49 protein-coding genes (2 of these 49 only partly in view) are annotated in these 57671 nt (G+C 47.5%); 14 read left to right on the forward strand and 35 right to left on the reverse strand.

Annotation, left to right across the window (positions count from 1 at the left end; all coding sequences use genetic code 11):
• The 8 genes from GQE98_RS12580 to GQE98_RS12615 all read right to left on the reverse strand — a co-directional run.
• Positions 1-365, reverse strand: partial view of a C4-dicarboxylate TRAP transporter substrate-binding protein gene (locus GQE98_RS12580; protein ID WP_161315969.1) — the start only. 775 nt of this gene lie to the left of the window's left edge; only the first 365 of its 1140 coding nucleotides appear in the window; its start codon is at positions 363-365; its stop codon lies beyond the left edge, outside the window.
• A gap of 126 nt (positions 366-491) precedes the next feature.
• Entirely contained in the window at positions 492-1799 is a 1308-nt protein-coding gene (locus GQE98_RS12585) for a TRAP transporter large permease (RefSeq protein WP_161315970.1), read from the reverse strand.
• A complete protein-coding gene (locus GQE98_RS12590) occupies positions 1792-2322 on the reverse strand; it encodes a TRAP transporter small permease subunit (RefSeq protein ID WP_161315971.1) in 531 nt (176 codons plus the stop codon). Before GQE98_RS12590 ends, GQE98_RS12585 begins: the two co-directional genes overlap by 8 nt.
• A gap of 191 nt (positions 2323-2513) precedes the next feature.
• Positions 2514-3317 carry an enoyl-CoA hydratase-related protein gene (locus tag GQE98_RS12595; RefSeq protein WP_161315972.1) on the reverse strand — a complete coding sequence of 268 codons (804 nt, stop codon included), beginning with the start codon at positions 3315-3317 and terminating at the stop codon, positions 2514-2516.
• Positions 3318-3337: 20 nt separating this feature from the next.
• A complete protein-coding gene (locus GQE98_RS12600; RefSeq protein ID WP_161315973.1) occupies positions 3338-4873 on the reverse strand; it encodes an acetyl-CoA acetyltransferase in 1536 nt (511 codons plus the stop codon).
• Positions 4874-4899: 26 nt separating this feature from the next.
• Positions 4900-6594 (reverse strand): AMP-binding protein, encoded by a 1695-nt coding sequence (locus GQE98_RS12605; protein WP_161315974.1) that lies wholly within the window; start codon positions 6592-6594, stop codon positions 4900-4902.
• A complete protein-coding gene (locus GQE98_RS12610; RefSeq protein WP_161315975.1) occupies positions 6587-8515 on the reverse strand; it encodes a flavin-containing monooxygenase in 1929 nt (642 codons plus the stop codon). Before GQE98_RS12610 ends, GQE98_RS12605 begins: the two co-directional genes overlap by 8 nt.
• A 66-nt stretch (positions 8516-8581) precedes the next feature.
• On the reverse strand, positions 8582-9739 hold the full coding sequence (locus GQE98_RS12615) for a nitronate monooxygenase (RefSeq protein WP_161315976.1): 1158 nt from the start codon (positions 9737-9739) through the stop codon (positions 8582-8584).
• Between the two features lie 115 nt (positions 9740-9854).
• On the opposite strand from GQE98_RS12615, the gene GQE98_RS12620 reads away from it, so the two are divergent.
• On the forward strand, positions 9855-10760 hold the full coding sequence (locus tag GQE98_RS12620; RefSeq protein WP_161315977.1) for a LysR family transcriptional regulator: 906 nt from the start codon (positions 9855-9857) through the stop codon (positions 10758-10760).
• Between the two features lie 499 nt (positions 10761-11259).
• On the opposite strand, the gene GQE98_RS12625 is transcribed toward GQE98_RS12620, so the two are convergent.
• Together GQE98_RS12625 and GQE98_RS12630 are read right to left on the reverse strand one after the other, a co-directional pair.
• Positions 11260-12882, reverse strand: a complete 1623-nt coding sequence (locus GQE98_RS12625) for a GIY-YIG nuclease family protein (protein ID WP_161315978.1) — start codon at positions 12880-12882, stop codon at positions 11260-11262.
• A 6-nt stretch (positions 12883-12888) separates the two neighbouring features.
• On the reverse strand, positions 12889-13221 hold the full coding sequence (locus GQE98_RS12630) for a hypothetical protein (protein WP_161315979.1): 333 nt from the start codon (positions 13219-13221) through the stop codon (positions 12889-12891).
• A 33-nt stretch (positions 13222-13254) separates the two neighbouring features.
• Between GQE98_RS12630 and GQE98_RS12635 the strand changes: the two genes are divergently transcribed.
• Positions 13255-14451, forward strand: coding sequence for a Y-family DNA polymerase (locus tag GQE98_RS12635; RefSeq protein ID WP_161315980.1), 1197 nt, complete (start codon positions 13255-13257; stop codon positions 14449-14451).
• Between the two features lie 423 nt (positions 14452-14874).
• Here the strand turns inward: GQE98_RS12635 and GQE98_RS12645 are convergent, their stop codons facing one another.
• The 8 genes from GQE98_RS12645 to GQE98_RS12680 all read right to left on the reverse strand — a co-directional run bounded on the left by GQE98_RS12645 (position 14875) and on the right by GQE98_RS12680 (position 25445).
• Positions 14875-15894, reverse strand: a complete 1020-nt coding sequence (locus GQE98_RS12645) for a GlxA family transcriptional regulator (protein WP_161315981.1) — start codon at positions 15892-15894, stop codon at positions 14875-14877.
• 41 nt (positions 15895-15935) lie between these two features.
• Complete coding sequence (locus tag GQE98_RS12650; RefSeq protein ID WP_161315982.1) at positions 15936-17246, reverse strand: TRAP transporter large permease; 1311 nt, start codon at positions 17244-17246, stop codon at positions 15936-15938.
• 6 nt (positions 17247-17252) lie between these two features.
• The gene (locus GQE98_RS12655; RefSeq protein ID WP_281351298.1) at positions 17253-17735 is read right to left on the reverse strand and encodes a TRAP transporter small permease subunit; all 483 of its coding nucleotides are present in this window, start codon (positions 17733-17735) and stop codon (positions 17253-17255) included.
• 208 nt (positions 17736-17943) lie between these two features.
• The gene (locus GQE98_RS12660) at positions 17944-18942 is read right to left on the reverse strand and encodes a TRAP transporter substrate-binding protein (protein ID WP_161315984.1); all 999 of its coding nucleotides are present in this window, start codon (positions 18940-18942) and stop codon (positions 17944-17946) included.
• A 52-nt stretch (positions 18943-18994) separates the two neighbouring features.
• Entirely contained in the window at positions 18995-20569 is a 1575-nt protein-coding gene (locus tag GQE98_RS12665) for an N-acyl-D-amino-acid deacylase family protein (protein ID WP_161315985.1), read from the reverse strand.
• Entirely contained in the window at positions 20566-22302 is a 1737-nt protein-coding gene (locus GQE98_RS12670) for a hydantoinase B/oxoprolinase family protein (protein ID WP_161315986.1), read from the reverse strand. The genes GQE98_RS12665 and GQE98_RS12670 overlap by 4 nt, the downstream gene beginning before the upstream one ends.
• Positions 22299-24395, reverse strand: a complete 2097-nt coding sequence (locus GQE98_RS12675) for a hydantoinase/oxoprolinase family protein (protein WP_161315987.1) — start codon at positions 24393-24395, stop codon at positions 22299-22301. Before GQE98_RS12675 ends, GQE98_RS12670 begins: the two co-directional genes overlap by 4 nt.
• A 159-nt stretch (positions 24396-24554) precedes the next feature.
• Positions 24555-25445, reverse strand: coding sequence for a LysR family transcriptional regulator (locus tag GQE98_RS12680; protein WP_161315988.1), 891 nt, complete (start codon positions 25443-25445; stop codon positions 24555-24557).
• Between the two features lie 819 nt (positions 25446-26264).
• Between GQE98_RS12680 and GQE98_RS12685 the strand changes: the two genes are divergently transcribed.
• From GQE98_RS12685 to GQE98_RS12695, 3 genes are all read left to right on the forward strand, one after another.
• The gene (locus GQE98_RS12685; RefSeq protein WP_161315989.1) at positions 26265-26798 is read left to right on the forward strand and encodes a DUF4823 domain-containing protein; all 534 of its coding nucleotides are present in this window, start codon (positions 26265-26267) and stop codon (positions 26796-26798) included.
• Between the two features lie 1688 nt (positions 26799-28486).
• Positions 28487-29428, forward strand: coding sequence for a tyrosine-type recombinase/integrase (locus GQE98_RS12690; protein ID WP_161315990.1), 942 nt, complete (start codon positions 28487-28489; stop codon positions 29426-29428).
• 214 nt (positions 29429-29642) lie between these two features.
• Positions 29643-30221: an NAD(P)H-dependent oxidoreductase gene (locus GQE98_RS12695; RefSeq protein WP_161315991.1), complete on the forward strand. Its 579-nt coding sequence runs from the start codon at positions 29643-29645 to the stop codon at positions 30219-30221.
• A gap of 307 nt (positions 30222-30528) precedes the next feature.
• Here GQE98_RS12695 and GQE98_RS12700 read toward each other — a convergent pair whose 3' ends face one another.
• The gene (locus tag GQE98_RS12700) at positions 30529-30765 is read right to left on the reverse strand and encodes a thioredoxin family protein (protein WP_161315992.1); all 237 of its coding nucleotides are present in this window, start codon (positions 30763-30765) and stop codon (positions 30529-30531) included.
• A gap of 10 nt (positions 30766-30775) precedes the next feature.
• The gene (locus GQE98_RS12705) at positions 30776-31771 is read right to left on the reverse strand and encodes a permease (protein ID WP_161315993.1); all 996 of its coding nucleotides are present in this window, start codon (positions 31769-31771) and stop codon (positions 30776-30778) included.
• Between the two features lie 625 nt (positions 31772-32396).
• Here GQE98_RS12705 and GQE98_RS12710 point away from each other — a divergent pair.
• From GQE98_RS12710 to GQE98_RS12720, 3 genes are read left to right on the forward strand one after another with little or no spacing between them, the layout of a single operon-like run.
• The gene (locus GQE98_RS12710; RefSeq protein ID WP_161315994.1) at positions 32397-33302 is read left to right on the forward strand and encodes a polysaccharide deacetylase family protein; all 906 of its coding nucleotides are present in this window, start codon (positions 32397-32399) and stop codon (positions 33300-33302) included.
• Between the two features lie 4 nt (positions 33303-33306).
• A complete protein-coding gene (locus tag GQE98_RS12715) occupies positions 33307-33600 on the forward strand; it encodes a hypothetical protein (protein ID WP_161315995.1) in 294 nt (97 codons plus the stop codon).
• Positions 33593-34564, forward strand: a complete 972-nt coding sequence (locus GQE98_RS12720) for a CobW family GTP-binding protein (protein WP_161315996.1) — start codon at positions 33593-33595, stop codon at positions 34562-34564. Before GQE98_RS12715 ends, GQE98_RS12720 begins: the two co-directional genes overlap by 8 nt.
• A 281-nt stretch (positions 34565-34845) precedes the next feature.
• Here the strand turns inward: GQE98_RS12720 and GQE98_RS18575 are convergent, their stop codons facing one another.
• The 7 genes from GQE98_RS18575 to GQE98_RS12755 are packed head-to-tail and all read right to left on the reverse strand — an operon-like array spanning position 34846 to position 41296.
• Positions 34846-35271 (reverse strand): Zn-ribbon domain-containing OB-fold protein, encoded by a 426-nt coding sequence (locus GQE98_RS18575; RefSeq protein WP_161315997.1) that lies wholly within the window; start codon positions 35269-35271, stop codon positions 34846-34848.
• A gap of 18 nt (positions 35272-35289) precedes the next feature.
• Entirely contained in the window at positions 35290-36462 is a 1173-nt protein-coding gene (locus GQE98_RS12730; protein ID WP_161315998.1) for a thiolase C-terminal domain-containing protein, read from the reverse strand.
• Between the two features lie 47 nt (positions 36463-36509).
• A complete protein-coding gene (locus GQE98_RS12735) occupies positions 36510-38093 on the reverse strand; it encodes an AMP-binding protein (RefSeq protein ID WP_161315999.1) in 1584 nt (527 codons plus the stop codon).
• Positions 38090-38494, reverse strand: coding sequence for a hypothetical protein (locus GQE98_RS12740; RefSeq protein WP_161316000.1), 405 nt, complete (start codon positions 38492-38494; stop codon positions 38090-38092). Before GQE98_RS12740 ends, GQE98_RS12735 begins: the two co-directional genes overlap by 4 nt.
• Positions 38487-39791: a TRAP transporter large permease gene (locus tag GQE98_RS12745; RefSeq protein WP_161316001.1), complete on the reverse strand. Its 1305-nt coding sequence runs from the start codon at positions 39789-39791 to the stop codon at positions 38487-38489. The genes GQE98_RS12740 and GQE98_RS12745 overlap by 8 nt, the downstream gene beginning before the upstream one ends.
• A 6-nt stretch (positions 39792-39797) precedes the next feature.
• A complete protein-coding gene (locus GQE98_RS12750) occupies positions 39798-40328 on the reverse strand; it encodes a TRAP transporter small permease (RefSeq protein ID WP_161316002.1) in 531 nt (176 codons plus the stop codon).
• Positions 40325-41296 carry a TRAP transporter substrate-binding protein DctP gene (locus GQE98_RS12755; RefSeq protein WP_161316003.1) on the reverse strand — a complete coding sequence of 324 codons (972 nt, stop codon included), beginning with the start codon at positions 41294-41296 and terminating at the stop codon, positions 40325-40327. The genes GQE98_RS12750 and GQE98_RS12755 overlap by 4 nt, the downstream gene beginning before the upstream one ends.
• A 380-nt stretch (positions 41297-41676) precedes the next feature.
• Between GQE98_RS12755 and GQE98_RS12760 the strand changes: the two genes are divergently transcribed.
• The 4 genes from GQE98_RS12760 (at position 41677) to GQE98_RS12775 (ending at position 44676) form a co-directional block, all read left to right on the forward strand.
• Positions 41677-42705, forward strand: coding sequence for a LacI family DNA-binding transcriptional regulator (locus GQE98_RS12760; RefSeq protein WP_161316004.1), 1029 nt, complete (start codon positions 41677-41679; stop codon positions 42703-42705).
• 85 nt (positions 42706-42790) lie between these two features.
• Entirely contained in the window at positions 42791-43768 is a 978-nt protein-coding gene (locus tag GQE98_RS12765) for an asparaginase (RefSeq protein WP_161316005.1), read from the forward strand.
• Positions 43769-43961: 193 nt separating this feature from the next.
• Positions 43962-44258 carry a tyrosine-type recombinase/integrase gene (locus GQE98_RS12770; protein ID WP_161316006.1) on the forward strand — a complete coding sequence of 99 codons (297 nt, stop codon included), beginning with the start codon at positions 43962-43964 and terminating at the stop codon, positions 44256-44258.
• A gap of 94 nt (positions 44259-44352) precedes the next feature.
• Positions 44353-44676: a hypothetical protein gene (locus GQE98_RS12775; protein WP_161316007.1), complete on the forward strand. Its 324-nt coding sequence runs from the start codon at positions 44353-44355 to the stop codon at positions 44674-44676.
• Between the two features lie 257 nt (positions 44677-44933).
• Here the strand turns inward: GQE98_RS12775 and GQE98_RS12780 are convergent, their stop codons facing one another.
• On the reverse strand, positions 44934-46676 hold the full coding sequence (locus GQE98_RS12780; protein ID WP_161316008.1) for an adenylate/guanylate cyclase domain-containing protein: 1743 nt from the start codon (positions 46674-46676) through the stop codon (positions 44934-44936).
• Between the two features lie 118 nt (positions 46677-46794).
• Here GQE98_RS12780 and GQE98_RS12785 point away from each other — a divergent pair, with 118 nt between their 5' ends.
• Entirely contained in the window at positions 46795-48051 is a 1257-nt protein-coding gene (locus tag GQE98_RS12785; protein WP_161316009.1) for an adenylate/guanylate cyclase domain-containing protein, read from the forward strand.
• A gap of 331 nt (positions 48052-48382) precedes the next feature.
• Here the strand turns inward: GQE98_RS12785 and GQE98_RS12790 are convergent, their stop codons facing one another.
• Positions 48383-49729: an adenylate/guanylate cyclase domain-containing protein gene (locus GQE98_RS12790; protein WP_202526264.1), complete on the reverse strand. Its 1347-nt coding sequence runs from the start codon at positions 49727-49729 to the stop codon at positions 48383-48385.
• 319 nt (positions 49730-50048) lie between these two features.
• On the opposite strand from GQE98_RS12790, the gene GQE98_RS12795 reads away from it, so the two are divergent.
• The gene (locus GQE98_RS12795; protein ID WP_161316010.1) at positions 50049-50693 is read left to right on the forward strand and encodes an NADPH-dependent FMN reductase; all 645 of its coding nucleotides are present in this window, start codon (positions 50049-50051) and stop codon (positions 50691-50693) included.
• 420 nt (positions 50694-51113) lie between these two features.
• Here the strand turns inward: GQE98_RS12795 and GQE98_RS12800 are convergent, their stop codons facing one another.
• From GQE98_RS12800 to GQE98_RS12825, 6 genes are all read right to left on the reverse strand, one after another.
• Positions 51114-52802, reverse strand: coding sequence for an amidohydrolase (locus GQE98_RS12800; RefSeq protein ID WP_161316011.1), 1689 nt, complete (start codon positions 52800-52802; stop codon positions 51114-51116).
• Positions 52803-52946: 144 nt separating this feature from the next.
• Entirely contained in the window at positions 52947-53960 is a 1014-nt protein-coding gene (locus GQE98_RS12805) for a CobW family GTP-binding protein (RefSeq protein WP_161316012.1), read from the reverse strand.
• 26 nt (positions 53961-53986) lie between these two features.
• The gene (locus tag GQE98_RS12810; RefSeq protein WP_202526265.1) at positions 53987-54751 is read right to left on the reverse strand and encodes an HAD family hydrolase; all 765 of its coding nucleotides are present in this window, start codon (positions 54749-54751) and stop codon (positions 53987-53989) included.
• Between the two features lie 25 nt (positions 54752-54776).
• Positions 54777-56150, reverse strand: a complete 1374-nt coding sequence (locus tag GQE98_RS12815; RefSeq protein WP_161316301.1) for a TRAP transporter large permease — start codon at positions 56148-56150, stop codon at positions 54777-54779.
• A gap of 15 nt (positions 56151-56165) precedes the next feature.
• The gene (locus GQE98_RS18580) at positions 56166-56690 is read right to left on the reverse strand and encodes a TRAP transporter small permease subunit (protein WP_161316014.1); all 525 of its coding nucleotides are present in this window, start codon (positions 56688-56690) and stop codon (positions 56166-56168) included.
• A 79-nt stretch (positions 56691-56769) separates the two neighbouring features.
• Positions 56770-57671 carry the 3' portion of a TRAP transporter substrate-binding protein gene (locus GQE98_RS12825; RefSeq protein WP_161316015.1) on the reverse strand. 223 nt of this gene lie beyond the right edge of the window, so 902 of the gene's 1125 nt are visible here — the last part of the coding sequence; the start codon falls outside the window, past its right edge; its stop codon occupies positions 56770-56772.

Below are 57671 nucleotides of genomic sequence, written 5' to 3' on the forward strand. Positions count from 1 at the left end.
GATATCGCTGCCGGCAAGTTTCCATACATCGCCATGTCAGCAATTAAAATTGAGTGAGGAAATTCTGACGGATTGTAGTTGAAAACAATTTGTCCGATATCCGCAATACCGTCCCGCAGGCCAGCAGCCGTATTCTTTCCTCCGAGTAATGAGCCACCCGCATATAATTTATAGGTTAGCTCACCATTACTATCTTTTTTTACGCGTTCGATAAATGGCTCAGCCACAAACTCGACCACGGGATTTTTCGGCGATAAGTATGAGGCAAAGCGACCTTCCTCTGCCAATGCCATATTTTGAAACGTTGATACCGTAGCAAGAGTAAGCCCCCCAACGATCAACGCGAGCGAAGTAACTTTTTTCATTAATTTCCCTTTCCTGGTTTACTTCTTTTCAACGTATTTTTTTTAAATCCCATAAAGCTGGAATAGCTTTTCGCTCCGATGAAGCCCCGTATAATGGTGAACTAAGCCGGAAGGATCCTTCTTTCATCAACTCATTAACCTTGGCAGCCACAGACTGATCTCTGGAAATACGATCATCAGGGTCATGGTGATAAGGTCAGCTATAAGGAACCAGAATATGCCTCGAAATATTGTAGTTGTCGGAATGGCGTCACCGACAATTCCCTTGATGACAAACACATTCAACCCGACCGGCGGTGTTATCAGCGCAATTTCCAAGAACTTGGCGATTAAAATGCCGAACCAGATCAGGTTGATATCAGCAGACTCAACAATCGGCAGAAAGATTGGCAGCGTCAGCAACATGATGCCCAGCGGGTCAAGAAACATCCCGAGGATCAGATATACGAGCGCAATGCCCAGCAATATAACAAAGGGGTTAACCGCCGAGTCCAGTACGAAGTCTGACAGAAAATCGGGAATTCCTGTTAATGCAAGAAACCGCGTCAGGATTGCCGCTCCAATAGCAATGACGAATATTGCGGACGTACTGACTAGCGTTTCCGTCACAGATTTTTTGATTAGGTCAAAGGTCAGTTTCCCTCTCAACGCCGCAACAAAGAAAGAGAGAAATGCCCCGACAGCACCCGCTTCCGTCGGTGTGAATATGCCCAAAAACAGACCGCCGATCACCGCGAAGATTATGATCAGAAGCGGCCAGGTCTCTCCCAGCGATTGAAAGCGTTCCTGCCATGTCGGCATAATATCCGCGGCAGGAGCCAAGGATGGCTTAATCTTGACGCGGATGACGACCATTATTGAGAACATAACCGCCGTCAAAATACCCGGTATAATGCCAGCGATAAACAACTGCCCGATTGGAACTTCCGCAAATACACCATAGATGATGAGCATTATGCTCGGCGGGATCATCGAACCAATGGTGCCCGCGGCGGCGACAACACCCGATGCCAACCCTTTATCATATTTATAGCGCAGCATTTCCGGGACAGCGATGCGGCCCATGGCAGCCGCGCAGGCAAGGCTCGATCCGGTCACCGCAGAGAAACCTGCACTTGCACCAATTGATGTAATAGCCAACCCACCGGGCAAAGCGGATAGCCAAAGCCTCGCCGTTTTAAACAACCCATCTGTAAGCTGCGCATGAAAGCCGACATAGCCCATCAAAAGAAACATCGGGATGGAACTCAAAGTCCAATGCGCAGCAAAGTCATAGGGTATAGCTGTAATAATTCCCCACATTGGACCGGCCCCTAGAAGGACAAATATCCCGAGTGCGCCAACCAGACCCAAGGCCACTCCAATTGGTACATAGAGCAGCATCAAGATGACCATGACCGCCAGACCGATAAACCCAATGGCCAGATCACTCATCGAAGTGCTCCATTGTTGAAGTACCTTGTTCAGCCATAAAGAAGGATTTATCCGTCACATATCGACACAACTTGTAGAGCAGGAGCAGTACGAGTAATCCGCATCCGAACGGTAAGAAGAAACGTCCAGGCCAGACGGTGACCTGCGCCTCGCCCATCACATATTCGCCAATTTCGTATTTATCGATGGCATCCGCCCAGGTTTGCCATGTTATGGCACCAAAATAGATAGCTGCTACAATGCCTGAAAATATAGCAATTGCTCGCCTTCCATTGTCGCCAAGCATTTGCGCGAAGAGTTCCACGCGAATATGACTATTCTGCCTTTCGACTTGCGCCAGCGGAAGGAAAACAATGGCTACCATCATATAGTTGGCCACCACGTCCATCGTCCACAACAGCGGCATGTTAAAGAAATACTTACAGAAGACATCAATAGTTATCTGCAGCAACATCAAAACGATCGCCATACCGCCAAGCAGGGTGAAGCTTTCCGTAATACGGTCAAGAAACTTCAGGATCAATTATACCTCCCAAACGTAATTGCAGTTCATTGTTATGCCGCGAACTGCGTTTTATCGCGGCGCATATCGCTATAAATGCTGTTTCTCAGTCTTGTATTGCGATAGCCTTACACCCCTATCGGTTTATCCTGCTCCGCCACATGCTTTGCCACATTGTTAGTTGTAGATGGCAATTTCACGCCGCGAATAGCTTACTCTCCCCTATACACAGGCTTGCGTTTTTCCTTGAATGCCCGCGGTCCCTCCCGCGCATCCTTGGTGGCAAGCACTGGCATGGCATATTTGGTTTCCAGACGAAGCGCTTCTTTCTCTGGCAGTCCGAGACAAGCACGTGCAGATGCCCGAATTGCCTTCACCGCAAGTGGGCCGTTACCGGCAATTGTCTCTGCAATTGCCATGGCCTTCGACATGAGCTGTTCTGCCGGAACAACATAGTTCAGGAACCCAAGTTCAAGCGCTTCTTGTGAGGAAATCGTATCGCCGGTCAAAAGCAGTTCCATCGCCTTTGCGTAAGGCATTTGCCGCGGCATCCGCACAGTCGAGCCCCCGCCCGGAACGATCGCCCATTTCACCTCCTGCACGCCCAGCTTAACATCGGGAATGGCAACGCGAATGTCGCAGCCTTGCAGAATTTCCATACCACCTGCGATAGCATGACCGCCTATCGCTGCGATAACGGGTGTTTCGGTGTCAAAATCACGCAGGAGGGCCTTGGATATCAATTTCCGGTCTTCCTGAATTTTTTGCCCCCACTCATCTTTCGGTTCTTTTGCACCGGAGAGTAGTGGGATCAATTCACCGAGATCCGCGCCCGAACAAAAACTACCCTCAACGCCGGTAAGAATGGCGACGCGCACATCATTATCTTCTCGAATAGATGCCCAGGCATCCGCCAAACGAACAATCATTTCCGGATTAAGCGCATTGCGCATTTTTGGTCGATTTAGTCGAACAGTAGCAATGTGATCTTTAACTTCATAGCTGACTAATGACATTTTCTGCCTCCGTCACGATCTCAATTAGGGGAAAAAATATTGTATTTGCCTTGGCGCTCAACTCGCCCTGGAGCATTCAGAAAGTCACTCTTGGTCATGGAGAGCAGGAGATCGCTATCTGTTGGAGAGTAGGCCAGGAAACGGGGTGCGTTTAGATCAGATCCATCCCCCAACCGACCGACAATAATGCATCTATCCGGCTGCCCATCACGCCCAAACCCAACGGTATAGGTTTCGATAACTGCTGCACCGGAGGGATTTTCCACCAATTCCGGACGCGGCATATTCTGAATTTCATCTCGGTATTCTGCCGGGTCGGTCCGCCGCCAAGGCGCCATCCCTTCCGTTGGAGAAACGGGTCTGTTAGTAGAGTAAATCCCCGCTGCATGCTTCGTGAGATATCCACCATTGGCCGTTACCATACCAAACTTGCCCGGATTTTCCCTTACTTTGTCCAGCATAGCTGCGATGGCATTTAGCGAGTAGGAGCCCGCCCCTCCATGATAGGGGAGTCCACCTGTAATCGTCAGTGGGCGATCATCATCGACCGGAATGCCGAGTTCATCCCGCGCCACTTGCACCGCGCATGGGAAGCAGGAATAGATATCGAAGAAATCAATATCGGAGGCACCCAGGTCCGCCATATTCATTGCTTCGCGCACCATGACCCTAATGGCAGGCGAAGAATGATAGTTCACCCGCTCACTTACATTCCATATTTCGTCCGCATCACCGCACCCATGCAAATAAACCCATTTCTCTTCCGGGATACCAAGTTCCTTCGCGAAACCAACTGAGGTCATCAGGATCGCCCCTGACTGATTAACTTGGTTCATCGCATTCATGTATTTAGTATAGGGCCAACTGACAAAGCGGTTGCTTGGGCCCGGGATGGCAATCTCTTCGGCACTTCTGCGTATTGGATACCAGGAATGCGGGTTATCCGCTGCCACTTCGGAAAATTTTTCGAACAGGCGGCCAATTGCCAACTGATGGGTGTCAATATCGTGCCCGTATTTTCCGCGCAGCGCATTTTCAAAGAGTGGGTAAACATACCGAGCCGGCCATATGCCATAGGCTTTTTCATGCTCATTCCCGAAGGACATTTCCGGTTGCATATGATCGGGATCGCGATCACTTGGCTCCTGCCAGTCAGGTTTCTTCCCTGATTTGATCAGTTTGCGCCCTGTCGCCATTGCCTCCGTCCCCGCAAACAAGGCAAAACGGGATTTTCCATTGGCAATTTCTTCCGCATATTTATTGACCAGAAATTGCGGATAGTTACCGCTTGCCGGCAGTATCCATTGCTTCGCAGATTGTGCATTGATCCGGTGCGCCAAAGCTTCCGGCGAATTTCGAGTGAATTCATAGAGGCTTTTGATAACAACCAGCGTATCCAGATCGGTGAGGCGGTCTGGATTAATCCCCGCGTTATCTGCTGCATCAAGAACTGCCTTCTCCATGAGGTCCATCGGTGTTGAGGCTGTTTCAATATCGGTCTTTTTCTCGGTAATCTGTCCGCCACCGATCAGAATGGGCATTAAATCTTGGTTCATACTTTTCTTTCCCCTGCTAGTCGCATTCAATTCACATTAACTGTGAGCGTATCGTCGCCAGCGATCTTTTTTGCCTGCTTGTAGTCCGCCTTGCCATTGGCCCCGCGAGGAATTGCTTCCACAAAAGCAAAGGCTTTGGGCAGTTTGTATCGAGCAATATGTTTACCCGCCTCCTCCAGAATTGAATGAATTGAGATTGACTTTCCGGCTTTAGTGGAGACCAGCGCGACTACCTCACTACCCCAGCGCTCGCTCGGTCTTGAACTCACAACGGCATCAGTAATTTCTTCATGCTCCAAAATTGCGCGTTCGACTTCCTCCACAAAGATTTTCTCGCCACCTGAATTGATGGTCATGGAATCTCGGCCGTAAAACTCGATGAGATCCTCCCCAACCAGTCGAACACGATCTCCCGTTATGGAGTAGCGGGTGTTTTCAAAGACCGGAAAGGTTTCAGCGGTTTTCTCAGGATCACCCAGATATCCCAATGGCACATGTTTTCGGATTGCAAACCACCCCAGCCCTTCATGGCCCGGCTCCAAAAAGCCACTCATGTCGGGTTTGAAGACAACCGAATGCTCCGAAATACGAAATTCCTTTTTAAAAGCGCTGTTCCTGTCTGTTGTCGTTTTCTCAACACTTGGACCGGTTTCCGTCGCTCCGATCGCGTCAATTATTGTAATGTGGGGGAGCATCTCCATTAGGCGCGCCTTGAGAGCGTCCGACAGCATGGTGCCACTTGTAATAATGTATTTGAGCGACTCGAGAGCGTAATGACACCGATCCATTTCTTCCAGAATTGGACGGGCAAAGGCATCACCCGCGATGGTCAAGATGGCAACTTTTTCTTTCTGTGCCCGTGAAAGCATATCAGCCGGATCGAACGACGCGGTAACATTTGGAATAATCACATAGTCGCCGCGCGTCCAAGCTCTCAAGGATGCAAGTTGCCCGATACCATGCATGAAAGGTGTTGCCGGAAGTATACCAAATCCCTTTGATTTCTGGGCAGCACCAACAAATTCCTCAACGCAATTTATTGTGCTTTTGTCTCGGCGTTTGCCACCTAAGTGAGCGGCGAGAAAATCGCCTTGACGCCACAGTACTCCCTTTGGCATTCCGGTCGTGCCGCCGGTATAGAGAATATGCAGATCGTCTGCGGAATAGCTAAGCCTTGGATTGTCCGGGGAATAAGATGCGAGCAGTGTTTCATACTCTATCGCGCCCGGCAGAAGTGCATTTCCGGACTCATCTGAAATCTGAACAAGGAGTTTCTGTTTGGGAATATCCGGCAGGACTTCTGATACCAGCGGTGCAAAGCGCGCGTGATAAATAATCGCTTTGGTGTCCGCGTTGGTCAGGATATAACGAAATTCCTCCGCGACATAGCGGTAGTTGATATTAATGCTTACCGCGCGCGCCTTGAAACAGCCGACGAGGCACTCAAGATATTCACTGCAGTTGTACATCAGAATGGCAACATGATCCTGACCCGACTGCCAGTTTTTCAGTTCTTTGCGTAGGGTCTGTATCGTAATGCCCTGGCTTAACAACGCATTCGCGAAGCGCCATGATCTGTCGTTAAATTCTGCAAAAGTGAAACGACGGTCCCGAAAAACCAGTGCCAGCCGATCCGGAACCGCCTTCGCGACAGCATCCAGAACCGGTGCAAGCGGCAAATCTTCAGTACTTTCAATATTTGCAGTAACTTTTTTATCCATTTTTATTGCCTGCCCATTTGAAGTCGTCAAAGTTCGGCTGCTGGGTCATCGACCAATAATCGACCAACCGCCAGGGAGAATTGGAAACCACACGCCCCCTGCTGTTTTTGTACCAATTACCAACATCTGGATGGGTCCAAACCATGCTGTTATGTTCTATATCGACACGGTCGTTGTAGTCAGCGTTGACCTCCTCACGCACTTCAATTTCCCGGCTATCTGTTTCGATCAGATGCATAAGGCATTGCGTGATATAGCGAGCCTGACATTCCGCATGGAAAATTGTACTGCCACCATGCGCCAGGTTCGTGTTTGGCCCATACAACATGAACATGTTGGGAAAGCCGGGCGTTGTTATGCCGAGATATGCCTTTGGATCATCACGCCACGCCTTGGATAGTGTATTTCCATCGCGACCATGGATTTCCATCGGGGAGAGAAAGTCATGTGCGTGAAATCCGGTTGCATAAATAATCAAATCGGCTTCATGCAAAGCATCGTCATCGTCGACAACGCCATTTTTCTCTATCCGCTGAACGCCGGACATAAGAAGGTTCACATTGTCCCGCTTCAACATTTCACACCAATGATTGTCGATCAGCATGCGCTTGGCGAAAGGAGGGTAGTCTGGAATGACCTTTGCTATCAGATCCGCATCATCATCCAAGGCCGCTCTCAGGTTACGAACATAGACTTGCCTGTGATATTCATTTTCTGAGTTCAGTGATCGATCCCTATGCAACCATTCAGGATCTTTATGCAGGGAATCCCAAATACCGTCGCCATAGCTCCAAAATAGTTTGAAGCGATACCAGTTTCGGTAATAAGGGATGTTCCGAAGCAGCCACGCCTTATTTTCACTTACTTCGCGATGGTAGTCCGGCAACATTCTAATCCAATGTGGTGACCTTTGAAAAATAGTCAGTTCTTCCACCAAAGGAGCGATTGCCGGCGCAAACTGCATTGCCGATGCGCCAGTGCCAATGACAGCAACTTTCTTTCCCTTAAGATCATGTTGGGGTTCCCATTGTGCCGAATGAAAGGCTGCTCCCTCAAACGTATCCCTTCCGGGAAAATCTGGTATCTTGGGACGATTAAGCTGACCTACCGCACTTATTAACGCATTCGTCTGGAGGTTTTCCTCTCGTCCATTCTTATCACGAATGGATAGGTGCCAACTCTTCTCGCTATCATCATAGTCGGCACGCAGAACCTCTGTCTCAAAGCGGATATGGCGCCTCAGATCATATTTGTTGGCGAACCGCTCGAGATAAGCAAAAATCTCATCGCGCTTGGAATAGAAACGAGACCAATGAAAATTGGGTTCGAAGGAAAAAGAGTAAAAATGATTTGGTGTATCTACACCACATTCTGGGTAAGTATTTTCATACCATGTGCCACCGACGGTCGGGTTCTTCTCTATAATCACAAATGGGATGCCCGCCTGCTGCAAATGCACCGCCGCGCAAAGCCCAGATATTCCTGCGCCAATAATTGTAACCTTGAATTCATCGCGACGTTGTTTTGGTGGTTGCTGCTGCCACTTGAGTTTCTCAAGTGTTGTGCCGTCAAACCCCATATCGCTCAGCATCATCGGTATATACTCTTCCGCTACTGGCTGATTTACATAGACGGAAGCCATCTTTTGCAAAGTGTCAGCATCCGGCAGCGGGGGAATTGATCTTTTACCATCCCGAAGTTCGCAAAGAACGCGAAATACATAATCGCGAATTTCCCGCTGCCGTCTGGGAGAAATATTCGAAACACCATCGATGCTGCTGGATGGTAGTTCATCACCTGACAACATTGGTAAGTCTTCTTCTAGATGAGCTAAGACAATGAGAAGTGTCGGGATATTCGCATCTGTCAAAGCCTTCCGAATTACGCTATTCGTCGCTTTTTTTAGTTCCGTTAAATCCATTTGAAGCATAATTTCCGTGATTAACTGACTTCTTAGCTTTACTTGTTTGTATTTCAGTAAAAACTGTCATTCCTGGTTAAAGGATTGCAGTCGTTCCGACGCTTCAATGAAATTATCCATAAATTCGTAGACAACCTGGCGAACTGTCGTTTGCTGATTCATCATACCCACACCCTGCCCAACGAAATATGAGGCCAGTTCCTTCGCTCCCTCGTGTCCAGACTCAGCCAGTTTAAGAACTTTAGCCATAGCCGGTTCAGCAATGCTGGTTTGAAAGGGCATAGGAAGAGCTTCTGGGGCGATATCTGATTCCCAGGCGTCCGTCCAAGCGGACCTTAACTGCCGGGAGGGCTTCCCGCTTCTGTTTCTTGATCGCACGGTATCACTAGACCGCGCCGCCAACATTTTTTCCTTCACAACGGGATTGGTTTCCGCCTCAGCCGTTGTAAGCCAAACGGATCCCGTCCAGACACCGGCAGCTCCCATGGCCATGCAGGCCGCCATCTGCGATCCAGTAACGATTCCGCCTGCGGCCAGCACGGGAATGTCCCCAAAATCACGCAGTGCTTCACAAACTTCGGGAATGAGAACTAGGGTTGATATTTCTCCGCAATGACCGCCAGCCTCGCCGCCAGCAGCGACAATAATATCAACTCCCGCCTTTGCCTGATTAATGGCATGCTCTTTCTTTCCGACTAGCGCCGCCAGTGGGATATTACGTTCTTTCGCCTTTTCAATCATATGCTCTGGCGGCACACCGAGTGAATTACAGAGCAATTTAACCGGGTGCGACAGGGCAATATCTAATATTTGGGAATTACCGCTGAAGTCAGCATTTTTTGCAATACGAGGTTTCCGCTGCATCAAATCATCCGTTAGATCTGAAGTATCGATTCCGTAATTGTTAAGAAGCTTTCGAACAAAATTCCTCTGAGCGGTGGAATCAATTTTTTCGGGAGGGGTCTTTTTATCTACCGACCCTTTTTCATCCGTTATTTTTCCAACATATTTATTGGGAACGATGATATTTACGCCATAGGGCTTTCCATCGATATTGTCATCAATCCAATCCAACGTCATTGCCAGATCTTTTGCATGCAAAGGTGCTGCACCCAGCACCCCCATCCCGCCAGCCTTCGACACTTCGACGACAACATCACGGCAATGACTAAATGCAATTAAAGGAAAATCGATTCCCAGCATGTCACAGATTTTGGATTTCATCAGATACTACCCGCATTCGTTTTTGTTTTCATTTGTTGAGGCTATTAAGACAAAAAATTAATATGCAGGGAAATGCTAAATATGATACCTAATATAAATAAAGGGCATATTGATAATGACGGTGGATATACGAAAACTCAGACATGCAGTTGAAGTTGCTCGGTCGGGGAGTGTGACATTGGCGGCACGAAATATGTTCATTACCCAACCCGCTTTGACCAGAAGCATTGCCGAAATTGAGGCGCAGCTTGGGTTACAGCTTTTTCATAGATCATCTAAAGGGTTGAAAACAACGGACGTTGGAAAGGATTTTGTGAGCAGAGCGCAAAAAATCCTCTACTCATTTGACGACCTGATGCTACATATTGGCGAGCATGGCAACTTAAACACTGGCCGACTGCGCATAGGGTTTGCCTCTTCCATCTTTCAACTTTTTGCTGCGTCGACAATCATAGAGATTGTTAAGAATTTTCCTAGCATCCGGATAGAAACAATCGCTGGATCAGGTGAAGATCTCGTGCCAATGCTTGTGAGCGACGAACTCGATCTGCTTTTCGGACGCGCCGGACATATGGAACGCTGGTCTGAATTGGAAATTGAGAAATTGAGCGCGCTTTATTGTAAAATCATGGTTCGAAAGGATCACCCGCTTAGTGAACTTCCTGAAATGGACCCAACCGATATACTTGCTTACCCACTAGCCCAAGCAGCCGTTGTTGAGCAAGGGAGCAGTGAAATTCGAGGCCTTTATAGCCTTCACGAGCTTGAACCAGTGGAACCTTTCTACATATGCCATGATTTTGAGCTGATAAAACGTATTGTCCTAAACAGTGACGCTTACTCCCCGGTCTTCAATGTCACGGATAATTTCGATAGACTGAAGGAAAGATATATGTTGATGGAGAATACGATAGGCCTTCCCAAACAAAATCTCGCCATTGCTACATATCGCAATCGAGAGAGGACCCCTGCTGTCGAAAAATTCATTGAATACGCCAATATCAAGATCGGAATACAATAAAATATATTTCTTTATTAGGTTACTTCGTTTCGATTAATCATAAATATAAGATCTCAAAATAATGGCAGCCATTCACTAACACGGCTTTGATTTTCAGGATAACAAACTTATACATCCACAAAGCCTTCTTTAGAAAACTAAAAGCATAAGGTTCCTTAATCGTTGCAGAATATTCTGGCCCCAAGCCCCACATATCAATTCAATTGGCCCTAGGACTTCAGTAAGGAAACACCAATGTTCTTATATATGCTCTAAAAGCCTCCTAGAGTCTCTGAGTGTCGCTTGCGGCGCCTTTGGCTACCCCCCTATATCATCCCAAACTGGTCTAGAGCTTGCCAGCAAGCTTCTACGGGCGTTTTTATTGAACTTGCAGAAGATTTCAATACTTCCACTATCCAATTTGCTTGTTCTTCTCCGAACGCAGTTGCTATGCCAACCCACTTTTCGGGAACAGCCATTCTACTAGCAATTATCTTTCTTGGCGTTTCAAAGTCAGGGTTTACATACTACTCCAACGCTCAGTCGGTATATTCCGTCGGATCCGGTCACGAGCCCGATCAAAGGATATGATGTGTTGTTTCGCTAGTATACGTGCAGCAGCTGTTTGACTTGGATAACTTTCACCTTCAAATTCAAACTTCAACCCTTTCGTTGATGTTAGGCCAAGTTCTCGTGAAACTGCTTCTTCGGGAGACAATCCAAGTTTTTCTACTCGGTAAGTGAAAGTCGAAACCGCTATATTAAATTTTTTTGAAACAGATTTCTTACTTGGATAGTAATTATTGAAAATCCAGTATCCCTTACCGTGAACTCTCTCCACTTTCTGTTGAATAGTTACCCATTTAAAATTTTCAATTTCCCAAGCTTTGGTGTCATCAATTCTTACTAGTTGGTATTCCTCGATATAGCTTGGAAGCACATCTGCAGACCAGTTATCATAATTCTGCCAACGGGAAGATATAGGGCCAGACCTAGTTCCATTTCGCACGCCATTAATCAAAGACTTCCAGATTCTGAAAAATTTTGTACCTGCGTCAGGATGTCGACTCATTTTGCGTGCAGTTTTTGGCAAAATTTGGCCTCGCGCCAAACGAGTGAGTATGACATGCGGTGCAAGATCAAGCTTCAGGCTCAATAGATTTGCCGCCTCGACACGTGATGGATATTTCACACCCATAATAACGATCGGCTTACCTCTACTTCCTCCAATAGTTCCGCCTCGATTAGCATTAAAGCCATTTGGCACAACGGAATTAAGTGCTGATATCCAGTACTTCTCTTTTCTCCCTAAAACATTGATTTCCAGATTAGCTTCTAGCTCTTCGAGTTCAAAATCATCAGGGCCGAATTCTTGCAATGCTTTATGCAAGGGGGAGATGGATGATTTCGAATTTGCCGACGTTAAGTGGCTAGCATATCTTTGTTCCAATGAATTAATGGTAAGTCCTACATAGACTTTCCCGGTTGATAGCTGAACTATCTTATAAATTCTCCCCAAGCGATCAGTCGCCGGTATTGCAGGTTCTTCTAAGGCAACATCTATATCCCATTTCATTTTCTTTCTTTGCTTGAGATATGCCCGGTCTTCATATCTCCCTATTTTCTTCAAAAACGCTGTGAAGCTAGGATACTCACCTCTCGCGTTTGGATAAAAGTCTCCAAGATAATCAAACTTTCTGCGGCGACCGCCACCATATAAATTACTCCAAGTGTTGTAGTCGGAGCATGCAGCTTGTTTTATCTTTTCAAATGACAACGAAAATCGCTTTTCAACAGATTTTACCCGTGTTCGGAATGTGGCATACTTAACAGCAGGCTCAGGAAGCCCTTCATAGAGCTGTCTTAAGTCATGTTTCGCATTTTCGATAGAAACCCAAGTTTTTCTAACTCTGAAACGCCTTTTATACTCATCGGCTGAGAGTTCGATACATTCTGCGTAGTCCTCTTCAGTTAAATGTGCTTTCTTAAGGAGCCTTCTGCGGAGCCTTCCACAAACCGTAGCAACACCCACAGCTGGCGTAACTCCGGAGTTGTGATAAAGGTCGCGTACACCTTGATACTTACGGCCTTTAAACAAAATCACCTCTTTATTCAGAGTATTGTGTGTGGGCTTCAATCTCATATCTGATCAGAACTCCATTTCACCAACTGACCTTCTGATAATCCGCGCCACCCGGCTAGCTTCCATATGCCTCAAACCGGGGTTTGGCTCTGCAAGAGCCCTCATAAACCGCCGCGTCAGTTGTGGCCCCTTTTCAATCGTTTGGCTTATCTCTTCCAGCGCCTTCTCTAACTGGCGGCTGCGCACATCCCGGCGTGTACAATCCCTCGCCGCCCGTTCGATAACGTACAGCCTTCTTTGAAGCTGGTCATTATCAACCAGCTCTTCCGACCAGTTGCCACCAAAGGCGACATTTCCGAGTTGCTTTTTCTTTTCCGTCATGGAACAAAAAGAGAACATTTGGCTTCATTTTGCAAGACGGATTTTTATGACATGACGCCTATGCGGTCCCTTTATGTTGATATGAATAGCTTTTTTGCGAGTGTGGAGCAGCAGGCAGACCCATCACTTAGAGGCAAGCCGGTGGCAATTACGGCAATCGACAATGAATCAGGGGCTTGCGTTGCGGCGAGTTATGAAGCCAAAGCATATGGCATCAAAACCGGCACCCGTATCTATGCGGCGAAGGAGCTTTGCCCCGGTATTATCTTCCGCCCCTCCCGGCATCGACTGTATGTACGGGTTAATCAGAAAATCGCCCGTGTCATTAATGAAATTGCGGAATTGGAGTTTGTCCGCTCCATTGATGAATTCCAGGTGGCGCTGGGAGGCGATAGTTCCAGTCTGGACCGGGCGCTGGACCTTGCCCGTGAGATCAAGGCGGCGATACGGGAGAAGGTCGGCTCGGAGCTTCGCAGTTCCATTGGCATCGGTCCGAACCATCTACTGGCAAAGATAGCGGGCAAGCTGGAGAAACCGGACGGGCTTCAATGGCTGGCTCCTGAGAACATGCCGGAGGCTATCAGGCATCTCTCCCTGGATGACCTGCCGGGTATTTCACAAGGCATCAAGGGCAAGCTCTATGGTGCGCAGATTTATGACGTGAAGGCGCTTTACAATCTTGATCCGCGCCATGCCAGAATGATTTGGCATTCGGTTGAGGGAGAGCGGTTTATCAGAGCCTTGCGGGGAATGGATATCCCGCTTATGCCGACCAAGCGAAATGGCTATGGGAACAGTAAAGTTCTCGCGCCCGAATACCGCCCGCCACACAAGGCAAGACTGGTTGGACGCTGGCTGGTCGAAAAGGCGTCGGAGCGAATGCGCAGGGACGGCTATTGCACTCGGCATTTCCATCTATCTCTTCGATTGACTGACGGCGGACGTCATGCAGGAAAGAAGATTGGGGCAACGCGGGATACACGGTTCCTACTCTCGCTGTATGAAGGGCTTTGGCGAGACATCCGCCGTCGCAGCAACGGAGATGTTTTGTCGATCAGCGTTCACCTTGGCGACTTGGTCCTGCTAACAGAGCGCAATGGCGACCTGTTTGCGCCGCTTTCGCCAGGTATGCCAAACAAGCCGGAAAAGCTCGCCATTGTTATCGACCATATCAACCGCCGCTTTGGGGAACGTATGGTGAAATATGGAGAGCATCAGGACCCTCCGGGATTCTTTGAGAAGGGATAAATTTCACTTCTTCCATCAAAATTATTGGACCATTTGAAATATTAGCTCAGAAACAAATGCATCCTGACGCCATCAATGCTGCAAACACTCCATCAAATCTCTCTGGGAAGCGCGTAGAGTCGCTTACATCGCCTTCGGGCACATAGATGACCAAACCAGCCCTGAAACGCGTCAGCAGAACTCTGTAGGCGTTTAAACGATATTGCCTCTCGTCAAACCACTATTCTAGTTATAAGTTTAGCTTTCACCGGCGCAGTGGTTTAACAGCACTCTATTATACTATCCAGATATAGTTTTTTTGTATTCCCCAAGAAGCACTAAGAAAAGAATTGGGCTTCCAAAATGAGAGTTTAGCTTGTAGCTCAAATTGCATTGTCATATTGGTTCAACTAATTCTTATCGAATAATTCGTGTGAATTTTCCCTAAACCCGTTCTTCGCTTGGTGCACAAGAGAACTTTTGTCGATAACACTTAGAAAAATGTGATGCCGATGTGAACCCGCAAGCCAACGCAACCTCAATTACACTCATGGAACTTTGAACGAGGAGGAAACGGGCTTTGGATAGTCGTAATCCTAGATAGTATTGAGCGGGAGAAGTTGACAAATATCTCCTAAATAATCTGTCGAGTTGCCGAATGGATATGTTCACCTGATCGGCAAGCTTCCTACAGGTTAATGGCTCTTCAAGAGAACTTTCCATCAATGAAATTGCTGCTAGTAATTTCGGGTGGCGTATACCAATTCTACCTCTTATCGGCATACGCTGACTTTCATTTCCTTCACGAATTCTTTGAAGTATCAGCATATCAGCAACTTGAGAGGCTATTTCGCGATTATTCTGTATCATAATCAAACTAATCATCATATCCAGCGCTGAGGTACCGCCAGCACAGGTGAAGCGGTTACGATCAACTTCATACAAATTTCCTGTAACGTCCAAATCTGGAAATTCTTCAATCAAGCTATCCATTATTTCCCAATGGACTGTGCACTTATATCCATTAAGCAATCCTGCTTTTGCAAGAATCTGACTACCAGTGCAGACAGCGCCGACTGCCACTCCATGGGATACTAAATACTTCAACTTGTTTAACAGTTCCGGATGAGACTGACGGTTTAGTTCGTTCCCGCCGATAACAATAACAGTTGATAATTTATCTATGTCAGATAAAGCCCCATCGACATTCAGGTTTATTCCATTACTTGCCGTGACGGCATTACCTTCAAGTGAGTAACATTTCCAACTATAAATTGTTCGCCTTGATATTCTGTTCACCATTCTCAGTGGTTCGATAGCAGAAGAAAAACCCACAAATGAAAAATCAGAAACCAGAATAAACCCTACTTGCCAGACTTCCTCATTCAATAGAGTTAGGTGACGCAGCGACCTCGTTTCATTTCTATATATGTCCTGTGCATACAAGACTTCATTGCGGAACATATCGTTCTTTATCTACCCCCATATTCTATTGTCCGCAAAAATTAATCTAACAACCATTTTGGCAGCCAAAGAGCGATTTCCGGAAATAATGTTAATATTACAACGGCCAAACACATAAGAAGAAAAAATGGCAGCGCATATAATGCAATTTTCCCGATAGGTTTATTTGTAATACCCTGGAGGACAAACAGGTTGAATCCTATTGGCGGGGTTATCTGGCCCAACTCAACCATGATCACTAGGAAAACGCCGAACCATATGGGATCCCATCCTGCGAGCATCGCTATTGGTAAAGTAATCGGCAGGCTCATCACAACAATTGAAATCCCATCTAGAAATAACCCCAGAAGGATATAGAACATGGATAAAACAAAAATCAGTCCGTAGGGAGATAAGCCCAAACTGGCGATCTCTGACGCCAGCATTTGAGGAACATGGATAAACCCCATCGCCGTTGACAGGAATGAGGCTGAAACGACGATCGTAATTGCCATGCACGAAATATTAAGTGCACTCATAAGAGATTCTATGAGAATGTTCACCGTGAGCTGTCGCGTGACCAAAGCCAATAGTAACGAAGCCGCAAAACCAAGCGCGGCCGCTTCCGAGGGCGTAGCAAAACCCGTGTAGATGCCACCAAGAACAACAACGATTAAAAGGAAAACCGGAAATAAGTCCAGCGCAGCCCAAAATCGGTCTTTCCAGGTAAATCGATCAATAGCTTGCGGAGATTTTTCCGGGTCCGCCGAACAACTCAAAATTATATATGCCGAATATAATCCCGCGACCATTAGTCCTGGCAAAATACCCGCGGCGAAAAGACGAACAATCGAAACCTCGGCCAGAACTCCATAAATAATCATGACAATCGAAGGTGGGATCAATAGTCCCAAACTACCCGCGCCGGCAAGCGATCCAATTGTCAGAGCTTCGTTATAGTTTCTCTCCGCCAACGCCTTCGTTGTGATCCGTCCTATGGTGGCAGTTGTCGCTGTACTTGATCCACTCATTGCCGCAAACAAAGTGCATCCGACAATGTTCGTATGAAGTAACCGGCCGGGAAGCCAATTGACAAATGGCGCCAATCCCCGAAATACCCGGTCGGACATATCCGTCCTATAAATAATTTCTCCCATCAGTATAAATATTGGTATGGCGGCCAGTTCCCAGGTGCTCGCCGTTTTCCACATTATGCCTTTCAGGATAAATCCAATACGATCAATGGGAAAATCAAGGATAAGAAACAGTGAAGTAACTCCGACCAGCATCAAACCGACGAATATCCAGGTCCCCATCCCAAGAAAAAGCACAATGAGTCCGACCGTGACAACACTAGCTGTTAAGCCATCCATAGTTTCTTATCCCCTCACAACGGTTTTGCTTTTGGGCAGTAAATCAGCCGGAACATTTACATTGATGTATGCCGTTGAAATACCTGCTACTGCACATGTAAATCGTGAGAATAAGATCAGCCAAAAAACTATGAGGCCAAGGAGCATGGCTGCTTCCGGAATCCACATGGGAAACTCTGCAACTGTCTCACTCACTGCCCCTCTTTCGTAGGCTCGCAAGATACTTCCCCAGAAGTATATAATAGCCATACCAACTACGCCGAGCGTTAACAAAATCGCCGTATTTTCAAGTGCGACCACAACCCGTTGTTTGTTAGAAAAGGCATTTAATATAAAATGCACCCGGATAAGAATATTTCGCTCAAACGCGTAGGCGAGAGTATTAAAAGTGATGGCTGCAGTTAAATATCCAACAAATTCACCAAGTACATAGGTCGATGTATTGAAAAAATTCCGGAGGGCAATTTCCAACAGTATATGCCCCACCATTAGCAACAAAGCTATTGCAGAAATATATGCGAGAATCTGTGCAACATAAGAGAGGATCTTATGTATACAGAGAATATATCTCTGAAATCCATTAAGTGGCTCGCTTTTATTTGTACTCGGAAGCACTAAAATTATTCCTGCGTGTTTAAATTTATGAAGAAAGCCCGCATCAAAAGTTTAGGCCTTCTTCATATTAAGAGAAGAACTTTTATTTTGCTCTTGCATCGTTATAGGCTTTTAGCACTTCATCACCACGTTCGCCGACCTTAGCCTTCCAGTCACTGATAGCGTCGCTGGATGAACTGACCAAAAAATCCATAAAATCAGCAGGAACATCATCCACAATGGTAATTCCGGCCTCTCTCATCAATTTATAGTTTTCCTGAACACGGTTTTTTGCAAGAGACCATACAGCTTCTTCAGCTTCCTTGGCTGCCGCAGTAACAGCCGCTTTCTTACTGTCTGACAAACCCTCCCAGGTATCCTTGTTCATATGGACGACGCTAAGTGGAGAGGCATAGTTGATTTCAACAAAATGGCTGAGAAGATCCTGAAATTTGTTTTTGAATCCACCTTCTTCTGAAGTCAAAACGGCATCAAGACCGCCCGTCGTTAATTGCGGCACAACATCAGAAAACCCTAGAGTTACTGGCGAAGCATTAGCCGCCCGAAATGTCATGAGGCCTAAAGGGTCAAATGTGCGAATTTTAAGATTTTCAAGATCCGCTTTTGTAGTAATTGATTTGTTCGCCCAGATCCCCGAAGGTGTCCATGGGATAGTGTAGAGCAATATCTGGTTATCTTTTGCCAGAGCTACCTCATAGTATTTTTTGGTTGCCTGATACAGTAACCAGGCTTCGTCGATACTGCCTGTTAGAAAAGGTATCGCACTGACCTGCCAGATGGGATCAAACCCAACAAAAGGACCGGTGTAACTGTCCGCCAAGACAACAGCGCCGGTACTAACAGCATCGTAGTGATCCTTTCCCTTGTAGCCAAGAGAACCGCCATAATGAACTGTCACATTAATTCCACCATCCGTCTTTTCAGAGAGTGCTTTTGAAAAAATTCCATCAGCGATCCCTGTAAGCGAAGTTGCACTTTGCGCAGTTGGCATATCCCATTCGACGGCATTGGCTGTCGGGATGGTTAAGGCAATTAAAACTACAGCGCCAAGTGCGGAAAACAAATTTGTATACCGTCTCATGCTGAACTCCTTGTCATATTTAAGATGTTATATAAAAAACACTTTTCGGACCCTATTGTTCTACTTTCCGGATTACCTGTCCGGCCCGATGGTTGGTAATTTCAGAGTTATCAAGTGCAATTTTACCGTTTACAATGACATGTTTCATGCCCGTTGCTATTTGATTGGGATTCCATAGCGTCGTTCTTTCCCCAAAATCTTTCGGATCAAAAACAGATATGTCTGCGTACGCATTTTTTGCCAAAACACCACGACCTCGCAGATTCAGAATACTGGCGGGCTGACCCGTTAGTTTGTAAATAGCCGCTTGTGGCGTTAGAAACTTGCGCTCGTTTACAGCGAAACGGAAAAACCAGGAGGCCCAGCTATAAGCGCCATGAAATGCGGAACCGGCCAGTGGCCCGTCTGGACATAAGGCCGTTGCATCTGATCCCGGCACGCAAAGATTATTTGCAAACGCCAGCTCTTGATCAGACACAGAATACACGGGCCTAATCACCATTAACGGTGAGGTGGCGTTCGCTGATCGGCAGAGAAGCTCCAACGCAGCATCTCCTGGTGACATATCCATTCGTCTGCCAATGGCAAAAAAATCCAAGCGACCGAACTCAGGGATAATTTCGTTGTCAAGTAACGTGACTTTACTCCAGTTTCCGTTGTTAACAATCGATGGAAATTCAAGAATGCGTGATCGAACGCCTTTATTTTTAATCAATTCAGAGAGGCCGGATAACCCATTGCTCAAGGCCCAGGGCGGCAGCATCGCATGCAAAAAAGTCATCGAAAATGAACGTGTATGCATATCGAAAGATACATCCTGTCCATCCATGCGCGCGTTTTCAACAGCCTCCACACAGGCTTCACAATCCGAAGACCCTCCGCGAGGCAGCAAGTGAGATATCTGAAGTCGAACACTACTCTTTTGAGCTGTTTCCAACGCCTCTTCTACCGCGTTGAGTGCACCCTTATCGCGTTTGCGCGTATGGGTCGCATAAAGAAGATCTTTCTCATACAAAGGCACTAACAGAGCCTCTATTTCTTCTTTTCCTGTTCCCGTTTCTATTGGATACTCTAATCCAGTGGACAGACCGAATGCTCCCGCCTCAAGCCCTTCATCAAGATGACGGCGCATAAGCTTTATTTCATCAGGCGCTGCCGGCCTATCTTCAAGCCCTATTACCGCTTGCCTTAACTGACCATTTGGAACGAGTGTTGCCACATTGATTGCAGGGCCTGCGTCTTCAAGGCGATCAAGATATTCAGATGCCGTTGACCAATTAAGAGGTGCAAGGTCGGAAATGCCATAAATACTCCCTCTTGCAAGGAGTTTATCAACAATAGGGAAGCAACCGTGCCCACAGTTTCCAATAACCTCTAGTGTTACTCCCTGAAAAATTGAACTGACAGCGCGCGGATCAACAAGCAAGGTGAAGTCCGAATGGCTATGGATATCAATAAATCCCGGTGTCACATACATAGCTGTGGCATCAATTTCGTGAATGCCAATCGTGTCAATACGACCAATCTCTATTATTTTGCCATCGCTCACCGCAACATCAGAAATGATGCCAGGATTACCAAGTCCGTCAAAAACTGTTCCGTTGCGAATGATGATATCAGGAGTCATTGAAGCAGTGACTCCATATTAGAACGCAAATCCAAGGTTGCTTTCGCATCGACTTCATTGTCATTGATGACCACACCATAGTCGTGCCGTGCACCCTCCAACGTTACCTTGCCGTCAAGAACATCTTCGAGCACAAGCATGGGAGAACGTTGTAGCGCTTTTCCATAGCCTCCGCCGCCAGCTGATACCGTACGAACAATGTCACCAGAATTTTGATCAAAACTCTGCATCGGCATCGTCGGAATCATCCGTGCCTTTCCATCTCTGCCAATCAACTCATTTCGAGATGGGCTGCCCGTCTCTCCACCTGCCACTCCGTAAGGCGGGCAACGGCGACGATCAGAACGAACGGTAAATTGAGCGGTGTCTGAGAGAAATTCAAATTCTCGGACGAACGCCAGACCCCCGCGATATTCTCCAGGCCCTCCACTGTCCGGGACCAACCCATATCGTTGAATGCGCAAAGGAAGTTCGGCTTCAATTAATTCTATCGGCTGATTTGAAAGATTTGCAGCTGGATTGGATACCCCTTCTTCTCCATCCAAACCAAATCGGGCGCCCCAAGTCCCAACCATTACTTCCGTCAGTACAAACGAGCGACCCTCATGGCTCCCTCCTACAGAAAATAAAATTGGCCCCCCCTCACATCCAGCGATGACGCTTTCCGGCATTGCCTGAGCAAGGGCCCCCATGACAGCATCAAAAACGCGATAGCCCATAACGCCACGTGCAGCGCAGGCCGCAGGCTCAAGCGGATTCAGTATCGATCCTTTTGGTGCAGAGATGCTGATTGGACGCATATAACCCTCGCAATTTGGTATATCGCCTTTTGCTAAACAGCGGATTGCACAATATGCAGCAGAATGTACCATGGGTATAGGACAGTTAATAGCCGCCGCTACCTGAGGAGATGTGCCCTCGAAATCAATTAAAATTTCGCTACCTTTGATTTCCAGTCTTACTGCTATGTCTAGCTGTATGGGGTCATCTCCAACACCGTCGATATGATCCAAATTGTTATACACACCATCTGGCATCGACATAATTTCCTCACGCATTCGCTTTTCAGCAAAATCGTGCAGCGCGCGGAAATAAACGTTCAGGGTACCCAATCCATGTTTTTCGACAAGTTCGGCAAGGCCTCTTTCTCCTGCTTGACAAGAGGATATTTGAGCCCGGAGGTCCCCCAAGACCTGAATAGGTGACCGTGTATTACGTTCGATAATTTTAAACAGGGTTTCGTTTACCTCACCAGCGGCATACAGCTTGAGGATTGGAAGGCGCAGCCCTTCCTGATGAATATCCCTGGCATGAATAGCGACGCTACCAGGTGCAATTCCACCAACATCCGAATGATGAGCCATTGTCGTTGCGTATCCCGCAAGAGTACTGCCGACAAAAAGCGGCTTTATGATGTAAATATCAGGAAGATGTTGGCCACCGGAACCATATGGATCGTTTGCGATAAAAACGTCACCCGGCATGATGGTCGACCCATGCTCTTTCACGATCAAAGACATAATATCGGGGAAAGAACCAAGCTGTACAGCCAGCGTTAGGCCCTGCGCGACAACTTCACCATTCGCATCGCATAGTGCTGTTGAATAGTCCATGGAATCACGCACGACCGGTGAATAAGCACTCCGCATGATAACAAGGGCCATTTCGTCGGCAATGGAACTCAGGCCGTTCTGAATAACTTCAAAGGTGATCGGGTCGATTGGAGAGGTCATAACATTTCCTCCAATTCGACCAGAATATTGCCCGCTGGGTCTAGCGATGCCTTACAATAAGGCGGGACAACACAGGTTGAATCATACTCTTCAATTATGAACGGGCCCTTGCGGGAATTTATATTAAGTTCGTTTCTGGAAAGTACCGGCACGGTATGTTCTCCAAATTCTTCTCCGAAATAAACAGATCTTTCGCCACTGGTCGCATAGCCACCCTTTACCTGGAGCCGAGAACCATTCCGGTTGTTATTAATGTCGATCGTTGCAACAAGCTTTAGATTGATGATGTCAATTGGATCTGTGTCTGATTTATGTCCGTAAGTTTTCTCATGTTCCCTGTTGAAGCCTGAATACAACTTATCAATATTCGGATGTTTATGATCTGTAGGTATCGTTAGCTCATACGCCTGGCCCGAGTATCGCAGGTCCGCGTTTGCCCTAAACCTGACATCATTTACGGCATAGCCTTCATTCTCAACCCACCGATATGCATCTGCTTCTAGTTCTAAAAATATTTCCCCTAGTGTTTTGACATCCATCTTTTTCCTGGAACCGAAAATTGTTCTTACAAACTCATGTTCAACATCGGAGAATAGTAATCCGGCAGCGCTTAATACGCCCGCCGCAGGTGGTATGAGAATATTCTTGATTTGTAAGACACGCGCTATTTCTGCGGCAACTACCGGCCCGTTTCCGCCAAATGCAACTAATGTAAATTCCCGCGGATCTCGCCCTTGATAGGTTGAGACGGCCTTAATTGCCCGAGTCATGGTCGCGACACCAAGCGTCAGCACACCATGAGCAGCGTCCTGTAATGTTTTGCCAAGAGGTTGCGCGATTCTAGTTCTCAACGCTTCTCGCGCAGATTCTGCATCAAGTTCAAATTCTCCGCCAACCAGAAATTCCGGATTGATAAACCCTAGTGTAAGAAGCGCATCTGTAAATGTCGGCTCCTTCCCGCCTTGCCTGTATGCGACCGGCCCTGGCATTGCCCCGGCGCTCGCGGGGCCGACGGAAACCCGCCCTTCTTGATCAATCGCAATAATTGAGCCGCCACCCGCCCCTATTTCGGAAACATCAATAAAGGGCAACTTAATTGGATACCCACCTCCCTTGACCAGCTTGGAACTCAAGTTGATACCCGCACCGACTTCATATTCCCCGGTTTTTGCTGGCCGCCCGTTTTCTATCAATGCCGCCTTTGCTGTCGTCCCTCCCATATCAAAAGAGATTACCTTGTCATACGATACTGACTTAGCAATATGCGCGCTGGCAATAACTCCAGCAGCCGGTCCGGATTCCACGAGGTGAGCAGGCTTATGAATTGCAGAATTGATACTCATGACGCCCCCTGCGGAATGCATTATCCTAATCGGGCATTTCAGCCCAATTTCGCGCAAGCGATCCGACAGGGACTTTAGATACTGCGCTATGATCGGGCCTATGTAGCAATTTACAACCGTAGTGCTTGTGCGCTCATACTCTCGAATTTCCGGGAGCACCTCTGAAGATCGGGAAATGTAGACATCCGGCCCCAGTATTCGGGACAGAATTTCTGCCACCTGCTTTTCGGGTTCTGCATTTGCATATGCATGCAGAAAACAAATTGCAACTGCCTCAATACCGTCCTTTTGTAATTTCTTGGCTAGCACCTCAACATCTTCTTCAGAAAACTTACGGATTATATTGCCAGAAGAATCCATTCTTTCTGCTACTTCATAGCGAAGGCGACGAGGGACCAGCGGTTTAGGTTTTTGGTATCGAAGGTCATAAATTACCGGTATTCGTAAGCGTCGCATTTCGAGCACATCGCGAAATCCTTCAGTGGTAACAAGACTGGTATGCGCGCCTTTATATTCCAGGATAGTGTTCGTCGCGACGGTGGTTGCGTGGATCAACCCCTCAATCTCATCAGCAGAGATATTATTAACTGATAATATTTCACGAACACCTTCAGTTATTCCCTTACTATAGTCATCCGGAGTAGAAGGAAGTTTGTGTGAGAATATTGTCCCATCATCCAACAGTAGCGTGATGTCGGTAAATGTTCCACCAATGTCGACCCCGATTTTATGTCGCTTCACAGCGCTCATTATTGCTTTCCTTCACCTGATGTTCGTGGTGTTGAAAGCATGATAGGAAGGAAATATTCTCAAAGATAATGATTAAAATTAAGAAATTTAATAGGTTTTAACTATCATTTTTGCCTAGTCAATTTTACCTATGTCACAATAATACTTTTTATACGTAGTCTAACTGTCCAGAAGAGCATCAACTACTTTACGTAGAACGGATTGAATTGTGGCATCACTATTATCGTTGTTGAAAGCGACGTATGCACTATGCGCCTTTACTGGACGAGAGACATGAATTGGGAAAGCAGTGCCGCTTGCATGCAGTTCGTCAAGCAGAGATGTAGGCAGGACACTAATCGCAAAACCTTCGACGACAAGTTGCATCATACCCGACAATGTATTGCACGTTGAAATGCGTTCAGGACTCAACCCAGCTGCTCCAAACCAGTCGAAGATCGAATTATAAAGATTAGAAGGTGGTGGGTTAGTTACAATGCGCTGATCAACAAGATCTTTTGCCCGCAGCTTACCCTTGGGAAGTTCTAAGTGAGTCGATCCTGCCCATGCCAGATCAATTTTTCTCACTGGCAGTGCTTCCATTCCAGGGTGGTGTTTAGGTTCTGTCAAAACGGCAAGATCAAGTTTTCTTTCAGCGAGAAGAGCATTTAAGCGTGTACCGTAGTCAACTGTTACGTCAATATGTAGCTCGGGGTAATGCTCCTCAAACATTCTGAGCAATTTTGGCATTTCAGTCATGGCCGTATAGTCGACCATACCAAACCGTAACACCCGCATGGGCGTAGAGTTATTTTCGTGAAAGGTCTGGATTTTTCCTGCCAATGTAAGTGTTTGACGCGTATAGCGCATTATTTCACTTCCAGCTTCAGTTAAGGTCGGACGATAACCGGAGCGGTCTAGTAGTTTTATATTAATTGCTTCTTCAAGTTTGTGTATTCTTAGTGTGACCGAGGGTTGAGATATACCAAGGTGATCCGCAGCAGCACGAAAACTTCCTAACCGCGCGACCCAAAAAAGAGCCTCCAACTGGCTCAGGCTAAAGCGGATCATATTCTTTACGGCCTATGAATGTGACAATTTGTAAACATCAAATTTAAATTGGAAATTTACAAAAGTCCAAATTTATTCAATCTATTAGTAATCAATACTGACGATTAGAAATTTCAACACCCCACAATATCTTTTATGAGGAAGATAAAATCTGAATTATTTCCTGTCGGCACCATTGTGGTAGTGTTAGTTCTTTTAGATTTAAAGAGTGTTTTTGGCTCATCGTTGTGACGTGAAGAATTAAGATGAGCCAAAAATCAAAAGACAACCGTACGGCTTCTAAAAGTCTGGTCAACGCCTACTGCATAAATACCCGCAAGGTTTTTAGCATAGTAAAGGGAATACGGATTGTCTAAGATAGTTTGAGATGAAGCCAAGTATCACAGCCTATGCAGTTGCAAAAGCATCACCGAGTGGTTCTATTGAAAATCGGCCAAAGACTTTCTTTCAACGGGTAAGTAGCGCATAGAAACTCAGCAAAGGGATGTAATGGAAACACTGGATCTGGTCTTCATAGTTTCAGGCTGAGATCAGGTCAGCTTCCGCCACACCCAATCAATACCGGAGTACAGATAATGGTTTATGCGAAAGAATATTTGCGTGAGATGTGTAAAAGAATGAAAAATGGGGTACTCTAAATGAAACTAGAGAGGAATTAAAGCCTCCATTCCTGAAAATGAGCCTTTTTCCTATTACAGTTGGCGACCAATAGTAGTATAGAGTTTTTTCTAGCGAGTTTTCCGGTAATTACACTCAAGCCCTTATTTTAACAGCTGAAAGATGAGGTCTTACTGATTTTTGCCGGTAAAGGAAAAGGCCATGAAATTATCAACGTCAAAAGCCGTCATCTTACTTCTCGGAATTTGGATTCTGTCAGGATGCGCAAATAGCTATCAAGCAAATGCCATTAAAACCCCACCCACGAAAATCTCGGCCAACAGCAAATTTTACGTCACACAGCCTAAAGACGGAGTTTACGGGAACACCAACTATGCCGGATCAGGAAAGATGACGAGTGCGGCTATTGCTGCTGAACTCAGCAAGAAGGGCAGCGAAGTCGTTGTTGCTGAAACTGTAGAGACGGTTGAGCAGGCTAAGCAAAAAGCAACCACCGCATCCGCAGATTATTTGTTCGTCTCCAAGATTCTGCACTGGGAAGATAGGGCCACTGAATGGAGTCTTCTTTCCGATAAGATAACGATGAACTACGTGATCTATGATACCCATTCCGGAGAGAAGATAGCCTCAACAACTGCGAGCGCTACCAGCGGGCTAGCAACATTCGGAGGGGATCATCCGCAAGATTTGGTACCAAAGACTGTTGAGGATTTTCTGAAGGAAGTGATGCACTAAGATTTAATAGGTTTTTCAAAGGTCCAAGAAAGTCCGTAAACACTAAGACAAAACGAGTCAGAATAGGACAGAATTGACGTAACTCCTTGATTGTTAACAGATCGTCATTTGGGATGGAAATTACGTCAAAGTATAAGGATAGGGGTAGTACTTCGCCGCTAATGGCGGGAAGCCCTAGAGAGTGGGTTAAGGATCCTAGGACTTCGACACTGAACGAAGAAGATTACTTCCGGTGATCTATTTCAAGCTTCTTGATGAAAATAAGGCATCTTTTTGGGCTTGCCGTGGAACTGAAACTCAAACACCAAGCAAACCTTCTTTTGCGGTTCGCTTCGCTCACCGTTTACGTTTTGCTTCGCTTTTTTGTAGAGTATTATTTTGAAACGATTAGTTCTGTAGACCTTCCGGAATAGACATTAGTCTATCCCCCCTGCTCCTGAAATTGCAGCAAACAGGCGCTGCAAAGCGAAGAGACATTGATCTTCGCCCTCTCAGAAGCAAGGGAGGATTTTCTTCCGTATACAGTGTAGTAGATGACATAAGGGCTTAACAGCTAACGAACTGTAATCTGGCGGCGTTCATTTACCAGATATTCGGCCCCACACCCCCAGCCCTTTCGAGCTAACGCGGTTATCACAATATTTGTGATGCCTTAACACTTAGCTAGGTCATTTGACAATGTGTTAAGCGAAGGTTGTTGCCAAACAGAGCCTTCATCTTTTCAAAGTTCCATTCGCGAACATGAGATGCTCGCAGGCTTTTACCGGATAGGTGGGATACATATTGACAATCTATCCGATGTTCCTTTCGCGCTTGGCTCGCTCATATCTCCGGTCTAAGTCCCGGTATAGACGTTGTAGTATAGTGCCAATATGGAAGCTTGCAGTTGTTTGCTGCTTGCCTCTGCTGAATTCTTCGATGTTTAGTTTGATTGAGGCTAGTTTAATAAGTGCTTTATTTAGGGGTTCTTGATCGCTTTTCTCTATTTGCTTAATTTTTTGCTTATCTTCTGTCTATTCATGATCTTAATCTGTATTTATAAAATATAATATTAAGGCTCTCATCCTAACAACATAATTATTCAATAATTTTCAGATGTTTATTTCAATTCGTATATTTATTACAATATTAAATAATTGTTTAAATAAAATTAATAATAAATATCGGAGATAAATATCTCATTTTGCGCATATAACTAGAGGCACTACAACAACAGAAAAGACAAAGTATAAGATTTCAGAAAAATTGTCATGAGACACAAAAAATTTCTGATTTATTAATCGCCTATACTCAGCCTTCAAACAACGGAACGGTTTCAGAAAATCCTAGAATTAAATATTTTCTCATGGGCAAAACAAAGCGAAGTACGTGAAAAACCGGCCATTCTCGACACATTTACCGACTCCAAATTGGCCCTCTTCTAATGAAACTAGTAGCGATCAATAGCCAAAGTGAATCCGGCAAATCTTTGATTTTAATACAAATGAAAACCTCATTTTGTCCTATTCTGTCCTGTTTTGTCTCAGTTATTTGTCGTTTTTCGGAGTATCTGACGATTTATAACCCTCAAACCTTATACTTTATAGCTTTTTACAAGAAGAAAATGCATGAGGACGTGGAATAACGCCCGACACCAGAATCCGCCCGTCGTATAATAGTCGTCAACGTGAATTGATAAGGAATTACAGATGACTAAAGCCAACGCAACCATCAAATATGCCGCCCTTCTTTGGCTAAAACGCTGCAAGCTCGATGGGCTAGAACGGGCCACTATTCGCTCTTACAAAGGGCACTTCATGCATCATATCGGACCAAAGATTGGCGGTCTTCTGCTCGAAGAATTCACTGCCGCTGACGTTCAGGATTTTATCGATGAAATGCTTGAAGAGAACTCTCGCGCAATGACCAAGAAGGTGCTCACAAGCTTGCGGTCTATTCTCTCAACGGCTCAGTCTCGTGGGATGATCGATAAGAATGTAGCCCGCGAGATCAAACTCCGGAGAGCCAGTCGAAACGATAAGGAGCGGATCATTCCAACCAAGGATGAAATCCGACTGCTAATCGACAAGGCCCCTCCCCGTGAAAAGCCGCTCGTCATTACCGCTATCCTCACCGGTATGCGCTCTAGCGAGCTTAGAGGGCTTTCTTGGGCGCATGTAGACTTCACCAAGGGCCTTATCCACATCAAGCAACGGGCGGATCGGTATAATGCCATAGGTGTTCCCAAGAGCCGCGCCGGTATTCGCACTATTCCGATGTCTCCTTTAGTTGCGAGTACGCTGAAGGATTGGAAAGCACGATGTCCGAAAGGGGAACTTAATCTTGTGTTTCCCAATGGCGCAGGCAATGTTGAGGGGCATGCAAATATCTATCATCGGATCTTCAAGCCCCTCATGATTGCCTGTGAGAATGTTGACAGTGACGGCAAACTGAAGTTCGGGTTTCATTCTCTTCGTCATGCTGCTGCGTCCTTATTCATAGAACAGGGTTGGACACCCAAGAAGATCCAGGTGCTGCTTGGTCATTCTTCTATCAATATGACATTTGACGTGTATGGGCATCTGTTCCACAATCCAGAGGAAGATATTGCGCAGATGGCGAAGATGGAGAGTGATCTCCTAGCTACATAGCTGGAAACGCACTTTTTATAGAGTAGCACCAACTTGATCTTTGCCCTAATTGCATTGATCGCAACTCTGTCAAACGCAACACTGACAAAGCTCAATGAATAACTAACTTTGGCTGCCACACTGATACAAGCGTGCAAGTGGGGGCCGCGTCATTAATTGAGAGTTCTTTTCATAGATTACAATCGGTTGTGGATAGGGTATCCTTCACGGTATTATGAGTAAAACCGTCACAATTATTCTAGGCCACCCTGCTAAAGCTTCATATTGCCGTGCCATTGCTGAGAGTTACAGAGACGGTGCCGCTTCTGCAGGCCACAAAGTACATTTTCTACCGCTGTCGGATATGAAATTCGATCCCATTCTTCACGAAGGCTACCATAAAGAACAAATACTCGAGCCTGACTTACAGCATGCGCAGGAGGCCATAATAGCATCGGATCATATTGTTATTATCTACCCTCTTTGGATCGGCATGATGCCAGCCTTGCTCAAGGGCTTTTTTGAACGAACGTTTCAACGCGGTTTTGCCTACAAAGAAGCAAAGAATCCATTTGAAGTTGGTTTGCTGAAAGGTAGATCAGCTCGTGTCATCATTACGATGGGCATGCCCGGATGGTTTTTTCGTTGGTTTTATTGTGCTCATTCGGCAATGGCACTAAAACGCAACCTATTACATTTTTGCGGAATAAAGCCCGTGCGCTTCACCTACTTGGGAATGGTGGAAGCAGCGAGTGAAAACGAACGAAGAAAGTGGTTAGAGAGTATTCGCAAACTTGGCAGAAAAGCATACTAGCGGTGCTCAAATCGCTGTACTTTATTCCAAAATGTTATTGACTTTATAGCTTTGGAAAAACTGCCTGAATCATCTTAATTTTAACACGTCCACGCGGACTGAAAATCTGCCTGTCGGTGGTTCGAATCCGCCCCTGGGCACCATTTCCCCCATCCCTTGTGTTCAGGTTGTTACCACTCCCAATTTCTGAACTCTTCGTCACTCTTTAGTTGCTACGAAATAACAAAGCTACTCATTTGCTCAAGTCCCTAGCTACGCTCCTAATCAATAATCAGGGACGTTCTGCCTTCATGGATGTTTCAAACGATTATTCTGCAAGCCAGCTTCTTATATCCGCCTCAGCTGGAACAGAACCGCTATGAACCAGGGCTTCGTCGATAACTACAGCAGGAGTTCGCATCACTCCATAATTCATAATGGTTTCCGCGTCGGTTTCCTTATTAACTTCGACGGCGATGCCCATCCCGTCCGCCGCTTTTTTTATTTTCTCTGCTGTCTGAATACATTTCGAACAGCCACTTCCAAGTACCTTAATCGTTTTCATAGTTTCGCCCTTATTTTATCAGATAAGTTAAATTCAGTATCCAGCCGACAAGCGTGAAGGAAACCAACAACATTAGAAAAAGCGTCGCCAGCAATTTCCACTGCATGACCTGTTTCAGCAGTATAAATTCCGGAAAACTCGCGGCGACCGTACTCATACAAAAAGCAAGGGTAGTCCCCACCGGCAAACCATTAACAAGTAGACTTTCCATAACGGGTATTACGCCAGTTGCATTTGAATACAGCGGGATACCCAATAGCACCGCAGCAGGAACAGACCACCATTGGCCGTCTCCAAGATGTTCTTCCAGCCACCCTTGCGGAACGAAACCATGCATAGCCGCCCCCAATCCAACGCCCAGAAAGACCCATTTCCAGACGCGTCCGATAATTTCCATGGTCTCACCCTTGGCGAATTGGTGACGCTCCCTCATCGACAATACAGCAGCAGTCTGTTGGCCAAAAGCAAGTGCCTCTTTCCCCTTAGCTTTCTGATAGGCCTTTGCCGCAAATGGTTGAAGCCAGCGTTCTGCCCGGATCTGGTCGAGAAAAAAGCCACCAAAAATGCCAACAGTTACTCCCGCGATCACATATAGCAGTGTGAATTCCCAACCAAGCAGGCTAACCAACAGAAGGACAGCCACTTCATTGATCAAGGGTGAGGTAAGCAGAAACGCCATCGTAATACCCACAGGGATTCCGGCGGAGGTAAACCCGAGAAACACGGGTATGCTTGAGCAGGAGCAAAAGGGAGTGATAGCGCCAAACCCGGCTCCGAGGACATATCCCGTTGCCCGATGCTTTCCGGCGAGAAAATTCCGAATGCGCTCAACATCCAGTGACGCACGAACCAAGGCAATAAAATATATCATCACGAAGAGAAGAACAAAGATCTTCGTCGTATCTTCTATAAAAAAATGAAGCGCATCCCCAAGTTTTTCTTGGCGGACCAAGCCAAAAAGGTCATACACGACCCAATCCGCAAACAACGTAAAGATTTCAAACATGATGATATTTCCAATGCGCTGTTATCTAACAGTTGCGGGTATATTCACGGACGCCCGCTCGAACTCTTTATTTGTGACTTATAGGCCTCTACTAGCTGAAGACAAAGAGACACATTGACGCATAAGAAATCAGTTATAAGGTGCTTGAGTTTGGATGCAGCCAACCATTTTATGCCACACCTCACACACATAACTATTATCAGCGGATCCACCCAATAGCCGGACCTATTCAGTAACTCGCGAAATAGGGCACAATAGCGTTCCTACTATGCCGCACTGGTGGAGTGGCAATAACCTAGTGCTGGATCAAAGTAACCCCTTGGAGTGACTTACCAACAAAACTAACTTGTTGGCGGCTGAAATTCTTCTCGTCAACCAAGAAAGAGGGGATTTTTTTGCTAATTTTATTTAGGAGCCAGCAATCGATTTTCATTCGAAGACGCAGATACGTCCCCTGGATTCTTCACGGAAATAATATTCTATTCAATAAAACCCCAAACTACTTTAATTATTAAACAATTAGACTAGAAAGAGCTTGCACGCGGCAAGCAATGCCGCGATTATTAACTTCGTTGCGACCCACGCTTTCAATGCAGAGTATTGCGCATTTAACAGGAGGATAATCTTGGAAAAGAAGAAAATATATTGTGCGTTCGGTGTTGATATTGATTCGGTTGCAGGGTGGATCGGATCTTACGGCGGAGGAGATAGTCCGTCAGACATACAGCGCGGCATTTTTGCAGCTGAGGTCGGCGTACCCCGCCTATTGCGATTGTTCAAAAAGTATGAACTTCGCGCGTCTTTTTTTGTACCAGGCCATTCCCTAGAGACGTTTCCAGAGCAAATGAAGATGGTCGTTGACGAGGGGCATGAAATTGGAGCGCACGGCTATCTTCACGAAAATCCGATAGCAATGACCGCACAGCAGGAGGAGGACGTTCTCGCAAAGTCGATTGAGCTGATTGATAAGCTTACCGGCAAGAAACCGCGCGGCTATGTCGCACCTTGGTGGGAGATGTCAGCTGTAACGACGAATTTGCTAAAGAAATACGGATTCAGCTACGACCATAGTCAAGGATATCGCGACTTTCAGCCCTTCTATGCACGGACGGGCGATAAATGGAATGTCATCGACTATACTAAAAAGGCTAGTGATTGGATGCATCCTTTAAAGCATGGTAATGAGATCGATCTTGTCGATATATGCGCAAATTGGTATCTCGATGACCTTCCACCCATGATGTTCATGAAAACGTCACCCAACAGTCACGGCTTTGTCAATCCCCGGGATATCGAAGAATTATGGCGTGACCAGTTCGACTGGGTATATCGCGAAATGGATTATGCGGTCTTCGCTCTCACCATTCATCCGGATGTATCCGGGAGGCCGCAGGTTCTTCTAATGCTCGAACGCCTGATCGAATATATCAATGGGCACGAAAATGTAGAATGGACCACCTTTGAAGATATCGCTGACGACTTCCGCAATCGATATCCGTTCGAGAGCAATCGGCGACCGGAGGTAGTTTAACCCCATGTGCAGTGCCTGCGGTTTGCCGTCTCTGCCGGGCCATTGGACAGATGCCGGTGCCTCGGAGCCAGGAAGTCGATTGCGGCTACGTTTCACACGACTGACAATCATAAATCGGTTGCTGGCTCCGTACCAACTTATTGCACATGACGACGGATCGATGCCTGGTTTGCAGCTAATGGCTCCTGATGGCAAGCGCGTGATCGTTTCTGATCTCGAAACATTATGGGTGGAGGCGGCAAGGCTTGCGGGCGTATCCATAGACCCTCTCTCACCTTTCGTGCTCAGTGATGACTGAAGTCTATCGTAGGGATGGGCGCCTGCGACTAACGATAATCGGCGGATTTCTGGGTTCGGGCAAGAGCACGTGGTTACGGCATCAACTGCATGAGCGGAGTTTCGGTCCGGTTTGTCTTCTCGTCAACGAAGCAGCAGAAACATCCATAGACGATCTGCTACTGGGCGGAGCTGAGCAAGTCAAAGTTTTAGCCGGCGGCTGTGCATGCTGTGAGGGTCGCAATGCACTTGTCGCTGCCTTGCTTAGGATATGCGAGAAACAAGACTCCACCGACGGACAACGATTGAGTGGCGTTCTGCTCGAAACCAGTGGATTGGCTGACCCTACCGCCATAGCCAAAACATTGTTAACTGATCCAGTGCTCACGCGACGGTTTGTCGTGGATGAAGTGATTGTGCTAATGGATGCTATAAATGGCCCGCTCCAACTAGCCCAGGAATATCTGGGGCGGCGCCAGATTGAGGCTGCGGAGCGGATCATTGTAACCAAAATACACGGCACACCGACAGACCAGGTTGTTCGTCTAGTAAAAACACTGCGTATCCTAAATCCGGCGGCAGAAATTGAAGGTGCGGAGCTAGGCGTACCCTGGCAATTGCCATCGGACGCCGCTGTTCGACCATATGAGTTACCAGCTCTGCCGGCATTCAGCGAACCAATTCAATCTTACCGATTGGATGTTTCGCGAGAAGCAGGTTGGACTGGTCTCTCAGTTTGGCTTTCAGCCCTTCTAGCAGCGCGCGGCGACCAAATTGTGCGAGTCAAAGGGGTGGTCGAGAGTCCGGCCGGCCGTCTTCTATTGCAATCAGTCCATCGAGCCGTACAACCGCCGGAGATTTTACCTGCGGTTCCGGCCAATAGCGACGGAGCTAAATTGGAGAGCAATTTTATAGTTCTCCTCGGGCGCGGAATAGATGAAAAGACACTCAACCGCTCTTGGTCGAAGCTTGTCGAGGCTAAATGAAATGGGCACCCCTAAATAACCTCTCTTCAGGGTATATATCTTACTCTCAAGCGACAACTCGGGTAGCTATATAGGCTCGGCGCAATGGGTGTCCCAGTGTTTCGGTCAGTTGCGCTTAAGCATCACATGGTTCCGAAGGAGCGAAAAATAATCGGTCTTGACTGCAGATGTTATTGCGCGTGTCATTCAATATGACTACTGCGGATAGACATCTTGCGACGTTCAACCACCATTAGATACGCACCATACTGCCAACTCGAGGGCCGGGCATTTTCCTTTGGTCAACTAGTAGAAGTCTTCAACTTGAACCGCGGCACCACCATACCGTCAAAAGAGGTATCCCAGTCTAGACGTAGCGCAGAACCAATTGTCACGGTTTCCCCTTCGCATCCAATCAAATTTGAGAGAAGCCGGACGTTACCGCAGTCCGGAAAATCCACGACTATCACGTCGTATGGCAATAGTTTCTCCACGCTCTCATGCGCTGCATAGGATACTCGTGTGTGCGTGAAGATAAGTGCCGGCCCGCGCACCTCAGTCCACTCAATTTTGCCTTCACTGGGTGACGCGATAGGTAGTGATGGATGAAGCCAACGGCCGGAGTCACTACATCGGGGAAACAGAAGCTTTCGTTCTTTGCAACCTGCCCAGAAAGGAGCATCTGTACGATTTGGGCGTGGGCTGGGAAGGTGAGCGAGAGGTGACATTGGATCTATTCCTAATAATCAGGATGCTAGGATAAGTGCACTGGTCGGTGTAAGCCCACTAACTGAGGATACAAAAGCAAGCTCAGCGTCGGTGACCTGCGCCGTTGATGTGCCGCGAATTTGCCGCACTGCTTCGAGGACTAGGTTTGCGCCATGCATATACCCTTCTGAAAGATGTCCGCCCGACGTGTTGATAGGCAAAGCGCCTCCAAGCCCGATCCGCCCGCCTTCGACGAAGTGGCCGCCCTCTCCTCGGGCGCAGAAACCGTAATCTTCTAGAGCAACGATAACCATGCCAGTGAAAGCGTCGTATATCTGAGCAACGTCGATATTCTCGCGATTGACACCGGCGCGTGCGAAGAGTCGATCAGCAAGATCACCAATACCCCCAGTCTCATATATTTCGATTGGCATATTGTTCCATCCTATTGGTCCGCTACCAAACCCACCGCCGGCCCCCTGTTCCGCTGCTAGAACGCGTACAGGGCGGCTGGCTGAATCTCGTGCTCTTTCTTCTGTTGTGACAATTAGCGCGGCTGCGCCTTCACTTTCGACGCAGCAATCAAACAACCGGTATGGTTCCGCGATCATACGCGAAGCAAGGTAGTCCTCCATCGACAGCGGTTGCGAAAAAAACCGTGCTGATGGATTGCGGTTAGCGTGGTTGCGGAAGGTGACGGCCACATGTCCAAGTTGCTCAGAGGTCGTCCCATAAAGTTCCATATGCCGCCGCATGGTAAGCGCATAGAAAACAGGTGGTGCGAAGGCACCGTAAGGCGCTGTCCAATTATAAAAGGGACGCTGCGGATTGTAACGACCATAGCGTTGCTCGGACTGAACAACCGATCGGAAAACAGCAACGTTTGTGGCGCGCCCGGTTTCGACCGCAGAAGCCGCAAGCGCAACTGCACCACATGCGCCGCCTCCTCCAGAGGTGTATACGATCGATCCATGTCTCAGATTAGGAAGCCCCAGCACTTCCTGAAGGAGAACTGCACCATAGGTGTCTTCCCCTGGCAGATCAATGGCGTAAGTAACCAGACCATCAATGGCATCAACCTGTAGGCCAGCATCAGCGGCGGCGGCGCGAATGGCCTCTGCAGCAAGATCGAGTTCTGGTCGTCCATCATACCCACCTCGCTTTGCTATGGGTGTCTGGCCGATACCAATTATGTGCGCGTCATTCGACATCTAAATCAACTCCTAAGTTTGCGATTGCCTGTTTTCTAAACCTGCAATCACGCTTTCTGCATATCAGCGGCTTCACGATCCCATGCACGTTCATTACCGTGTTGTTTGAGTTTGTGTCGCTCAATTTCTTGCTTCGCTGCCGACTGCGGCAACCTCTCAACAAACTCAACAAAACGCGGCACTTTGAATCGCGCCATATGATCCTCCGCCCACTTGGTAAGCTCCCTGGGATCGATTGAAACTCCATTCTCCGGTCGAATGAATGCTTTGACTTCATCTTCACCCAACTCTGAGGGAACACCAACCACGACTACCTCCGCGATACCCGGATATCGTGCTAGAATGGACTCGACTTCATATGCAGAAATATTTTCCGAACGTCGGCGAAGCCAATGCGCTTCCCGCCCGACAAAGGTGAGCCAGCCGTCCTCATCGACGGAACCGAGATCACCCGTGTGCCACCACATATTTACAAGGCAGTCTAGCGTACGCTGCGGATTGTTATGATATCCGTTTAGCATAGAATACGGCACAGTAGGCCGCACGGTTATTAGCCCCACGGTACCAACAGGCACGGGCTCCTCATTCGCATCTACAATGCGCAAATCACACCATCCATTTGGATGACCATTGGTACCCTTTCTGTGAATTTCGCCCAGAGGTGTGTGCACAACAGCAGTGCCTCCGATCTCTGTCCCCCCATAGACGGGGACAATGAATATGCCGAACCGCTCAACGAAATCTTCTTCTACATGTTTTGGCAGCATTGCTGTCGCGCCCCAAGTTACCCTTACCCGATGGGCCCTATCCTGTGGACTTGGCGGTTGCTTCACAAGAAGGGTAAACATCGATCCCATCGGATCGATTATACTTGCATCACATGCTCGCACACGTGACCAATAGCGTGACAAACTGAACCAGCGGTCGAGTGTACTGCCATAACCATACAGAATTGGCGTTACGATCGCGTTAGTCTGCGCGGCAACATGAAAGCACTGCAAAACACTATAATGGTGATCACTAGAAGTAGCTTTGATTGCACTGCCCCACCGATAGGCGCTGACAATATAGTAGAATTGAGAAAGCGCCACTCCCTTCGGCATTCCTGACGTTCCCCCTGTATAGATGATACAGCAGGTATCTCCTGGCTGCACAACAACGCTTGGGGGCGCGCTGGCCGAAAAAAGTTCATTGAAATGGCCACAGTCAGCTACCGGTTCCACGCTGAAGACAGAACGACTAATGTTTTCTGGAACCGCCGCTTCCAACTTCTCCCAGCATTCCGAATCAACAATAAGTAATTCGGCCCCGACATCATTGAGCGTATACCGCAGATCATCTCCTTGAAGGCCGACGTTTAAGGGGGCTGCGATTGCGCCGATACGGCAACAAGCAAACCAAATCAGTACTTGTGCCTCGTGGTTGTGCATGAAGGTGGCAACAACGTCACCTTTGGCGACGCCTTGCTCCGTGAGGCCGGCTGCGAGTGAGGCAGAGCGCAAGGCGATATCCCGATAAGTCAACGATTTGTCTACAATTGTGAGCGCTAATTTATCACCCCAGCGCGCTGCCCGATCGTCAATCAAAGCCGGTATTGTCTCAAACTCGGCATTTTCCTCTCTAATTTTCATCTCACTTCTCCCAACAATTCACTAGTAATCACGCGGCTGTCAGATTTGATTTTGTGCAAAAAGGCACCCTCGATGATTTTATTTGTGTTGCTGCAACAAAGCTTCCAGGCAGTTGACAGCCAGCGACAACATGGTCTGAAGGTTGATGCGTCGCTTAAAATCACGGAGTATCTCATAAAACAACTGGCACCAGCTCTGCCTACCGGCAAGCTCATCCACCGCTCCGACAGGATGGAGCATGATGGGGCGGCAACCTCGGCAAGGAATGCACTGCGGAGCGTCTCTCGACAGGCCACTACGATCCGCAGCCATAGATCGGCTATCGCTTCAGCAATGACACCAAGCCGAATAAACTGCGGCTTCGCAAAGCCGCCCAACGACAATATTGGGTGTTCAGCCATTGCCGAACACCCTTTCAGGGAGGAAAGTGACGATCTCTGGCACAACAGTTATCAACGCCACTATTAAAATCATTACAAAAAGGAAGGGCAGTGTCGCCTTCGATATGAAGCCAATATTACGCCCTGTCAGACCTTGCAATACATAGAGGTTGAGACCGACAGGCGGCGTGATCTGGGCGATCTCGATAACGATGATAATGTAGACTCCGAACCAGACAAGATTGAAACCTGCTGCTTCGACCAACGGCAAAACGATTGATGTTGTCAGCACCACCATCGACACACCGTCAAGAATGCAACCCATCGCAATATAGAGTAAGGTAAGCACCAAGATGAGCATGTAGGGCCCGAACCCATAGGCGGTAATCGTCGCAGCCAAGGTTTTTGGTAGACCAGTCAACGTCATCGCCGAGGACAGAAAAGCAGCGGCGGCTAGTATGAACCCAATCATACATGTAGTACGTACAGCGCTTAGCGCGCTGCTTGTGAATGCTTCCCACGTCAGCGTACCTGAAAACGCCGAAAGCAGGAGCGAGCCAATTACCCCGATCACCGCAGCTTCAGACGCGGTTGCAAAGCCAGTATAAATTGATCCTATTACAAGAAGAATAAGTACTACTAGCGGAAAAAGATGACGAGTTTCCCTGATTTTCCAGAGAAGGTCGCCGGTTTTCTCTCTCGGCGGAACTGCGTTGGGGCTCACCACCGACCAGAGTGCAACCGCGGCCATCATCCCAAATATCAGTATGATGCCGGGAACGATGCCCGCCATGAATAGCCGCACTATTGAGACTTGTGCCGCAATTCCATAGACTATTAGCATGATCGAGGGGGGTATCAGGAGGCCGAGCGTACCCGCTCCGCAGAGACTACCGATAGTCAACGCATCGCCATAGCCACGCCGTCGCAGTTCCGGCACTGTGATCCTGCCGATGGTGGCAGCCGTCGCAGAGGACGAACCTGAAGCGGCTGCGAAAATGCCGCAGCCCACAATATTAACGTGCGCGAGGCGACCAGGGAGCGCCATCATCCAAGGGCTGAGTCCACGAAACATATTTTCGCTCAACCGAGTGTGGAACAGAATTTCCCCCATCCAAATAAAAAGCGGAAGTGCCGTCAACGACCAGTTTGCGGTCGACCCCCAGACCGTTACTGCCATGATTGAGCCGGTGGGCACCGGGGTGAAGAATCCCATTGCAAAAAGCGCCGATGCGTAAAGCGCCAGCGCAATCAAAAGCCCAGAACCAATTAAGCCAAAGAGAATTAGTGCGACACCACTTGCCAATAGAAGACCCATACTCAGCTACTCCCCTTTTGGCATGGCATGAACAGACGAATCTGTGCCGGTATCAGAAGGCACAGGCCGGAAAAGACGTTCGGCGATGGCAAGCCATAGACAACCGCTTCCAAGAGCCATTGAGCACTGCGGAATCCAGAGCGGTATTGCAAGCACGCCGGGACTTACATCGCCGATCGAGAACGAAACGATCACAAGGTTTGTGGAAAACCATACGAGATGGCCTATAAGAGCAAGCATCACCAACCCCGCAATCACTTCGAGCCTCCGCCGTAGGAGGAAAGGTAAGCGACGGGTAACAATATCTACGCTAATGTGCCCGTTTGACCTGTAAGTATAGGCGAGCCCCATGAACACGGAGCCCGCCATGCAGTATGAAGCTAGATCGTCGGCCGAAGGCACCATCATGCCAAGCGCCCGTGCAACAATTTGGGCCGCCACAAGAACTGCAATGCCTACGAGCAAAGCCGCCGAAACAACTCCCGAAATAGTGAAAACTGTTTCGAGCAGCTTGACCTGCATCATACTTCGCATCATTTTGTCTCGTAACGCTCGATGAGTTCCTTACCTGGAGCCCCTGCTTTCTTGATCCATTCCTGAGTCATCTGATCGCCAATTTTGCGCAGCTCACTCATGAATTCTGGCGTAGGTTTTGCAATTTTTACGCCATGAGATCGAAGCGTTTCAGTCGTCTCAGCCATAACCTTAGCGCTCATCTGCCAGCCGCGTGTTTCAGCTGTTGCGGCCGCTTTGAGGACTGCGGCTCGCACGTCTTCTGGCAGGCTGTCAAATTCCTTTGCATTGACGATGACACCGGCTTTGGGAAGCATCCCACCAACGGTCGTGAAGTAGTTGACGAAATCCCAAGCTTGGATTTCAACAGAGCTCGCAGCCGAAGTCATGAAGGTATCCACTCCACCGGTCTCAAACCCTTGCGGCACATCCCCGAATGGCATGTTGATAGGCACAGCACCCATTAATTCACCGAAACGCGCTAAGAGGGGACCAGCGGTCCGGAATTTGGAGCCTTTCATGTCCGCTACGCTGTTGAGAGGCACTTTCGAAAGAAATCCCTGCGCTGGCCACGGCACCGCATATAGGAGACGCAACCCTTGGGTCTCGAAAAACTCATCAATCAGCGGTTTCTGCAATTTGTATAGCTTCTTTGCCGCATCATAATCATTAGCAAGGAATGGGATCGCATCAACCTCAAGGATCGGGTTCTCATTACCATAGCCGTTAATCAGGATCTCCCCTAACTGAACATTGCCGGTTTGAACGGCACGCTTGATCTCGTTGGCCTTAAAGAGCGTGGCGTTGCTATGCAACGTGATTTCAAGATTCTTACCGGTCGCATTTTCGACGTCCTCTAGGAACTTAATGACGTTTTGGGTTTGGAAGTTGTCACCATAGTATGTGGCCATGTTCCATTTTTCTGCCTGCGCCGTTGAGACAACTGCTAGGACTATTCCTATTGTCATCGCTATTTTTGTTAAAAGATTCACGTCTACCTCCTCCTGATAAATAGTTGCCACTTACTCCAGTGTTCTAACCTGGGAAAGAATTTTGATATGGTCAGCCCCCCTGACGACGGGTACACACAAAACAAAACCAACCGCCATATTAGCCCAATGCTAGCCCTTGATATCACTCCTGTTCTTTAGCCATCGCATTGATAGATGTAGCTAAATCGGCTTAACAAACAAACGATTGCGCAACCGTTTGCATTTTTTTATAATAGCGTCTAGTTTATTGGAGTCAAGCGCCTATATCAGAAGTGGAGACCTATGTTATCTAGATTACAGAAGTTCGACGTGCTCTATGATCGACGCGCACTTAGTGGAAATTGCCCTCCGGAAAAGTGAGGGAAGATGTGGGAATTTAAATGTCAGAAGACAAAACAAGCGCTAGACCGACAATGCGTATGATCGCCGACTTAGCTGGTGTAAATATCTCTACTGTATCGCGCGTCCTTCGCCAACCCTCAACGGATTCAGATAGCGAGACAGCGAGGCGAATAAGGCATCTAGCCGATAAACTAGGCTATCGTCGCGACTTATGGGCAGCAAGCCTTCGTAGTCGTCGCACCAATGCTCTTGGCATTGTTGTAACCCGTCTGACAGACATAGTCATGGCCAGCGTTTACGAGGCTATCGAGCAGCATGCTCAAGCACGCGGCTACCTTGCCATAGCAGGCTCATCCCAAGATGATCCCAATCAACAGCGAAGCAGGATCGAACACTATATCGACCGAAAGCTGGATGGTCTTCTGATAGGCGATGCCCATCTCCATGCGCCATTTCTCGATGAGCTTGCAGAGCGGGAAGTGCGATTCGTCCTGTTCAACCGCTCTTCCGGCGAGCATCCGTCAGTAACATGGGATGACGAATTGGGCGGCGCGATAGTCGCGCAGCATTTCCTTGATCTCGGCCATGAACGTATGGCCATCATTAATGGCCTCAACTACTCTAGTTCTGGCGTTATGCGGGCGAAGGGCTTCTTGGCAGCACTTTCAAAAGAGGGAGTAAATCTTCCTTCTGAAATGGTCATAAACGCTGGCTTTGACGCTGCCGCCGGTCGCGAGGCCGCCAAAGAACTGCTGCGTTTGCGACCTCGACCAACAGCCATTTTCGCTGTGAACGACTATTCTGCCATCGGCGCAATGGGTGTAATCCGTGATGAGGGACTTGAAGTTGGAAAAGATATTGCTGTCGTTGGTTACAACGACATCAGTATCGCTGATGATCTTCTTGTCCCACTTTCCAGTGTACGAGTTCCTATTGACATAATGGGGCGGACTGCTGTCGAGATGATTATTTCTCAGATGAATGGAGAACCCGTTACATCCCGACGGCTTACGCCCTACTTGGTTGTCCGCGACTCGTCCCGTGGCCGTCCTGGTAAACCCACATGAGTCGCTTCATATCGGATGCTCAGTTGTCAACATTATCGGAAGAGCACTGAATGCTTTCAATAGGCAATATCAACGAGGTGTTTAATTGCAGAAAATTTGTGTGATTACTACAGGTGGTACCATTGCTTCAATGCACGAACCGAGCAGCGGACACGTCACGGCAAGTATTTCCGGATTTGATTTACATGCAAGTCTTCAAAACCTGCCTGATGGCATCGATGTTACCATCGACGAATTCTGCAAGATGGGTAGCTATGCAATGGACTTATCGCTCAGCTTCTCCCTGGCTCAACATATTTCTTCCCGACTAAAAGAAGGTTTCGATGGAGTAGTCATAACGCATGGCACGGATACTATGGAAGAGAGCGCCTTTATGGCTGATCTCGTTGTCAGATCTGACAAACCCATAGTTTTTACTGGCGCGCAACACACTGCCGATGATCCTAACGCAGATGGACCGCAAAATATACTGGATGCCATTCGAGTAGCCGCATCCGACTTAGTTCACGGCATGGGCAGTATGATTTGCTTTAACCATGAATTTCATGCAGCACGTGACGTGAGCAAAACCCATACCTCTCGTACCGACACTTTCTTGTCGGGTGAGCACGGTGCATTGGGTGATGTTGACGGCGACCGCGTCGTTGTTCATCGAACGCCCATACTTCAACGCAGCTATGATGTCGCTCATATTGAGACGGAAATCGAATTGATCAAACTTGCAATGGGATCGAATGAACGCTATTTGAAATTCGCATTCGAGAGCGGCGTAAGAGCGATAGTATTGGAGGGGTTTGGGCGCGGCAATGCCCCTCCGGTAGTTACTCAAACTGCAATTGAATTGATCCAAAAAGGCATTTACATAATCATGACCAGCCGTTGTCCGCGCGGTCGTGTCAAACCAGTTTACGGTAACGGCGGGGGCAAGACTCTCGCAGAAGGTGGAATTGTGTTCGCGGGCGACCTGAGTGGCCAAAAAGCACGTGTGCTTTTGTCGGTCTTGCTAGGGATGAACCTGAGTGATAAGCAGTTGCGCGATGAAATTTCATATTTAGGTGGCTGACAAAGTGCTTCACCGCGACACTGAACAAATCGAGCTTGAACACTTTGGATAATTTTAACCAATAAACAGCAATAGTCTTATAGAAAAATATGATCCTGGCAAAATTAGCCATGAGGTCTGGTGCGCAAGGATTTTACCGCCTCTGACGTTCAAGCATTTCATCGATGAAATTCTTGAAGAGAACTCTCGTGCAATGACGAAGAAGATACTCACAAGCTTGTGCTCCATTCTCTCGACCGCCCAGCCTCGTGGGATGATCGACTGCGAAATTGTTGACAGTGAGGGCCAACCAAAGTTCGGGTTTCACTCGCTACGTCATGCCGCTGCGTCCTTGTTCATTGAACAGGGTTGGACACCCAAGAAGATCCAGGTGCTGCTCGGTCATTCGTCAATCAACATGACCTTTGATGTTTATGGACATCTGTTTCATAACCCAGAAGAAGATGTTGCGCAGATGGCAAAGATGGAAAGTGATCTGTTAGCTGCCTGAATTTGTGGGCTTTGGAATGTATGTTTGACAATACCACAATACTATCCAATAAGTAGCATCAACATTCCTTTATAATAAATTTAGTGGTATCAAAATGAAAAGTGCTCTGGCTATAAATGTGGTTATAATTTGCGCGGTGGCGTTTCCAGTTCAAGCGGATACCGTATCTCGAACTATAGAGAATCTTTCTGCAGTATTAGCGTCAAAAAGCTTGTGTGGCTTCAATGTCAATATGCAGATAGTGAAAATTGCAGGAGACGCCGCCTTGGGCGATGTGAAGAAAATGGCGGAAGGCGGTCGATACTATGTCGATATGTTAGAGAACATGGATCGAATTTCGAGACTAACAAACACCGCTTCTGGAAAAGCATCTTTTTGCAATACGGTTCGAACCGAGTTGTCAGCTTTCATTGATTAACGGTTTAAAGAATGTCGCTGATTTCTCGCTTTTACTATGAAACTTTGATCAAATCCACGCGGACTGAAAATCCGCGTGTCGGTGGTTCGAATCCGCCCCTGGGCACCATTTCTTCAGATCTTCGGTATACTTCCAAGGCAGACAAGATACTCAGTCTGTCGACTGGCTAATTCAAAGCCGGGCTGTTCCTTTGAAAACAAAAGACCTGCTTGGACGTTTGATTGGCCCGCTGATGACACACGCCAGTACAGTGAGCTTTATTCTTCTGGTAGCCCGGCTTTGATGAGGCCTTCCATATAATGCCGGAATACATGCTCGTCTCGAAAGGGAATGCCCGCTCTACCGCTGGATACAGTATAGTTCGGCGATACCGCGAGAAAGTCTTTTAAGGCGGCACGGGCCTCGTCCAAACGGCCCAGTTGCGCCAGCGCATTCGGGCGCCCCCTGAGTGCCAGCGGATAATGCGGCGCAATCCGGATCGCCTGTTCCGCAAACTCCAGTGCTTCCTCATATTTTTCCGAAAGATAAAAGCTTGCCGAGAGTGTTCCCAACCACATCGGCATCAAACTGTCGAACGGGCTTAAACGAACGGCTTTATTAATCGCCGTAATTGCCTCAGCTTGCTGACCCATGAACATATTAACTGCCCCCAAAGCATGATAGGCCATGGCAAAACTCGGGTTTAGTTCAATGGCCCGCTGACAGCCGTTTATTGCCGCTGCATATTTGCGCTGATAAGCATACATGAAACCGGACAGCGCATTTCCCATGGGATGCATTGGATCACTGGTAATGGCAGACATGGCCTGTGCGGTGCCGTCTTGCAAAGCCTTCTGCGGATTGTCAGTCCATGAAAATAGCGCCAGGCACATGTTTGCAAAGGATGCGAGCGCCTGCGCCTGGGCAAAGTCAGGACTTTCTTCAATGACGGGCTGCAGCATTCCAAGCGTGGCCTCAATGTCCTTCTTGGTGAATTTGTTGAAGTGCCACAATGCCCGTTGTGTCTTGTCCCAAGCCCCCAGGTTGTCCACTGTCAGCCGATGTGCACGGTTCGCTTCCGCCTGACCGACAATCGGTTCAAGTGCCGCGACGATTTCCTCCGTGATTTGATCCTGCAGATCAAAGATATCGCCTATCTGCCCATCATAACGATTTGCCCAGAGATGGTGGCTGGTTTCCGCATCGATAAGCTGCCCGGTAATGCGGACCTTGGTTCCTCCCTTGCGGACGCTGCCTTCCAGCACGTACCGGGCGCCAAGCTTTTTTCCAACTTCTTGAATATCAGCCTTCTGCCCTTTAAAGCTAAAACTGGAATTTCGGGCGATTACCGGCATCCAGCGCCACATCGCCAGCCGGGTCAGGATATCTTCGGCGATCCCGTCGGCAAAATACTCCTGATCCGGATCGTTGGACATGTTATCAAAGGGCAAGACAGCAATTGCCGGGCGGCCATCGAACCCTGAAACCGGGCTTGATACGTCCGTGACAATCTTGATATCCGCTTTCCCCTTGGCGGGCCAATGCCAGACAGTGACTGGTCGCGCGATATTCTTTAGCGCATGTTGATCCCCACCACCAAAATTAAGAGCGGCCTTGCCATCCAGACTCTGGTGGGCGGTATCGGATATCAACACCTGTCCAGGTTCGGCCAGGGCTTCTAGGCGGGCGGCGACATTTATCCCGTCGCCATAGACATCATCGTCCTGAAACGTTACGTCGCCAATATGAACGCCGATGCGGAGATGAATGACCGCATGATCCAAAAGCCCTTCCTGAACCTCAATAGCGCAGGCGGTCGCATCGGAAATATTCGGAAATTCGACGATCCAGCCGTCGCCCATGCGCTTGATAATCTTACCACCACGCGCAACGACAACCGGTTCAAATAATTTCTGGCGCAGTTCCGCCAACGCGGCAAGCGTGCGGATCTCGTCCTCACCCATAAGACGAGAATAATCGACCACATCAGCGATCAATATGGCGGTAAGTCGACGCTGCAAAAATGAAATCTCCCGTTTCAGGCATAGTATCTGATTTGGGGAGGAATGATAGATGCAAAGAATGTCCATTAGTGAGACCATGACTGTTGTCATCGTTGATGATATATAAGTAAATTAGATGACACTGAAGGATCACGCCATGACGACCGCCGCACCAATAGAGAACCTGGGAGCACGTATTTTGGCCGCGCTCCCGGCCGCTCCCGCTGATTTCCCACCGGACTATGCGCGGTTTTATGTTATCGGCCAGCTTATATATCCGATTGGCTTTCTTGCTCATATCGGATTTTTTATACTGTTTAATCACCTGGACCTGAAAGTTTTGGCAGCGTTCAACATACTGAGCGTTACTGTATTCGCTTTTGGGATGTGGCAGCATAACAAAGGAAATATGAAAAGGGCTTACCTGACTTTAATTGAAGTTCCGGTTCATGCCGCTTTGGCGACGGTATATCTCGGTTTGTTCGCCGGATACTGGCTGCATATTTTAATCGTAGTTTCTATTACCTTGCTGGTACCGTTTATCAGCAGGCCAATCAGAATTGGCGCAGGAATCGTCCTTTCCCTGTTAATGGCATCGATTGCTGTTTATGCCGTCTTTAATGAGCCGTTGATTCCGGTTTCAAACGAAATTTATGCGTTCTTTCTGACGTCAAATATTCTGGTCATGGCAACGCTTATTATAAGCATCCTGGTCTCCTTCGATATTGCCGTGATCCGCGCGGAAAAAGCGATGCAGATGGAATTTTCGCGGGCAGAGTCACTTCTGCTCAATATCCTTCCCGCGGAAATCGCCACGCGGCTCAAGGCACAGGAAGAACCTCTGGCCGATAGCCATGACAATGTCTCGGTCCTGTTCGCTGACCTCGCTGGTTTTACGGACCTGTCGCGCAAAATGTCTGCTAGCGAACTCGTCAATTTGCTTAATGATCTTTTTTCGCGTTTTGACAAGCTGACAAAGCAGCACGGCGCTGAAAAAATCAAGACCATCGGCGATGCCTATATGGTGGCGACGGGCTTGAGTAGCAGCCTCGCGGATCACGCTGAGAAAATTGCCGATCTGGCATTGGGAATGCAACAAGCCTTTGGTGAGTTTCGCCGTGAAAACAATGTCGATTTGAAACTCAGGATTGGGGTCCATTCTGGCGCAGTCATCGCCGGTGTGATTGGTAAACAGAAATTCTCCTATGACCTCTGGGGCAATACGGTCAATGTTGCGAGCAGAATGGAATCGGAAGGAATTCCCGACCAGATCCAGATTTCAACGGAAACCCGGGAAAAACTGCCAGAGTGCTATAAGACAGCTCCGCGCGGCGAGATTAAAATAAAAGGACATCGCGTGAGAGCAACCTATTTACTTGAAGGCCGCAGATAGTAACTGAGTCCAAGAGCTCCGTGCCTGCCCCCTCGCAGTTTCAAATCAGCGGCCGATGACCATCACCCAAGGGCAGGTTTAGTAACAACCATCCGCTTTTGACGAAGTTGCGACATGAACAACAGCACTGCAAACGCTAATCCGACCAAAAACAGGACCAGTTATTAGCAGCATGATATAGGATTTTTGTTATACCCTTCAAATACCTTAAAAGCATAACATACCTTTGTGATATGCAGCCCTCCACAGGCAATAGGATAGCGGCTGACATAATCGGTGATGGTAACGCCATCGATCTGACATCTAAAGTACGATTGGCATTCATGCCGACTTAGACACTGTTTGTAACCTTGAATGTCCTGAAGGGTTTATGGAACCCCTTCATGAAAATGGCCTCCTGCTCTTCTGCGTGAAGCCAGTCTTTAACCAATGAATGGGTTTCATTGCCGAGGAGTATGCCGCCAGCATCTGCACGGCTTTCCAGACGAGCTGCCAAATTCACTGTACTGCCAATTATCGTATAGTCCATTCGTTCATCGCTGCCAAAATTTCCAACTGTACAATAACCGGTGTTGATACCAACACGGACTTGAAAAGGTTGATCTATTATACCACGACCTTGCCAATCTTGCTGAATATCAGTCAGGCGTTGTTGCATGGCTATGGCCATACGAACACATGCTGATGCGTCTTCTTTCACTCCGTTGCTAATGGGATCTCCAAAATAAATGACCACGGCATCACCAATGAACTTATCAATGGTACCGCCATGATCCAGCGCAATTTTTGACATTTCTGTCAGGTACTCGTTCAGCAATGCTGTTAGTTCCTCGGATTCTAGCTGATCCGTAATTTCAGTAAAATTTACAATGTCTGAAAAGAAGACTGTCAGCTTTTTCCGCTTTGAGGCAATTTCAGCCTGTTGCTCACCACTAAATATGGCCTGATAGAGTTGGGGTGATATGTATTTTCCGAGCCCTTTCGAAATCGTTTCCAACACTCTGGCATGCTCGGTTTCTACGGCTATCCGCTCCAGGTTTAATTGGACGGCTTCTTTCGTGTCCTGCCAGTTTTGCCAAGCCGACTGCCCGAGACCAAACAGCCCGTTGAATGTATAGAAAGCCAGAAGTCCTGGCTCTAAAACGTCATTGACATAGGCGCTTACTATTGTAGCGGTTAGAAAGGGGATAATATAAAGGGCGGACGATAAGGGCATGCTTGGCCGCAGGGCAACTGCACCATAGCACATAAAGAACATCGAGATAAGAACAGCAATATTATGGACCTGGCTCAAATGAGGTATCACAAGAACAATGCTTACCGCCCAGAATAGACCAAGAACCAGCGATAGTTGATAGATGATACGAATGCGGCGATGGCTCACACGGATTGGTCGCGCCCTCTTTCGAAGCTTGAAATAGCTTAGCACCATCGGCAACAACATGAGCCCAATAAGAGAGAAAGGATAAATGGCAAAGCTAGCCAGTATCGCTGGCGGATCCATATAGGTGATGATGGATATGCCTAATAAATTACCGATGATAAGGACCGGCATCCCCCGTTGGGTCTGAACTGATTGAACAATACGGATCTCATCCGAGATGGCGTCTCTATCTGTGATCGAAGTCGATATGCCGGTTACATTCACGGGTTTTATTGCGCTTGTCTGCGTTTTCATAGCGGCCCTCACTTCCCAAGTCCTATATATCAGAGCCTTACACAGCGACCTGCGCATTTTCTCAAAAAGACTACCGATATGATAGAGGAACCTCAAATGAAGACAAGCATTCCACTTTCCTCGATTTAAGCGTCCTACGGTGGCTTCTCCCCGTTTATCAGCTACAGGAATTTCTAAGACCACTGTTGCCCGTCAGTGCTTATGGGTCTGAGTAGCGGAATTGGTTAAATTGCGGATCGTTAATAGTTTCTAGGCAACTTATTAACCTGTACGCTATGTCTGACAAAGTTTAAAAAGGTAGTCACTTGAGATAGGTAAAATGGAAATCCTTGTTTTTCTCGGTTCCGTACGGAACAGTATTCCACCAAGGCCAGCACGTCTTGGCGCACGCGTTTCAGCAGCATGCTGCCGCCTTCTGACCGAACGCGGTCATACTCCTCACCTCATAGATCCGCTGGATTTTGACACAGGCGGAGAGTTCAAGCCGCATTTCTCCTATGCGAAAGGCAAAGCGCCAGGCGACCTCGAAGAGTTGGCTAAATTGATTGATGCTGCTGACGCATTTGTCATGGTTAGCCCGGAATATAATCATTCTATGTCACCCGCGTTAGCACATTTACTTAATCATTTCGGCGCTTCTCTTTTTGCATGGAAGGTCTCAGCTATTTTCACTTATTCCGCCGGCCAGTGGGGCGGTGCTCGCGCGGCGGTTAATATGCGAACCTTCCTCTCCGAAATTGGATGCCTGCCGGTTTCAGCGATGGTACATATCCCCAAGGCTCAAGAGGTTCTCGACGAGAATGGTCTCTGGATTAATGAGGGAGAACGGTGGGATGGCTATGTCGGTCGGGCGATTTCACAGCTTGAATGGTGGGGAGAAGCGGCGCGTCACCAGCGCTCTGGGGGAGATGTCAACAAGACAGAAGCCTTCCAGAAAGACCCATCTCAGAGAAACGCTCCTTAAGTAAGGGCAGATGGAGTTCCCTGATTTCATTCTAGAATGATTTACTTAGGTTAAATCTGTTGAGACTGAANTAACTTGTTTTTGCGCACAAGCCGTTTCGACCGAAATCTAATCGGAAAATTGAGAAAACCGATAACCCAAAAGTTTACTACCTCAGTAGTCGGTGTAGAGAGCGTAGTTCGAATTTAGTAGCGCTCTGTACAGAGCATAGATTGCAGTAAAGCTGTCCATAGAATTATAGCCCACGCGGCCTGAAAATCCGCGTGTCGGTGGTTCGAATCCGCCCCTGGGCACCATTGTTCAGCTTCAAGCTCTTAGCGTGATCTCGGGATGAAACTAAGCTGCCTCTCTTTGACCTCCGGCATTTAATCAACGGTCGCAGCATTGCCGTTTTACAATTACCAAACAGAATTTAACCGATTACTTTGAATAGACAACATCACCGTTGACGATCGTCATGCTGGCCGTCTGATGCGGGAGGTCATCCTCATCTATCGTCAATAAGTCTTCCTCGAAAATCACCATATCAGCGGCTTTCCCTACTTCAAGAGTCCCTTTGAAATCTTCTTCAAAACTCAACCAGGCGCCTTCACGACTAGCACAGGCAAGTGCCTCAAGACGGGATATTTTCTGGTCCTCTCCAAGCGGAGTAGTCCCGCCTTCGGTCATCCGGGATACTACATGCCATATTGGCGCCAGCATCGTTGGAGGGACATTATCGGTAGCGAGCGAGACATGAACACCAGCATCGAGCAAATCTCGCATCGGAACGACGCGGCTTGCTCCTTCTTCACCTAAATCTGCCCTCAGCTGCTCTCCATCCTGCCAAATATATTTGTTGGTATAGGATTGTAGAACCAATCCCAAATCGCTGATCCGCTTGATTTCATCTCGATCATAAATGCCAATATGTTCAATGATCCAACGCTGATCCACGATAGGAGCCCGTTTGTTCACACGCTCATAGAGGTCAAGAAGGTTTGGACTGAATGATCCAACGCGAATTCCGGCTTTTGCGGCTTCCGTCATCATTTCAACCATAATGTCTTCAGGTAAAGCACTATCAAAATTGAAACCCGCCCAGCCTGTATACGGCCCGCATGTGGCACGCAACCGGTTTTCCTCTGAATAATCGGATTCCGTATAAATTCCGGCAACCCGCAGGTTTTCGTCCCCCAGCCCCCGACCGCTTAGCCAGCGCCCCCAATCAACCAATAAGTCTTTTACGTCACTGTCATTGGCATTTGGCCAAGCCGGGCTGAACATCAAGGAAGAACGCACAGGTAACGGGCCTTGTTCATACACGGTCTGATAAGCCGCCAGCACTTCACCAGCCACACCATGCCCCTCGAATACACTTGTTGTTCCAGTGCTATTGTACACTTCCATTGATCGGCGCAACCCGGCGATCCGATCTTCGAGAGTGAAAGCCGGAATGACAGACATAAGTGTTTTTTCAACAAGCGGCTTATAGGTGTATTCATAGAATATGCCGGAAGGTTCGCCGCTGCCTGATTCCTTATCAATTACAATTGAAGGTGCCGGAGGCATCGTTTGAGCCGTAATGCCAGCGGCCTCCAAGGCTCTCGTATTGGCAACCGATACCAACGGTAGCGTGTTTCTCCAATGCCCCCAAATTGGGCGAATGTAGACAGGATTGTTGGGCGATACTCTATCCAGATCGCGGCGGGACGGAAACTTGTTTTCTTTCAGAATCTCAGGAACCCCCTCATAGAATGGCGGCTCGCCTATGGGCATTGTAACGACCCATTCTCCAGGCGCAGTGTCCTGAACCAGTGCCTCAATTTTCTGAAGGATATCATCAATTGACCGGCAACCCGATAATGACGGCAATAGCTCTTTGAGGCCTTCGCGGTCCATATGCGCATGCCCGTCTATCAGTCCGGGTGTGACAAGCCGTCCATTTGCCTCAATGACTTGGGTATCAGGGCCACAACAGTCACGCACATCGACGTCCGATCCGACCTTGGTGATCCGACCATCCTTAACTGCAATTGCCGAAACAATCCGATCGTTCGGGTCAAGTGTCGCGATTTTTCCGCCAACGATCACGAGATCGGCTGTCATTTCCACATTGTTATTAGACATCACATTTCCTTCCAGATTGACGAGACATGTCCCGGCAATCACACACCATGCTTCAGCAAAATCACTGTTTTTTGTATATGAACGATTTCATTGATTTCACGTCCCAACGACACAGACCAGGGCACCTCGCCCACCACAGAGTATTCAGAACATTGTTCTGGATATATGCAGCATCGGATCTTTGTCGGAAAATTTTGAGTTACGAATACTTTCGGCCAAACGATTCAGCTCTTCCCGGACAAGATCGGGATGTATATCGCAGGTGATCACAACAATACGGTTTTTCCGATTGCCATGATCGTCTTCTACATATGTTATTGGACTCACGATATCACGAACCACCTGCAGCACGGCCATATCACTGTTATCCTGCAAATTGAGCAGTCCCTTTAGCCGCAATGTGTAGGGCGCAAACGCAGTCAGAAAATCGTCAATCCATTCTTGCACAACGGAAAGAGAGAGGCACCCGTCAAACTCAATACCGGTTGATTCAAAAGTAATTTCATGTGTGTGCGCGGTATCACCAATGTGCGGCAAGGAATGGTCCAGAAGATGTGTTCCATCCGGATTTACAAGCCTTGGGATCAATGCGGCTGGCACTTCATCATTTACAAATAAATGACAATTAGCAAACTGGTTCAAAGTCCTGATCCGCTCTGATAGCTCTTGGAGGTTTGCTTTCCCTTCGGGCATATCCGTTTTTGAAATGACAATATGATCCGCACTGGCAATCTGCAGCTTTCCCTCAATCGAACTATCAATGTTCTTGAGACCAAATACAGAATCAACAACTGTCACCACGCATGAACAATGAACATGGTCCTTCAATCCAGGGATTGTCGAGAATGTCTCAAATACCGGAATTGGATTTGCCACGCCAGACGTTTCGATAATGATCCGTTCAGGAGAATAGCTATCGGTAATTTGCTTAATCTTACCAGCTAAGTTACCGCGATACTCACAGCATATACATCCGCCTTCCAATATCAGGATATCATCATCATCGATGGCAACAAGATCTTGATCAATCCCCACATCCCCGAACTCATTTATCAAAATTGCGGTATTTTGGAGCTCTGGACTGCGCAGGACTGAGTTTAAGAATGTGGTCTTGCCGCTACCTAAATAGCCGGTAAGAATTGTACATTGTATTTTCATATTCACTCCAAAATTTAGCCTAGGCTTTAGCTTTTATTCCGCAATTTATTTGGTAAATCCAAAATTGACTCGAGGTATATGTCGACGAACTCATACTCTTCTGATTGTCCGGATTGATAAAGCCAGGCTGTTTTCATGCCGATGTTCTTTGCACCCAACATGTCATTAGTCAGGTCATCGCCTACAAACAGTATATTGCAGGGTTTCACACCAAGCCGATTAACCACAGTGTTAAAGGACTGTTTGAACGGTTTGACTACGCCGATATCCGCAGAAATGACCATGGTATCGAAATAACGACGATCGACAAATTGCTTGAGCGTTTGCCGTACAACCATCGAACTTGGATAATTGGACAGCAGGCCAAGTTTGAAATACGGCTTCAACGCACACACAACATCCAGAGCCCCTTCCACCAAAGTACAGTGTTCGGTAATTGTCTTTGATAGTTTTTGGGCCAAGCGCCCGAGCTGGCCGCCATCAATCCTAGTTTGAATATCCATCATTTCGATTGTCAGGCCTAGTCGCGTCTCGAAGTCAAATTCAAGCCCTGTTTGAGCTGATTTACGGACCAGAGAAAGTGCTGCGTTGCGATAGCACTCCTGAAACACGTCCCAATCCCAAGTTGACGTTCCCATTAGCGCGCTAGAAATAAATTCCTTTTCAAAGAACTCCCTGACACTGGCGAAATGAGCCTGCGGATCCGTTGTGATTCCTGGCACTCGAACGAGTGTGTCGCCCCAATCAAAAACTATAGCCTCAATATTTGTAATTGCGCCGCGTTTCATCATCTCGCTTTTTTGATCAGACACTGAGCTATTGATTTAGATACTCAGGAAGCCAGGTCGCCAGCTCTGGATAGAAGGCAATCATACCCAATACAAACATCTGGATTAAAACGAACGGAATTATGCCGATATAGATATCCTTGAGCGTGACTCCCTCTGGAACTACAGACTGCAAATAAAAGAGTGAAAATCCAAATGGCGGCGTTAAAAAGGATGTTTGCAAGTTCATTGCCAGTAGGATTGCGAACCAAACGGGGTCCACACCCAAAATGAAAAGTGGAGGAGCAACCAAAGGAATCACTATTACAGTGATTTCAATGAAATCTATAATAAAGCCTAACAGGAATACTATGAACATCACAGAAATGAGCGCTGTCGTTGCCCCTCCGGGCATTCCTGACAGAAACTGATGGACCTCTTCTTCGCCGCCAAGTCCTCTGAAGACAATCGCGAATACTGTGGCGGCCAACAGGATCATGAAGATCATCCCCGAAAGGCGTAACGTACCGAGGGCGGTTTCTTGAATAATCTCACGGGAAAGGCGCCCATAGATTAACGCCAGGATTCCTGCCCCCAATGCACCGACAGCCGCGGCTTCGGTTGGAGTTGCGATACCCAACAGGATTGAACCGATTACCGCAATCATTAAAAGAAATGGCGGCACCATACTTTTGATCGCCTTCACCAGAATTGTTGCTCTGGACGCGTCTGGATCGGTCGATTTTATCGGGGGTGCTTGGTTCTTGAACAAAAATCCATAAAGCAACTGATATAGCAAATAAAGAAATACCAGCACTAATCCAGGAACAAGAGCCCCTGCGAAAAGATCTAATACTGACACAGAGTCAGGTGCCATATTACCGAGTGAAGATTGAGCAATACGGTTAGCATTGGTGATCTGGTCTGCCAATAGAACCAGTAATATGGATGGCGGGATAATTTGTCCTAAAGTCCCCGCCGCACAAATCGACCCCGTCGCAAACCTTTTCGAGTAACCGTTCTTAATCATTATTGGTAGCGACATCAAACCCATTGCTACAACTGAAGCACCAACAACACCTGTCGATGCAGCTAGCAAGGCTCCGACTATGGTAACGCCAATCGCTAACCCGCCGCCAATCGAACCAAATAATTGACCGACACCTTCCAGCAATTCCTCAGCAAGTCGCGATTTCTCCAGCAGGATTCCCATAAAGATAAACAAAGGGATTGCGACCAGCACTTCGTTTGTCATCAACCCAAAAAGGCGATCGGGAATATAGCTAAGATAGAATGACGGAAAATCACCTGAAATTATACCAATGCCGCTCATAAACAAAGCGGAGCCCATCAAAGCAAAAGGAACCGGAATGCCAATAAATAGAAGAAGGCAAAGCGTAGGAACAAGTAACAGTAAAAGCATCAAAGCCAAGCCTTCCTAAATATGCTCTTCATTCGTGTGGGGGGCTTCCTCTGACGTCGCATTCCCAAAGGCTACGTAAATGGAGGCAAAAACCATCAGATATGAAAATATCCAGATAAATGTCTTAAGAATAAAAATGGCATCTAAACCGCCGTAACTGGATGATGCCTCTAGTATTTTCCATGAATTTATAACGTAATTGTAAGCCGCATAATGTAGATAGATAAAAAATGGAGCAACTATTACAATATAGGTAATTGAATTTATGTATTTTTTTACCTTATTACTGAAATTTGAATAGAATATATTAATTCGTACGTGACCATCTTTTATGGAGATATACGCTCCACCAACCATGAATACTGCCACATGAAAATAAACAACCAAGTCCTGTATCCAGGCGTAGGAAAGACTTAATCCGTACCTTAGGAAAACATTCGTAACACCCAACAGGACAATTGCGACTGTCAACCAGCGGACTTTCAACGCGGTCCAGTTTACGATCTGGCCAGATATTTGGGGTAGTTGCTTACCGAGCATTTAGAGGAGCTTTCAAATTTCTAAGCAGGAGAAATGCGCCGTGAAACCCAGAATGATTCCACGGCGCTTTCAGTTAGCACTAGGCTTTCTCAGCCACTGCGGAACGCCATTTTAACAAGCCCAATGTTTGGTTATCACCAAACTGAATGCGAGCCTGACGGTACCCATCCCAACTTTTATAGATACGCCTTGCAAGATCACTGGAATCACCGATTTCCAACATCAATTCGTTGGATGTTTTGAAAATGGCTTCCATGACCTCATCCGGAAAAGGTTTGACCTGAACATCGTACTCTTCCACAATTTTCTTGAGCGCCATTGGCTGATGATAGGTGAAGAGCGCTGAATGTTGCGCATATTCGGATCGACAAGCATGCTGCACCACAGTCTTCAAGTCGTCTTCGAGATCATTCCATTCATCAAGGTTAATCAACAGTTCTTCTGTGGACCCCGGCTCATGGAAACCCGGACCATAGAAGTATTTAGCAACCTTTGGGAAACCGAATGCCAAATCGACCCAGCCGCCAATAAACTCAGCCGCGTCGATCGTACCTGCCTGAAGCGCACCAACTACTTCGCCAAGTGGCAGCATTGTTGGAGAAGCACCCAAGCGACCTAAAACCTCACCAGCCAATCCCGGTATACGGATTTTAAGACCCTGCAAATCATCCAGAGAATTAATTTCTTTGTTAAACCAGCCAGCTTGCTGGCTACCGAATGCACCTGTCATGAGACCTTTAAGGTTATACTGCGCATAGACCTCATCCCAGAGCTCTTGCCCGCCGCCGTGATACAGCCACGCAGCCTGCTCTTCAGCTGTCAACCCTCCGGGCGCAGCGCTAAAGAAGCTAGCGAGTTTATCTTTGCCCGTCCAAAAATAAGGCATGGAATTTCCGAGTTGAGCTTTATTCTCGCGCACAGCGTCGAAGGTTTCCATGGCCGGGACTAGTTCTCCAGCCCCAAAGGCTTTCACCTTAATTC

Source organism: Sneathiella litorea (genome assembly GCF_009882915.1).
GTDB classification, from domain to species: Bacteria; Pseudomonadota; Alphaproteobacteria; order Sneathiellales; family Sneathiellaceae; genus Sneathiella; species Sneathiella litorea.

Bases quoted from the DNA above. Each gene is read 5' to 3' on its own strand.
- GQE98_RS12585 (WP_161315970.1), bottom strand. From the start codon at position 1,799: ATGAGTGATCTGGCCATTGGGTTTATCGGTCTGGCGGTCATGGTCATC.
- GQE98_RS12595 (WP_161315972.1), bottom strand. From the start codon at position 3,317: ATGTCATTAGTCAGCTATGAAGTTAAAGATCACATTGCTACTGTTCGA.
- GQE98_RS12600 (WP_161315973.1), bottom strand. From the start codon at position 4,873: ATGAACCAAGATTTAATGCCCATTCTGATCGGTGGCGGACAGATTACC.
- GQE98_RS12605 (WP_161315974.1), bottom strand. From the start codon at position 6,594: ATGGATAAAAAAGTTACTGCAAATATTGAAAGTACTGAAGATTTGCCG.
- GQE98_RS12610 (WP_161315975.1), bottom strand. From the start codon at position 8,515: ATGGATTTAACGGAACTAAAAAAAGCGACGAATAGCGTAATTCGGAAG.
- GQE98_RS12615 (WP_161315976.1), bottom strand. From the start codon at position 9,739: ATGAAATCCAAAATCTGTGACATGCTGGGAATCGATTTTCCTTTAATT.
- GQE98_RS12620 (WP_161315977.1), top strand. From the start codon at position 9,855: ATGACGGTGGATATACGAAAACTCAGACATGCAGTTGAAGTTGCTCGG.
- GQE98_RS12625 (WP_161315978.1), bottom strand. From the start codon at position 12,882: ATGAGATTGAAGCCCACACACAATACTCTGAATAAAGAGGTGATTTTG.
- GQE98_RS12630 (WP_161315979.1), bottom strand. From the start codon at position 13,221: ATGTTCTCTTTTTGTTCCATGACGGAAAAGAAAAAGCAACTCGGAAAT.
- GQE98_RS12635 (WP_161315980.1), top strand. From the start codon at position 13,255: ATGACGCCTATGCGGTCCCTTTATGTTGATATGAATAGCTTTTTTGCG.
- GQE98_RS12645 (WP_161315981.1), bottom strand. From the start codon at position 15,894: ATGTTCCGCAATGAAGTCTTGTATGCACAGGACATATATAGAAATGAA.
- GQE98_RS12650 (WP_161315982.1), bottom strand. From the start codon at position 17,246: ATGGATGGCTTAACAGCTAGTGTTGTCACGGTCGGACTCATTGTGCTT.
- GQE98_RS12655 (WP_281351298.1), bottom strand. From the start codon at position 17,735: ATGGTGGGGCATATACTGTTGGAAATTGCCCTCCGGAATTTTTTCAAT.
- GQE98_RS12660 (WP_161315984.1), bottom strand. From the start codon at position 18,942: ATGAGACGGTATACAAATTTGTTTTCCGCACTTGGCGCTGTAGTTTTA.
- GQE98_RS12665 (WP_161315985.1), bottom strand. From the start codon at position 20,569: ATGACTCCTGATATCATCATTCGCAACGGAACAGTTTTTGACGGACTT.
- GQE98_RS12670 (WP_161315986.1), bottom strand. From the start codon at position 22,302: ATGACCTCTCCAATCGACCCGATCACCTTTGAAGTTATTCAGAACGGC.
- GQE98_RS12675 (WP_161315987.1), bottom strand. From the start codon at position 24,395: ATGAGCGCTGTGAAGCGACATAAAATCGGGGTCGACATTGGTGGAACA.
- GQE98_RS12680 (WP_161315988.1), bottom strand. From the start codon at position 25,445: ATGATCCGCTTTAGCCTGAGCCAGTTGGAGGCTCTTTTTTGGGTCGCG.
- GQE98_RS12685 (WP_161315989.1), top strand. From the start codon at position 26,265: ATGAAATTATCAACGTCAAAAGCCGTCATCTTACTTCTCGGAATTTGG.
- GQE98_RS12690 (WP_161315990.1), top strand. From the start codon at position 28,487: ATGACTAAAGCCAACGCAACCATCAAATATGCCGCCCTTCTTTGGCTA.
- GQE98_RS12695 (WP_161315991.1), top strand. From the start codon at position 29,643: ATGAGTAAAACCGTCACAATTATTCTAGGCCACCCTGCTAAAGCTTCA.
- GQE98_RS12700 (WP_161315992.1), bottom strand. From the start codon at position 30,765: ATGAAAACGATTAAGGTACTTGGAAGTGGCTGTTCGAAATGTATTCAG.
- GQE98_RS12705 (WP_161315993.1), bottom strand. From the start codon at position 31,771: ATGTTTGAAATCTTTACGTTGTTTGCGGATTGGGTCGTGTATGACCTT.
- GQE98_RS12715 (WP_161315995.1), top strand. From the start codon at position 33,307: ATGTGCAGTGCCTGCGGTTTGCCGTCTCTGCCGGGCCATTGGACAGAT.
- GQE98_RS12720 (WP_161315996.1), top strand. From the start codon at position 33,593: ATGACTGAAGTCTATCGTAGGGATGGGCGCCTGCGACTAACGATAATC.
- GQE98_RS18575 (WP_161315997.1), bottom strand. From the start codon at position 35,271: ATGTCACCTCTCGCTCACCTTCCCAGCCCACGCCCAAATCGTACAGAT.
- GQE98_RS12730 (WP_161315998.1), bottom strand. From the start codon at position 36,462: ATGTCGAATGACGCGCACATAATTGGTATCGGCCAGACACCCATAGCA.
- GQE98_RS12735 (WP_161315999.1), bottom strand. From the start codon at position 38,093: ATGAAAATTAGAGAGGAAAATGCCGAGTTTGAGACAATACCGGCTTTG.
- GQE98_RS12740 (WP_161316000.1), bottom strand. From the start codon at position 38,494: ATGGCTGAACACCCAATATTGTCGTTGGGCGGCTTTGCGAAGCCGCAG.
- GQE98_RS12745 (WP_161316001.1), bottom strand. From the start codon at position 39,791: ATGGGTCTTCTATTGGCAAGTGGTGTCGCACTAATTCTCTTTGGCTTA.
- GQE98_RS12750 (WP_161316002.1), bottom strand. From the start codon at position 40,328: ATGATGCGAAGTATGATGCAGGTCAAGCTGCTCGAAACAGTTTTCACT.
- GQE98_RS12760 (WP_161316004.1), top strand. From the start codon at position 41,677: ATGTCAGAAGACAAAACAAGCGCTAGACCGACAATGCGTATGATCGCC.
- GQE98_RS12770 (WP_161316006.1), top strand. From the start codon at position 43,962: ATGACGAAGAAGATACTCACAAGCTTGTGCTCCATTCTCTCGACCGCC.
- GQE98_RS12775 (WP_161316007.1), top strand. From the start codon at position 44,353: ATGAAAAGTGCTCTGGCTATAAATGTGGTTATAATTTGCGCGGTGGCG.
- GQE98_RS12785 (WP_161316009.1), top strand. From the start codon at position 46,795: ATGACACTGAAGGATCACGCCATGACGACCGCCGCACCAATAGAGAAC.
- GQE98_RS12790 (WP_202526264.1), bottom strand. From the start codon at position 49,729: ATGAAAACGCAGACAAGCGCAATAAAACCCGTGAATGTAACCGGCATA.
- GQE98_RS12795 (WP_161316010.1), top strand. From the start codon at position 50,049: ATGGAAATCCTTGTTTTTCTCGGTTCCGTACGGAACAGTATTCCACCA.
- GQE98_RS12800 (WP_161316011.1), bottom strand. From the start codon at position 52,802: ATGTCTAATAACAATGTGGAAATGACAGCCGATCTCGTGATCGTTGGC.
- GQE98_RS12805 (WP_161316012.1), bottom strand. From the start codon at position 53,960: ATGAAAATACAATGTACAATTCTTACCGGCTATTTAGGTAGCGGCAAG.
- GQE98_RS12810 (WP_202526265.1), bottom strand. From the start codon at position 54,751: ATGATGAAACGCGGCGCAATTACAAATATTGAGGCTATAGTTTTTGAT.
- GQE98_RS12815 (WP_161316301.1), bottom strand. From the start codon at position 56,150: ATGCTTTTACTGTTACTTGTTCCTACGCTTTGCCTTCTTCTATTTATT.
- GQE98_RS18580 (WP_161316014.1), bottom strand. From the start codon at position 56,690: ATGCTCGGTAAGCAACTACCCCAAATATCTGGCCAGATCGTAAACTGG.